This window comes from Actinosynnema sp. NPDC037264 (assembly GCF_055603705.1).
Genome location: NZ_JBVJVK010000002.1, coordinates 56,327 through 113,997, shown reverse-complemented (window position 1 = coordinate 113,997; position 57,671 = coordinate 56,327). Strand labels below are relative to the sequence as shown.

Annotated in this window: 51 protein-coding genes (1 of these 51 cut by a window edge); 30 read left to right on the top strand and 21 right to left on the bottom strand. The window is 72.8% G+C overall.

What is annotated here, in order from left to right; translation table 11 throughout:
* Positions 1–51: 51 nt before the first annotated feature.
* Positions 52–933, top strand: a complete 882-nt coding sequence (locus ACZ7GX_RS02990; protein WP_498772205.1) for a helix-turn-helix domain-containing protein — start codon at positions 52–54, stop codon at positions 931–933.
* A 24-nt stretch (positions 934–957) separates the two neighbouring features.
* Positions 958–1,170: a DUF397 domain-containing protein gene (locus ACZ7GX_RS02985; protein WP_498772203.1), complete on the top strand. Its 213-nt coding sequence runs from the start codon at positions 958–960 to the stop codon at positions 1,168–1,170.
* 50 nt (positions 1,171–1,220) lie between these two features.
* Here the strand turns inward: ACZ7GX_RS02985 and ACZ7GX_RS02980 are convergent, their stop codons facing one another.
* A complete protein-coding gene (locus tag ACZ7GX_RS02980) occupies positions 1,221–2,042 on the bottom strand; it encodes an alpha/beta fold hydrolase (RefSeq protein WP_498772201.1) in 822 nt (273 codons plus the stop codon).
* A gap of 76 nt (positions 2,043–2,118) precedes the next feature.
* Here ACZ7GX_RS02980 and ACZ7GX_RS02975 point away from each other — a divergent pair, with 76 nt between their 5' ends.
* On the top strand, positions 2,119–3,156 hold the full coding sequence (locus tag ACZ7GX_RS02975; RefSeq protein ID WP_498772199.1) for a sigma-70 family RNA polymerase sigma factor: 1,038 nt from the start codon (positions 2,119–2,121) through the stop codon (positions 3,154–3,156).
* A 2-nt stretch (positions 3,157–3,158) separates the two neighbouring features.
* On the opposite strand, the gene ACZ7GX_RS02970 is transcribed toward ACZ7GX_RS02975, so the two are convergent.
* Positions 3,159–3,683 carry a hypothetical protein gene (locus ACZ7GX_RS02970; RefSeq protein ID WP_498772197.1) on the bottom strand — a complete coding sequence of 175 codons (525 nt, stop codon included), beginning with the start codon at positions 3,681–3,683 and terminating at the stop codon, positions 3,159–3,161.
* A gap of 85 nt (positions 3,684–3,768) precedes the next feature.
* Between ACZ7GX_RS02970 and ACZ7GX_RS02965 the strand changes: the two genes are divergently transcribed.
* From ACZ7GX_RS02965 to ACZ7GX_RS02955, 3 genes are all read left to right on the top strand, one after another.
* Positions 3,769–4,212 carry a helix-turn-helix transcriptional regulator gene (locus ACZ7GX_RS02965; protein WP_498772195.1) on the top strand — a complete coding sequence of 148 codons (444 nt, stop codon included), beginning with the start codon at positions 3,769–3,771 and terminating at the stop codon, positions 4,210–4,212.
* A 10-nt stretch (positions 4,213–4,222) separates the two neighbouring features.
* Positions 4,223–4,633 (top strand): VOC family protein, encoded by a 411-nt coding sequence (locus ACZ7GX_RS02960; RefSeq protein WP_498772193.1) that lies wholly within the window; start codon positions 4,223–4,225, stop codon positions 4,631–4,633.
* 117 nt (positions 4,634–4,750) lie between these two features.
* On the top strand, positions 4,751–7,141 hold the full coding sequence (locus ACZ7GX_RS02955; RefSeq protein WP_498772191.1) for an ATP-binding cassette domain-containing protein: 2,391 nt from the start codon (positions 4,751–4,753) through the stop codon (positions 7,139–7,141).
* A 55-nt stretch (positions 7,142–7,196) separates the two neighbouring features.
* Here the strand turns inward: ACZ7GX_RS02955 and arfA are convergent, their stop codons facing one another.
* The 4 genes from arfA to ACZ7GX_RS02935 all read right to left on the bottom strand — a co-directional run bounded on the left by arfA (position 7,197) and on the right by ACZ7GX_RS02935 (position 11,889).
* Positions 7,197–8,699 carry an arabinosylfuranosidase ArfA gene (arfA, locus tag ACZ7GX_RS02950; RefSeq protein ID WP_498772189.1) on the bottom strand — a complete coding sequence of 501 codons (1,503 nt, stop codon included), beginning with the start codon at positions 8,697–8,699 and terminating at the stop codon, positions 7,197–7,199.
* A 7-nt stretch (positions 8,700–8,706) separates the two neighbouring features.
* Positions 8,707–9,546, bottom strand: coding sequence for a carbohydrate ABC transporter permease (locus ACZ7GX_RS02945; protein WP_498772187.1), 840 nt, complete (start codon positions 9,544–9,546; stop codon positions 8,707–8,709).
* Positions 9,543–10,508, bottom strand: coding sequence for a carbohydrate ABC transporter permease (locus ACZ7GX_RS02940; RefSeq protein WP_498772185.1), 966 nt, complete (start codon positions 10,506–10,508; stop codon positions 9,543–9,545). Before ACZ7GX_RS02940 ends, ACZ7GX_RS02945 begins: the two co-directional genes overlap by 4 nt.
* 67 nt (positions 10,509–10,575) lie before the next feature.
* On the bottom strand, positions 10,576–11,889 hold the full coding sequence (locus ACZ7GX_RS02935) for an ABC transporter substrate-binding protein (protein WP_498772183.1): 1,314 nt from the start codon (positions 11,887–11,889) through the stop codon (positions 10,576–10,578).
* 383 nt (positions 11,890–12,272) lie between these two features.
* Between ACZ7GX_RS02935 and ACZ7GX_RS02930 the strand changes: the two genes are divergently transcribed.
* From ACZ7GX_RS02930 to ACZ7GX_RS02920, 3 genes are all read left to right on the top strand, one after another.
* Complete coding sequence (locus tag ACZ7GX_RS02930; protein WP_498772181.1) at positions 12,273–13,301, top strand: LacI family DNA-binding transcriptional regulator; 1,029 nt, start codon at positions 12,273–12,275, stop codon at positions 13,299–13,301.
* A gap of 244 nt (positions 13,302–13,545) precedes the next feature.
* On the top strand, positions 13,546–16,620 hold the full coding sequence (locus ACZ7GX_RS02925; RefSeq protein ID WP_498772179.1) for a glycoside hydrolase family 2 TIM barrel-domain containing protein: 3,075 nt from the start codon (positions 13,546–13,548) through the stop codon (positions 16,618–16,620).
* On the top strand, positions 16,620–19,319 hold the full coding sequence (locus ACZ7GX_RS02920; RefSeq protein ID WP_498772177.1) for an exo-rhamnogalacturonan lyase family protein: 2,700 nt from the start codon (positions 16,620–16,622) through the stop codon (positions 19,317–19,319). The genes ACZ7GX_RS02925 and ACZ7GX_RS02920 overlap by 1 nt, the downstream gene beginning before the upstream one ends.
* A gap of 177 nt (positions 19,320–19,496) precedes the next feature.
* Here the strand turns inward: ACZ7GX_RS02920 and ACZ7GX_RS02915 are convergent, their stop codons facing one another.
* Positions 19,497–20,156: a response regulator gene (locus ACZ7GX_RS02915; protein ID WP_498772175.1), complete on the bottom strand. Its 660-nt coding sequence runs from the start codon at positions 20,154–20,156 to the stop codon at positions 19,497–19,499.
* Entirely contained in the window at positions 20,153–21,295 is a 1,143-nt protein-coding gene (locus tag ACZ7GX_RS02910; RefSeq protein WP_498772173.1) for a sensor histidine kinase, read from the bottom strand. Before ACZ7GX_RS02910 ends, ACZ7GX_RS02915 begins: the two co-directional genes overlap by 4 nt.
* Before the next feature lie 156 nt (positions 21,296–21,451).
* On the opposite strand from ACZ7GX_RS02910, the gene ACZ7GX_RS02905 reads away from it, so the two are divergent.
* From ACZ7GX_RS02905 to ACZ7GX_RS02895, 3 genes are read left to right on the top strand one after another with little or no spacing between them, the layout of a single operon-like run.
* Complete coding sequence (locus ACZ7GX_RS02905; RefSeq protein WP_498772168.1) at positions 21,452–22,375, top strand: ABC transporter ATP-binding protein; 924 nt, start codon at positions 21,452–21,454, stop codon at positions 22,373–22,375.
* Positions 22,372–23,898 carry an ABC transporter permease subunit gene (locus ACZ7GX_RS02900; protein WP_498772166.1) on the top strand — a complete coding sequence of 509 codons (1,527 nt, stop codon included), beginning with the start codon at positions 22,372–22,374 and terminating at the stop codon, positions 23,896–23,898. The genes ACZ7GX_RS02905 and ACZ7GX_RS02900 overlap by 4 nt, the downstream gene beginning before the upstream one ends.
* Positions 23,895–24,638 (top strand): ABC transporter permease, encoded by a 744-nt coding sequence (locus ACZ7GX_RS02895; RefSeq protein WP_498772164.1) that lies wholly within the window; start codon positions 23,895–23,897, stop codon positions 24,636–24,638. The genes ACZ7GX_RS02900 and ACZ7GX_RS02895 overlap by 4 nt, the downstream gene beginning before the upstream one ends.
* Here ACZ7GX_RS02895 and ACZ7GX_RS02890 read toward each other — a convergent pair.
* Positions 24,635–25,009 carry a hypothetical protein gene (locus ACZ7GX_RS02890; RefSeq protein WP_498772162.1) on the bottom strand — a complete coding sequence of 125 codons (375 nt, stop codon included), beginning with the start codon at positions 25,007–25,009 and terminating at the stop codon, positions 24,635–24,637. The two genes, ACZ7GX_RS02895 and ACZ7GX_RS02890, sit on opposite strands and share 4 nt — an antisense overlap.
* 186 nt (positions 25,010–25,195) lie before the next feature.
* Between ACZ7GX_RS02890 and ACZ7GX_RS02885 the strand changes: the two genes are divergently transcribed.
* The gene (locus ACZ7GX_RS02885; RefSeq protein ID WP_498772160.1) at positions 25,196–26,314 is read left to right on the top strand and encodes a glycosyltransferase; all 1,119 of its coding nucleotides are present in this window, start codon (positions 25,196–25,198) and stop codon (positions 26,312–26,314) included.
* Here the strand turns inward: ACZ7GX_RS02885 and ACZ7GX_RS02880 are convergent, their stop codons facing one another.
* A complete protein-coding gene (locus ACZ7GX_RS02880) occupies positions 26,315–27,061 on the bottom strand; it encodes a response regulator (protein ID WP_498772158.1) in 747 nt (248 codons plus the stop codon).
* Entirely contained in the window at positions 27,058–28,170 is a 1,113-nt protein-coding gene (locus ACZ7GX_RS02875) for a sensor histidine kinase (RefSeq protein ID WP_498772156.1), read from the bottom strand. Before ACZ7GX_RS02875 ends, ACZ7GX_RS02880 begins: the two co-directional genes overlap by 4 nt.
* Positions 28,171–28,305: 135 nt before the next feature.
* On the opposite strand from ACZ7GX_RS02875, the gene ACZ7GX_RS02870 reads away from it, so the two are divergent.
* Positions 28,306–29,490, top strand: coding sequence for a serine hydrolase domain-containing protein (locus ACZ7GX_RS02870; RefSeq protein ID WP_498772154.1), 1,185 nt, complete (start codon positions 28,306–28,308; stop codon positions 29,488–29,490).
* A gap of 46 nt (positions 29,491–29,536) precedes the next feature.
* Here the strand turns inward: ACZ7GX_RS02870 and ACZ7GX_RS02865 are convergent, their stop codons facing one another.
* Positions 29,537–30,166, bottom strand: a complete 630-nt coding sequence (locus ACZ7GX_RS02865) for a response regulator (RefSeq protein WP_498772152.1) — start codon at positions 30,164–30,166, stop codon at positions 29,537–29,539.
* Positions 30,163–31,203 carry a sensor histidine kinase gene (locus ACZ7GX_RS02860; RefSeq protein ID WP_498772150.1) on the bottom strand — a complete coding sequence of 347 codons (1,041 nt, stop codon included), beginning with the start codon at positions 31,201–31,203 and terminating at the stop codon, positions 30,163–30,165. Before ACZ7GX_RS02860 ends, ACZ7GX_RS02865 begins: the two co-directional genes overlap by 4 nt.
* Positions 31,204–31,307: 104 nt before the next feature.
* On the opposite strand from ACZ7GX_RS02860, the gene ACZ7GX_RS02855 reads away from it, so the two are divergent.
* From ACZ7GX_RS02855 to ACZ7GX_RS02845, 3 genes are all read left to right on the top strand, one after another.
* Positions 31,308–32,666, top strand: a complete 1,359-nt coding sequence (locus ACZ7GX_RS02855) for an alpha/beta fold hydrolase (RefSeq protein ID WP_498772148.1) — start codon at positions 31,308–31,310, stop codon at positions 32,664–32,666.
* A 43-nt stretch (positions 32,667–32,709) separates the two neighbouring features.
* On the top strand, positions 32,710–33,078 hold the full coding sequence (locus tag ACZ7GX_RS02850) for an RNA-binding S4 domain-containing protein (protein ID WP_498772146.1): 369 nt from the start codon (positions 32,710–32,712) through the stop codon (positions 33,076–33,078).
* 180 nt (positions 33,079–33,258) lie between these two features.
* Positions 33,259–34,263 (top strand): hypothetical protein, encoded by a 1,005-nt coding sequence (locus ACZ7GX_RS02845; protein ID WP_498772145.1) that lies wholly within the window; start codon positions 33,259–33,261, stop codon positions 34,261–34,263.
* On the opposite strand, the gene ACZ7GX_RS02840 is transcribed toward ACZ7GX_RS02845, so the two are convergent.
* From ACZ7GX_RS02840 to ACZ7GX_RS02815, 6 genes are all read right to left on the bottom strand, one after another.
* Positions 34,260–36,518 (bottom strand): PQQ-dependent sugar dehydrogenase, encoded by a 2,259-nt coding sequence (locus tag ACZ7GX_RS02840; protein ID WP_498772143.1) that lies wholly within the window; start codon positions 36,516–36,518, stop codon positions 34,260–34,262. The genes ACZ7GX_RS02845 and ACZ7GX_RS02840 overlap by 4 nt on opposite strands.
* Before the next feature lie 594 nt (positions 36,519–37,112).
* A complete protein-coding gene (locus ACZ7GX_RS02835) occupies positions 37,113–37,847 on the bottom strand; it encodes an ABC transporter ATP-binding protein (RefSeq protein ID WP_498772141.1) in 735 nt (244 codons plus the stop codon).
* Positions 37,837–38,568 (bottom strand): ABC transporter ATP-binding protein, encoded by a 732-nt coding sequence (locus ACZ7GX_RS02830; RefSeq protein ID WP_498772139.1) that lies wholly within the window; start codon positions 38,566–38,568, stop codon positions 37,837–37,839. The genes ACZ7GX_RS02835 and ACZ7GX_RS02830 overlap by 11 nt, the downstream gene beginning before the upstream one ends.
* On the bottom strand, positions 38,565–39,587 hold the full coding sequence (locus tag ACZ7GX_RS02825; protein WP_498772137.1) for a branched-chain amino acid ABC transporter permease: 1,023 nt from the start codon (positions 39,585–39,587) through the stop codon (positions 38,565–38,567). The genes ACZ7GX_RS02830 and ACZ7GX_RS02825 overlap by 4 nt, the downstream gene beginning before the upstream one ends.
* Positions 39,571–40,449 carry a branched-chain amino acid ABC transporter permease gene (locus ACZ7GX_RS02820; protein ID WP_498772136.1) on the bottom strand — a complete coding sequence of 293 codons (879 nt, stop codon included), beginning with the start codon at positions 40,447–40,449 and terminating at the stop codon, positions 39,571–39,573. Before ACZ7GX_RS02820 ends, ACZ7GX_RS02825 begins: the two co-directional genes overlap by 17 nt.
* Before the next feature lie 6 nt (positions 40,450–40,455).
* Positions 40,456–41,682 carry an amino acid ABC transporter substrate-binding protein gene (locus ACZ7GX_RS02815; protein WP_498772134.1) on the bottom strand — a complete coding sequence of 409 codons (1,227 nt, stop codon included), beginning with the start codon at positions 41,680–41,682 and terminating at the stop codon, positions 40,456–40,458.
* A gap of 576 nt (positions 41,683–42,258) precedes the next feature.
* On the opposite strand from ACZ7GX_RS02815, the gene ACZ7GX_RS02810 reads away from it, so the two are divergent.
* On the top strand, positions 42,259–43,548 hold the full coding sequence (locus tag ACZ7GX_RS02810; protein ID WP_498772132.1) for an acyl-CoA dehydrogenase family protein: 1,290 nt from the start codon (positions 42,259–42,261) through the stop codon (positions 43,546–43,548).
* 65 nt (positions 43,549–43,613) lie between these two features.
* On the opposite strand, the gene ACZ7GX_RS02805 is transcribed toward ACZ7GX_RS02810, so the two are convergent.
* Positions 43,614–44,543 (bottom strand): EamA family transporter, encoded by a 930-nt coding sequence (locus ACZ7GX_RS02805; protein WP_498772130.1) that lies wholly within the window; start codon positions 44,541–44,543, stop codon positions 43,614–43,616.
* 39 nt (positions 44,544–44,582) lie between these two features.
* On the opposite strand from ACZ7GX_RS02805, the gene ACZ7GX_RS02800 reads away from it, so the two are divergent.
* The 12 genes from ACZ7GX_RS02800 to ACZ7GX_RS02745 all read left to right on the top strand — a co-directional run bounded on the left by ACZ7GX_RS02800 (position 44,583) and on the right by ACZ7GX_RS02745 (position 56,823).
* Positions 44,583–45,113, top strand: a complete 531-nt coding sequence (locus tag ACZ7GX_RS02800; protein WP_498772128.1) for a CGNR zinc finger domain-containing protein — start codon at positions 44,583–44,585, stop codon at positions 45,111–45,113.
* A 142-nt stretch (positions 45,114–45,255) separates the two neighbouring features.
* Positions 45,256–46,512: an ATP-grasp domain-containing protein gene (locus ACZ7GX_RS02795; RefSeq protein ID WP_498772126.1), complete on the top strand. Its 1,257-nt coding sequence runs from the start codon at positions 45,256–45,258 to the stop codon at positions 46,510–46,512.
* A gap of 151 nt (positions 46,513–46,663) precedes the next feature.
* Positions 46,664–47,500 carry a Rossmann-like domain-containing protein gene (locus tag ACZ7GX_RS02790; protein ID WP_498772124.1) on the top strand — a complete coding sequence of 279 codons (837 nt, stop codon included), beginning with the start codon at positions 46,664–46,666 and terminating at the stop codon, positions 47,498–47,500.
* Positions 47,497–48,555 carry a PLP-dependent cysteine synthase family protein gene (locus ACZ7GX_RS02785; protein ID WP_498772122.1) on the top strand — a complete coding sequence of 353 codons (1,059 nt, stop codon included), beginning with the start codon at positions 47,497–47,499 and terminating at the stop codon, positions 48,553–48,555. Before ACZ7GX_RS02790 ends, ACZ7GX_RS02785 begins: the two co-directional genes overlap by 4 nt.
* Positions 48,552–49,583 carry a dipeptide epimerase gene (locus ACZ7GX_RS02780; protein ID WP_498772120.1) on the top strand — a complete coding sequence of 344 codons (1,032 nt, stop codon included), beginning with the start codon at positions 48,552–48,554 and terminating at the stop codon, positions 49,581–49,583. The genes ACZ7GX_RS02785 and ACZ7GX_RS02780 overlap by 4 nt, the downstream gene beginning before the upstream one ends.
* Positions 49,580–50,761 (top strand): MFS transporter, encoded by a 1,182-nt coding sequence (locus tag ACZ7GX_RS02775; RefSeq protein ID WP_498772118.1) that lies wholly within the window; start codon positions 49,580–49,582, stop codon positions 50,759–50,761. Before ACZ7GX_RS02780 ends, ACZ7GX_RS02775 begins: the two co-directional genes overlap by 4 nt.
* Positions 50,758–51,552 carry a class I SAM-dependent methyltransferase gene (locus ACZ7GX_RS02770; RefSeq protein ID WP_498772114.1) on the top strand — a complete coding sequence of 265 codons (795 nt, stop codon included), beginning with the start codon at positions 50,758–50,760 and terminating at the stop codon, positions 51,550–51,552. The genes ACZ7GX_RS02775 and ACZ7GX_RS02770 overlap by 4 nt, the downstream gene beginning before the upstream one ends.
* A gap of 10 nt (positions 51,553–51,562) precedes the next feature.
* Complete coding sequence (locus tag ACZ7GX_RS02765) at positions 51,563–53,098, top strand: ABC transporter substrate-binding protein (protein ID WP_498772112.1); 1,536 nt, start codon at positions 51,563–51,565, stop codon at positions 53,096–53,098.
* On the top strand, positions 53,095–54,039 hold the full coding sequence (locus ACZ7GX_RS02760) for an ABC transporter permease (protein WP_498772110.1): 945 nt from the start codon (positions 53,095–53,097) through the stop codon (positions 54,037–54,039). The genes ACZ7GX_RS02765 and ACZ7GX_RS02760 overlap by 4 nt, the downstream gene beginning before the upstream one ends.
* A complete protein-coding gene (locus ACZ7GX_RS02755) occupies positions 54,036–54,806 on the top strand; it encodes an ABC transporter permease (protein WP_498772108.1) in 771 nt (256 codons plus the stop codon). The genes ACZ7GX_RS02760 and ACZ7GX_RS02755 overlap by 4 nt, the downstream gene beginning before the upstream one ends.
* Positions 54,803–56,275, top strand: a complete 1,473-nt coding sequence (locus ACZ7GX_RS02750) for an ABC transporter ATP-binding protein (RefSeq protein ID WP_498772106.1) — start codon at positions 54,803–54,805, stop codon at positions 56,273–56,275. The genes ACZ7GX_RS02755 and ACZ7GX_RS02750 overlap by 4 nt, the downstream gene beginning before the upstream one ends.
* Complete coding sequence (locus ACZ7GX_RS02745; RefSeq protein ID WP_498772104.1) at positions 56,272–56,823, top strand: GNAT family N-acetyltransferase; 552 nt, start codon at positions 56,272–56,274, stop codon at positions 56,821–56,823. The genes ACZ7GX_RS02750 and ACZ7GX_RS02745 overlap by 4 nt, the downstream gene beginning before the upstream one ends.
* A 6-nt stretch (positions 56,824–56,829) precedes the next feature.
* On the opposite strand, the gene ACZ7GX_RS02740 is transcribed toward ACZ7GX_RS02745, so the two are convergent.
* Positions 56,830–57,671, bottom strand: partial view of an SDR family oxidoreductase gene (locus ACZ7GX_RS02740; RefSeq protein WP_498772102.1) — the 3' portion only. The gene runs 10 nt beyond the window's last position; only the last 842 of its 852 coding nucleotides appear in the window; its start codon lies beyond the right edge, outside the window; the stop codon is at positions 56,830–56,832.

Below are 57,671 nucleotides of genomic sequence, written 5' to 3'. Positions count from 1 at the left end.
TAAGCACGTGTGGCACGACGGCCGTGTGGTGATCACGATGGAGAGTGCGCCTTGGCGACTAAGAACGATGACAGCGCGATCAGCCAACGACGGCAGCTCGGCGCCGCGATGCGCAGCTTCCGCAAGGAAGCCGACGTCGACCGCGACCGCGCCGCCGGGTTGATCGAGGTCACCGGTCCGACGCTGACCCGCAAGGAGTCCGGCCAGTTCAAGTTCAAGCGCCAAGAGGTCGAGACCCTGGCCAAGGCGTACGGCGTGGCGGACGACGAGTTGGCCATGCTGCTCGAACTGGCCCGCGAGGCCCGTGCGAGCACCAAGCGCGGCGAGTTCCCGATGTTCGTGCCGGTGAGGGCTCGCGCGTTCCTGGAGTTGGAGCGCAACGACGCCATCGAGATCATGGCGGTCACCCTCAGCTACGTCCCGCTGTACTTCCAGACCGAGGCGTACATGCGGCAGCTGTGGCGGCGCAACGGTGAACTGCTCTCGGACGGGCGGATCGAGGAGTTGGTCAAACTGCGCAAAGCCCGCCAACAAGTCGTCACCAAGCGCGACGCCCCCATGATCCGCGCGGTCATCCACGAGTTCGCGTTGCGCCTCCCGGTCGGCGGACCGGCGATCATGCGCGAACAACTCCTGGCCCTGGCGGCTGCCTGCGAGCTGCCCAACGTCGAGATCCAGATCCAACCGATCGCTTCCGGGGCTTACCCGGGCCTGGATTCCACCTTCACGCTGCTCCGGTTCCCGGTCGGGGCGACGGGCGACGTGGTCCAGATCGACAGTCACGTGGAGGCGTTCTATCGCGACCGCCGGACTGCCACCGAGGCCTATAGGGTCGCATGGGACCGCCGCCGGGTCGCAGCGCTGGACTTGCAGGCGTCTCGTGCCCTGATACTGGACGCAGCGGCCTCCTTCGGCCCGGATCCGGCCAGGTAACCGACTACTCAGGCGAGATGAGCGATGACCGAGCACCTGACGTGGCGCAAGAGCAGCTTCAGCAACGGTGAGGGCGGCGGCAACGACTGTGTCGAGCTGGCGGCGCTGCCTGACGGCGGCGTGGCGATGCGCAACTCCACGCTCGGCGACGCCGGCCCGGTCGTGACCTACACCAAGGCCGAGCTGAAGGCCTTCCTGCTCGGGGTGAAGGCCGGGGAGTTCGACGACCTGGCCTGACCTGATCACCGGCACTCGGCTCCGGACGCCGGAACCGAGTGCCGGGACGCTCAGCCCTCCCCCAGCACCTCGCGCAGCCGGACGGCGAACCGGTCCGGGTCGTCGGCGAAGCCGATGTGACCGCCCGGGAACCTGGTCGGCTCGATGCCCAGGCCGGCGGCCAGCGCCTCCGAGGTGCGCTCGCACAGCTCGCCGCCCGAGTCCTCGCCGATGCCGACCACGATCCGGCTCGACGCCGAGCGCAGCACGTCGAAGTCGGGTTCCCACCGGACGGTCGGCCGCAGCATGTGCTCGTACTGGAACCGTTCGTCGGCGAGGTCCTGCGGGTCGCGCTCGCCGCCGAACATGTGCTCGACCACCTCGTCGGGCATCTGGATGTTCGCGATGGCCAGGAACTGCCGCCACGCCCCCAGCGCGTCGCCGGCCAGGTAGGTGGCGACCATCTCGTCGGTCCGCCGGAGCAGGTCCTCCCGGTCCGGCACGAGCTGGTCGAGCGGCGGCTCGTGGGCGATCACGGTGTGCGCCAGCCCGGGGTTCGCCTGCGCCAGCGCCAGCACGCTGACCGCGCCGCCGCTGGAACCGAGCACGGTCGCCGGGCCCGCGTCCACGTGCCGGATGAGCCTGGCCAGGTCGTCGGCGCGCAGCTCCGGCGTCGCGTCGCGGTCCGGGTCGTCCACCTTGCTGCGGTTGATGCCGCGCGGGTCGGTGGTCAGCACGGTGTGGTCGGCGGCGAGCAGGTCGGCCAGCGGCTCGAACGCCCTGGCGTCCATCGGCGCGCCGACGAGCACGACCAGCGGTCCGCGGCCACGCACCTCGTAGTGCAGCAGCGCGTCGGGCACCCGCAGGGTGTCGGTGGTGGCGGTCTTGGTCATCGCGGATCCTCCTGGAACTCCTCTGAAGTGCTCGTTCGTCGGTAGTGACCGTCCACGTGGGGCAGAATCGTCGCTCGTGAGCGAAGTTCTTGCGACGAGTTCCGCGACCGGTGTCGAGGAGCCCGACCTGGCCCGGGCCCGGGAAGGCGACGGTGAGGCGTTCACCCGCCTGGTCGAACCGCTGCGCCGGGAGCTGCACGCCCACTGCTACCGCATGCTCGGCTCCACCCACGACGCCGACGACGCCCTCCAGGACGCCCTGCTCCGGGCGTGGCGCGGGCTCGGCCGCTTCGAGGGGCGCAGCTCACTGCGCTCGTGGCTGTACACAGTGGCCACCCGCACGTGCCTGGACACCGCGGCGAGCCGTGGCCGGCGCGCGCTGCCGGTGGACCTCGGGCCGGCCAGCGAGCACGCGGTGGTCGACCAGGCGCCCGTGACCGACGTCGCCTGGCTCGGGCCGTACCCCGACGAGGGCCTGGGCGACGGCGGGCCGGCCGGGCGGTACGCGCGGCGCGAAGCCGTCGAGCTGGCCTTCGTCGCCGCCCTGCAACACCTGCCGGGCAACCAGCGGGCGGCGTTGCTGCTGTTCGAGGTGCTCGGGTTCTCCGCGGCCGAGATCGCCGCCATGATGAACACCTCGGCCACGTCGGTGAACTCCGCGCTGGCCCGAGCCCGCCGGGTGGTCGCCGAGAAGGTGCCCGAGCGCACCCAGCAGCAGAGCTTGCGGCTCATCGACGACGCGCGCCTGCGGCAGGTCGTGGCCGACTACGCCGGCGCGCTGGAACGCGGTGACGCCGACACCATGGTCGCGCTGCTGACCGAGGACGTCACCTGGTCGATGCCGCCGTTCCCGCACTGGTACCGCGGCATCGACGCGGTCCGCGACTTCGTCACGCGGGTGCCGATGGGCGACTGCCCGCCGTGGCGGCACCTGCCGACCGGCGCCAACGGCCAACCCGCCGTCGCCTGCTACCTGTGGGACGACGGCGCGGGCGCGTACGCGGCGTGGGCGATCAACGTGCTGACGCTGCGAGGCGACCTGATCCGGGAGGTCACGTCGTTCGTCGGCGCGGAGCACTTCCCGGCGTTCGGCCTGCCCGCCTCACTGCCGTGACGTCACCAGGCGGCGGCGCGCACCACCTCGTGCGCGATCTCCTCGACGGACCGGCCGTCCGTCGGGACGCGGACGGTGCCGGGCGGCGCGTCGGCGTCCAGCAGGCGTGCCATCGCCAGGCTCCGCTCGATGTGCGGCGCGAGCTGTGAGCCGATCTCACGGCGCGCGAGGCGTTCCCGGATCGTCGCCTCCGACGCGGTGAGCAGCACGAGGGTGGAGCGGACGTCTCCCTCCCCCAGGGCACGCCGGATCATCGGCTCCTCCAGCACGCTCACCGTGTTCGTGTAGACGAGCCGGTGCTGACCGAGCGCGGCGTAGTTGGCCCACACGGCGGCCAGGTTGCGCTCGGTGATCCCGGTGCGGTGCGGGTCGTCGGCGGGTGCGGGGTGGACCTGGTCGAGGAAGTCGCCCTCCACCAGGCAGTGCGCCGTCCCCCGCTGCCGGAGCACCTGGGAGACCTCCCACCCGACGCTCGACTTCCCCACACCGGCGCCGCCGCCGATCAACATCAGCTCACGCGTGGTCACGTCGGCCAGACTGCCACGATCAAGGGCCCGCGTGACACCGGGTTTCCGCCTGCTCCACGCACCGTCATGTGGCACGATCGCGCACGTGACCAGCACCTCCGCCGCGACGCAGCACCTGCGCGACCTGGCCCGGTTGCGTCGCGTCCGCGACCGGATGGACCGCGAGTTCGCGCAACCGCTGGACGTGGAGGCGCTCGCGCGCGGCGTGAACATGTCGGCCGGGCACCTCAGCCGCCAGTTCCGGCGCGCCTACGGCGAGTCACCGTACTCCTACCTGATGACGCGGCGCATCGAGCGCGCGATGGCGTTGCTGCGGCGGGGCGACCTCAGCGTCACGGAGGTCTGCTTCGCGGTCGGCTGCTCGTCGCTGGGCACGTTCAGCACGCGGTTCACCGAGCTGGTCGGCGTGCCGCCGAGCGAGTACCGGCGCGAGGCGACCGGCGAGACGGTGGGCATGCCCGCGTGCGTGGCCAAGCAGGTCACCAGACCGGTCAGGAATCGAGAAGCGTCCGCTTCGGACCCCACCTAGCGTGACCGCCATGGACATCAGCATCCACCAGACCTTCCTCCCGCAGGACGACCCGGACGCCGCGCTCGCCTTCTACCGCGACACCCTCGGCTTCGAGGTCCGCAACGACGTCGGCTACGAGGGCATGCGCTGGATCACGGTCGGTCCCGTCGGCCAACCCGACACGTCGATCGTGCTGCACCCGCCGGCCGCCGACCCCGGCGTCACCGACGAGGAGCGCCGCACCATCGTCGAGATGATGGCCAAGGGCACCTACGCCGGGATCAACCTGGCCACCAAGGACCTCGACGGCACGTTCGACAAGCTCCAGGCCGACGGCGCCGAGGTCGTCCAGGAGCCGACCGAGCACCCCTACGGCGTGCGCGACTGCGCGTTCCGCGACCCGGCGGGCAACCTGATCCGCATCCAGCAGCTGCGCTGACCCGCACGTCCCAGCGAGTGCCGCCCCCGCTCCGACGCCCGCAGGAGCGGGGCGACCGCACCCACCCGCCTACGCACCCAACCGCCTACGCGCCCGGCACCACCGGATGGAGACACGATGAGCAAGGCCACCAGGACGCAAGCGCAGTCGCCCGAGCCGTTCCTCGCCGACCGCCACGACCTGATCCGCGTGCAGGGCGCGCGCGTGAACAACCTCAAGGACATCAGCGTCGAGATCCCGAAACGCCGGCTGACGGTGTTCACCGGGGTGTCCGGCTCGGGCAAGAGCTCGCTGGTGTTCGGCACGATCGCCGCCGAGTCGCAGCGGATGATCAACGAGACCTACAGCGCGTTCGTGCAGGGCTTCATGCCCACGCTGGCACGGCCCGAGGTCGACGTGCTCGAAGGGCTGACCACGGCGATCATCGTGGACCAGGAGCGGCTCGGCGCCAACCCGCGCTCGACGGTCGGCACGGTCACCGACGCCAACGCCATGCTGCGCATCCTGTTCAGCAGGCTCGGCACGCCGCACATCGGCCCGCCCAACGCGTACGCGTTCAACGTGCCGTCGGTGAAGGCCAGCGGCGCGATCACGGTCGAGCGGGGCGGCAAGACCAAGGCCGAGAAGGCGACGTTCAACCGCCTCGGCGGCATGTGCCCGCGCTGCGAGGGCATGGGCGCGGTCAACGACTTCGACCTGACCGCGCTGTACGACGACAGCAAGTCGCTCAACGACGGCGCGCTCACCATCCCCGGCTACAGCATGGACGGCTGGTACGGCCGCATCTACCGCGGCTGCGGCTTCTTCGACCCGGACAAGCCGATCCGCAAGTACACCAAGCGGGAACTGCACGACCTGCTCTACAAGGAGCCGACCAAGATCAAGGTCGACGGGATCAACCTGACCTACTCCGGGCTGATCCCGCAGATCCAGAAGTCGTACCTGTCCAAGGACGTCGACGCGATGCAGCCGCACATCCGGGCGTTCGTGGAGCGGGCGGTGACGTTCACGACGTGCCCCGAGTGCGACGGCACGCGCCTGGCCAAGGAAGCCCTCGCGTCGAAGATCAAGGGCCGCAACATCGCCGACCTGTGCCGGATGCAGATCAGCGACCTGGCCGACTGGGTGCGCGAGCTCGACGAGCCGTCGGTGGCGCCGCTGCTGGTGAACCTGCGGCGGGCCCTGGACTCGTTCGTGGACATCGGGCTGGGCTACCTCTCGCTCGACCGGCCGTCGGGCACGCTGTCCGGCGGCGAGGCGCAGCGCACCAAGATGATCCGCCACCTCGGCTCGTCGCTCACCGACGTCACCTACGTCTTCGACGAGCCCACCATCGGCCTGCACCCCCACGACATCGAGCGGATGAACGCCCTGCTGCTCCGGCTGCGGGACAAGGGCAACACGGTGCTCGTGGTCGAGCACAAGCCCGAGGTGATCGCGATCGCCGACCACGTGGTCGACCTCGGGCCCAAGGCGGGCACGGGCGGCGGCGAGGTGGTTTTCGAGGGCACGGTCGAAGGGCTGCGCGGCTCCGACACCCTCACCGGGCGGCACCTGGACGACCGGGCGTCGTTGAAGGACTCGGTGCGGACGCCGTCGGGTGCGCTGGAGGTGCGCGGCGCCGACACCCACAACCTGCGCGACGTGGACGTGGACATCCCGCTCGGCGTGCTGTGCGTGCTCACCGGCGTCGCCGGGTCGGGCAAGAGCTCCCTGGTGCACGGCTCCGTGGCCGGCCGCGAGGGCGTGGTGGTGATCGACCAGGGCGCGATCCGCGGCTCGCGGCGCAGCAACCCGGCGACGTACACCGGCCTGCTCGAACCGATCCGCAAGGCGTTCGCCAAGGCCAACGGCGTGAAGCCCGCGTTGTTCAGCTCGAACTCCGAGGGCGCCTGCCCCACGTGCAACGGGGCCGGCGTCATCTACACCGAGCTGGGCGTGATGGCGACCGTCGAGTCCACCTGCGAGGACTGCGAGGGCAAGCGGTTCCAGGCGTCGGTGCTGGAGTACACGTTGGGCGGCAAGAACATCGCCGAGGTGCTCGCGATGTCCGCGATCGAGGCGGAGTCGTTCTTCGAGACGGGCGACGGGCGGGTGCCGGCCGCGCACAAGATCCTCGACCGGCTCGTGGACGTCGGCCTCGGCTACCTGTCGCTGGGCCAGCCGCTGACCACGCTGTCCGGCGGTGAGCGGCAGCGGCTGAAGCTGGCCACCCAGATGGCCGAGAAGGGCGAGGTCTACATCCTCGACGAGCCGACCACGGGCCTGCACCTGGCCGACGTCGAGCAGCTGCTCGGCCTGCTCGACCGGCTGGTCGACTCGGGCAGGTCGGTCATCGTCATCGAGCACCACCAGGCGGTCATGGCGCACGCGGACTGGATCATCGACCTCGGTCCCGGCGCGGGCCACGACGGCGGCCGGATCGTCTTCGAGGGCACGCCCGCCGACCTCGTGGCCAAGCGCGCCACGCTGACCGGCGAGCACCTCGCGGACTACATCGGCGCCTGAGGCGCCGCACCGGTCAGGCCCCCGTTCCCGGTGGGCCTGACCGGTGTCGCCCGTGCTACGCCTTCGCCAGCCGCACCGCGGTCCACGAGACGGGCGGCAGGACGACCCGCAGCTCGCCGTCGGCGATGTCGGCGGTCTGCGGCTTCGGCACCACGCGGTCCGGGTCGGTCTCGGTGTTGGTGGCCGAGCCGTCCGGGTCGTGCACGGTCCACGCCTCGGCCACCTCGACGTCGCCGAACGCGGCCAGCGCGACCTTCAGCTCGACCGGCTCCGTCCGGTGCCGGTTGACCACGAACACCACCGTGTCGCCGGTCTCCTCGTCGTGCGTGGCGACCGAGTCGACCACCGGGACGTCGCCGAAGCGCTTGGTCTGGTACGTCGGCGAGGACGTCTCCACCCGCAGCACCTGACCCCGCGCCAACCGCGAGGTCAGCGCGAACGGGTGGAAGGTCGTCTGCCGCCACGCCGGGCCGCCCGGCTCGCTGCGGATCGGCGCGATCACGTTCACCAGCTGCGCCTGGCACGCCACGGCCACCCGGTCGCTGTGCCGCAGCAGCGAGATCAGCAGGTTGCCGACGACCACGGCGTCGGTGACGTCGTACTGGTCCTCGATGACCCGCGGCGCGACCTCCCACTCCGTGCGCGGCTCGGCCTGGAACCGCTTCATGTACCAGACGTTCCACTCGTCGAACGAGAGCGTGATCTTCTTCTTGCTCTTGAGCCGGGCGCCGACCGCGTCCGCGGTGGCCACCACGCTGTCGATGAAGTGGTCCATGTCCGCGGCGGAGGCGAGGAAGCTGTCCACGTCTCCGTCGATGACCTCGTAGTAGGCGTGCAGCGAGATGTGGTCCACCTCGTCGTACGCCAGCTCCAGCACGGTGGACTCCCACTCGCCGAACGTCGGCATGGACGAGCTGGAGCTGCCGCACGCCACCAGCTCCAGGTCCGGCTCGGCCTGCCGCAGCGCGCGGGCCGTCTCGGCGGCCAGCCTGCCGTACTCGTGCGCGGTCTTGTGGCCGAGCTGCCACGGGCCGTCGAGCTCGTTGCCGAGGCACCACAGCTTCACGCCGTGGGGCTTCTCGGAGCCGTTCTGGCGGCGCAGGTCGGAGAGGTGCGTTCCGCCGTCGTGGTTCATGTACTCGTGCACGTCGAGCGCCTCGGCGACACCGCGCGTGCCGAGGTTCACCGCGTACATGACCTCGACGTCGGCCTTGCGCGCCCAGCGGACGAACTCGTCGACGCCGACCTCGTTGGTCTCGAGGCTGTGCCAGGCCAGCTCACGGCGCACGGGTCGCTGCGAGGCGGGGCCGACGCCGTCCTCCCAGCGGTAGCCGGAGACGAAGTTGCCGCCGGGGTAGCGGACCAGCTCCACCCCCATCTCACGGGTCAGCTCCAGCACGTCGCCCCGGAAACCGTCCTCGTCGGCGGTCGGGTGGCCGGGTTCGTAGATGCCGGTGTAGACGCAGCGGCCCATGTGCTCGACGAACGACCCGAAGAGCCGGCGTCGCACGGGCGCGATGACGTAGTCGGGGTTGAGGGAAAGGGAGGCGTTGAGCACGATGCTCCTACTTCAGGGCGCCTGCCGTCGCACCGCTGCGCCAGAAGCGCTGCAGCAGGACGAAGGCGACGATGAGCGGGACGATGGCCAGCAGTGAGCCGGTCACCACGAGGTTGAACAGCATGCGGGTGCCTGCCTCCTGCTGCGCGGTGTTGAACCAGGTGGTCAGGCCGACGGTCAGCGGGTAGAGGTCGGCGTCGCTGAGCATCACCAGCGGCAGGAAGTAGTTGTTCCAGGTGGCGACCAGGGTGAACAGGAAGACGGTGACGATGGCCGGCCGCATCATCGGCACCGCGATCTGCCAGAAGATGCGCAGCTCGCCCGCCCGGTCGATGCGGGCGGAGTCGATCAGCTCGACCGGCACGCTCTCGTCCACGTAGACGCGGATCAGGTACGCGCCGAACGGGCTGAGCAGCGACGGCAGGATGACCGCCCACATCGTGTCGACGAGTTCCACTTCGGACAGGATAAGGTAGGTCGGCAGCACCAGCGCGGTGGCGGGCACCATGATCATGCCCAGCAGCGCCGTCTCGAACAGCCGCTTGCCCGGGAACCGGAACCGCGCCAGGCCGTAGCCCGCGGCCGCCGCCAGGGCCGTCGCGCCCAGCGCGCTCAGGCCCGAGTACAGCGCCGTGTTGACCAGCCACTTGCCGTACGCGCCGTCGTCCTCGCGGAACAGCAGCCCGATGTTCTCGAACAGGTTGAACTCGGCGAACCACAGCGCGGGGCTGTCGAGCAGGTCCGGCTGGCTCTTGGTGGCCGCGACGAGCACCCATAGCAGCGGGACGAGGAAGTACAGGATGCCCACGCCCATCAGCAGGTGCGGGAGCCGGGTCTTCACCTTCATGCGCGCTTCCCCCGCCGGCGGTTGTTGACGAACACGAACGCGTAGGCCACCACGAACACCAGGAAGCCGAGCGCGAAGGACAGCGCGGCGGAGTAGTGGAAGTCCGAGTAGGCGAACGCCTGGTTGTAGGCGTAGAGGTTCGGCGTGTACCCGGCCGAGATCTGCGGCGCGAACCGGGCCATGATCTGCGGTTCGGTGAAGAACTGCATGGTGCCGATGACGGTGAAGATCGCGGCCAGCGAGATGGCCTGCTTGATCGCGGGGACCTTGACCCGCAACGCGATCTGCACCGGCGTGGCGCCGTCGATCACCGCGGCCTCGTACATCTCGCGCGGCACGCCCTGCAGCGCCGAGTACAAGATGATCATGTTGTAGCCGGTCCACGCCCAGGTCACGATGTTGCCCAGCGACACCAGCAGCAACGAGACGCTGAAGAAGTCGATCGGGTCGCCGCCCACCAGCGTCGGCAGGTCGGCGAACGGGCCGAACGTGCGGCTGTAGAGGAAACCCCACATGAGCGCGCCGACGACGGCGGGCACCGCGTAGGGCATGAACGCGATGAGCCGGAACGCCACGGCGAACTTCGTGGTCACGGCGTCCAGCACGAGCGCGCCCGCCAGCGCGATGCCGAGCATGATCGGGATCTGCACGAGTCCGAACAGGACGACCCGCAGCAGGCCGTCGAGCAGCAACGGGTCGGTGAACGCGCGCACGTAGTTGTCGAGGCCGCTGAACCGGGTGCCGAGGGCGAGGCTCTTGCTGGACAGGCTGAGCCAGAACGCGTAGCCCAGCGGCACGACGAGGAACGCGACGACGACGAGGAAGAACGGCAGCACGAACAGCGCCCCGGCCACCGGGTGCGCGGTGACCCGGCGTGACCGCTGACGCGCCCGGGATTCGACCGGTGCGGCGGCCGGCGGGTGGTCGGCCTCGGGCGCCGCGATCGGCGTGGACCGCGTCACGGTGAACCTCCTGACTTGGCCTGGGCCCGCCGCGGCGTCGAGCTCGCCGCGACGGGCCGCCGGAGCGTTACTTGCTGACCTTGAAGCCCTGCTTCTCGGCGTACGCGACGACGTTCTTCTGCGTCTCCTCCAACACCGTGCCCCACGGCCTGCTGCCCGACATGGCCTCGGCGCTGCGGTCGTTCAGCTCGCCGTACACGAAGTCCTGGAACGGCGTGAACTGGAAGTCGCCCAGCTTCTCCGACACCGGCACGAAGATCTCGTTCACCTTCTGGCCGTTGAAGAAGTCGTAGGCCTTGCCGGTGAACGCCGGGTCCGCCGCGACGTCCTTGACGAGCGGGTAGAGGAACGCCTTGTCCAGGCCGATCTGCCAGGCCGCGTCGGACTTGCCGAACAGCTCGCGCGCCACGGTGGTGGCGGCCTTCGGGTTCTTGGCCTGCTTGGTCACGGTGAACGTGGAGCCGCCCCAGTCGCCCTGCTCGTCGGCGCCCGCGGTCCACTGCGGCATCGGCGCGACCGCCCACTTGCCCGCGGTGTTCTTCAACGAGCCCGCCAGGTAGCCGGGCGTCCAGCCGGCCGCGGCCCACGTCCAGTACTTGCCGGAGTCCAGCGCGGCGGTGGCGTCGGCGGTGAAGAACGGGTCCTTGGCCATGAGGCCCTTGTCGACCAGGTCGCCGACCAGGTCGACCACCCGCTCGCACTCCGGCGCGGTCAGGTTGATCTTCACCTGGTCCTTGGCGGTGGTGTGCGAGTAGCCGTACGGGCGGCAGCCGGACTGCCACATCAGGCCGTTGAGCCAGCCGCCGTCGCTGCCGAAGCTCGCGATGTGCGCGTTCGGGTCGACCGCCTTGATCTTCACGGCCGCCTCGGCGTACTCGGCCCACGTGGTCGGCACACCGATGCCGTGCTGGTCGAACAGGTCCTTGCGGTACATCAACGCCATCGGGCCGCCGTCGACCGGGATCGCGTAGACCTTCTCGCCGTCGGTGGCCTGCTCCCACGCCCAGTCGGCGTAGAGGCCCTTGTCCTCGTTGGCGCCGTGCTCACCCATGTCCGCCAGGGCGTCGAGGATGATGAACGTGGGGATCTGCTGGAACTCCACCATCGCCACGTCCGGCGCGCCCTTGCCCGCGGTGATCGCGGTCTTCAGCTTGGCGTAGTGGTCCGCCCCGGTGCCGGCGTTGGTCCACTCGACCTTGATGTCGGGGTGGCTGGCGTTGAACGCCTCGACCACCCCCTTGAACTCCGGGTACCAGGCCCAGACGGACACCGTCACGGGTCCGCCGTCGTCGCCGCCGGCCCCGCCGCACGCGGCCACGGCGAGCAGGCCGCAGGCGGCGAGCCCTCCTCGGAGTTTCGCCAACCAGGTGGTGCCGAGCATGAGTGCGCCTTTCCGTCGCGGCATGCGCCAGTGCATGCGCGACCGCGATCACGGTGCGTGAGCGAGACGTACAAGGTGTGCGTCGACCCCGCGAGGTGCGATCCGACGCCCTCGGGGTCGTGGTCCGGGTGTCGCGCCACGGCCGGCGGGTTCGGGGGAACCGACCGTCGTTGCCACCGTGGCACCGGTATTGCTGCGCTGCAAAGCACTATGGACGGCGTTTTGCCGCGCTGCAAGACCTCACGGGAACTTAATCCAAACGAGATTTGAGACGGTTGTGGATCATCGGGCGGTCGGGGCTTGTCGCGGCGTTGGTCGGCGTGCACACTCCTTTGCAGCGCTGTAGCGGTGGGGCCGCCGCGCCGGTCCGACGGAGGAGAACGATGCGCGATGCCACGCTGCGTGACGTAGCAGAGCTCGCGGGCGTGTCCGCGCGGACGGTCTCGAACGTGGTCAACGGCTACGCCAGGGTCACCGAGCGGACCCGCGAGAAGGTGGAGCGGGCGATCGCGGAGCTGGGCTACCGGCCCAACGTGCTGGCCCGCAACCTGGCCAACGGCCGGTCCGGGCAGATCGCCGTGGTCGTGCCCTACCTGGACACGCCGTACTTCGCGGAGCTGTTGCAGGCCATCATCCCCAGGGCGCGCGAGCGCGGCTACAACGTGCTGATCGACCAGACCGACGGCGACCCGGCGCACGAGCGCGAGCTGATCCGGCGCGGCGCGCGGGCGCTGCTGTTCGACGGCATGATCTTCAGCCCGCTCGGGCTGGCCCAGGAGGACCTCGACGAGGGCGACCCGACGTTGCCGCTGGTCGTCCTGGGTGAGCGGTCGTCCAACGGCACGTTCGACCACGTGGGGATCGACGACGTGGCGGCGTCCCGCGAGGCCACCGCGCACCTGATCGGCCTGGGCAGGCGTCGGATCGCGGCCATCGGCGACCAGCCGTACCCGACCGGCGAGGCGGCGCAGCTGCGCACGCTCGGCTACCGGCAGGCGCACGCCGAGGCCGGGTTGCCGGTGGACGAGTCGTTGATAATCCACACCCCGAGGTTCAACCGGGCCGACGGTTCCGGCGCGATGCGCGTGCTGCTCGACCGGGACGACCCGCCGGACGCCGTGTTCTGCTACAGCGACCTGGTCGCGCTCGGCGCGCTGCACGAGGTGCTGGAACGCGGGCTGCGCGTGCCCGAGGACATCTCCCTCATCGGGTACGACGACATCGAGGAAGGCCGCTACTCCAACCCGACGATCAGCACCATCTCGCCGGACAAGGTGACCATAGCGACCACGGCGGTGGAACGGCTGCTCGCGCGCATCGACAGCACCGGGCCGTTGCCGGGCATCGAGGTGCGCGCCGCGCACAAGCTGATCGCCCGGCAGAGCACCCTGGGCCGCACTCCCCACCCCTGACCCGAACGGCGGACCCGGGGGGACCTGAGCGTTCGACACGCGGTCCCCGAGTCCAGGTCGCGCGGGTCCTGCGTTCGGCTGCCCCGAGTTCAACGCCCGGGTTGATGGGCGCGGCGGAAGAAAGCGCTTTCCCGAAGGGTTGACACCCGCCGTCACGGGGCGGCAGCATCCTGTGTCGTTCTGTTGCTCTGCGCACTTCTCTGATCGGTGTTGTCGATTCACGACGCGTGGAACCGGGGTCCAGGTGGACAGACACAGGCGTGTGCTCGCGGCGGCGGTCGTCGCGCTCCTGCTCGGGTCGGGCCTGGCGCCGGGCCCGGCGGCGGCGGGTGAGCCGGCCGCCCACCCGACGCGCGGCGAGAGCTTCGACGGGTCGTGGAAGTTCGCCCTGGCCAACACCAGCGGTGACGACGAACCGGCGTACGCCGACGCGGACGAGCCCGGCTTCGACGACTCGGCGTGGCGGGTGCTGAACCTGCCGCACGACTGGTCGATCGAGCAGCCGATGACGCCCGGGGCCGGCAGCGGCACGGGCTACTTCCCCGGCGGCCTCGGCTGGTACCGCAAGACGTTCACGCTGCCGCGCTCGACCGCCGACAAGCAGGTCTCGCTGGAGTTCGGCGGCGTCTACATGGACTCCGAGGTCTACCTCAACGGCGCGCTGGTCACCGCGCACCCGTACGGCTACACGGGTTTCGCGGTCGACCTGGCCGCGGCGCACAAGGACGGCCGGACCCCGAACGTCGTCGCGGTGAAGGTGCGCAACAAGCTGCCGAGCAGCCGCTGGTACTCCGGCAGCGGCATCTACCGGCACGTCGACCTCGTCGTCACCGACCGGGCGCACGTCGCCCGGCACGGCACGTTCGTGACCACCCCGGACGTCGAGCGCGAAGTGGCCTCGGGCCACGCCACCGCGCACGTCCGCACCGACGTGGTCAACGGCCGCGCCGCCGAGGACGTCGCCGTGCGGTACCGCGTCAAGGACTCCGACGGACGCGTCGTGGCACGTCACCACACGGCGGTCACCGGCACGACCGTCGAGTCCGACATCCGCGTGCCGGAGCCGACCCTGTGGTCCATGGCGGACCCGCACCTCTACACGCTGGAGACCGAGGTGACGGTGGCCGGCCGGCGCGTGGACGCCACCAGCACCCGGTTCGGCTTCCGCTGGGTCCGGTTCGACGCGGACGAGGGCTTCTTCGTCAACGGCGAGTACCACAAGATCCAGGGCGTCGACCTGCACCACGACCAGGGCGCGCTCGGGTCCGCGGTGAACCGCGACGCGCTGGAGCGGCAGCTGCGGCTGATGAAGGGCATGGGCGTCAACGCCTTCCGCACCTCGCACAACCCGCCGTCGCGCGAACAGGTCGAGCTGTGCGAGGAGCTGGGCATCGTGATGATGGTGGAGGCGTTCGACACCTGGCGGCGGCCCAAGATCGCCTACGACTACGGCCGGTTCTTCGACGCCAACAGCTCCGCCGACATCAAGGAGATGGTGCACGCGGCGAAGAACTCCCCCGCCGTGGTGCTGTGGTCGGTGGGCAACGAGATCCCGGACTTCTGGAACGTCCCGTTCGGCCCGGACACCGCCCAGCGCCTGGCCGCCGACATCCGCTCGATCGACACCAGCCGCCCGGTGGTGTTCGGCTCGGACGCCTACCGCCGCGTGCCGGCCACGGGCTCCGGTCCGGACCGGATCCTCGGCGCGCTCGACGGCCTGGGCCTGAACTACAACACGGCGGGCGCGGTGGACGCGTTGCACGCCAAGTACCCGGACAAGTTCATCTTCGAGTCCGAGTCGTCGTCCTCGACCTCCACGCGTGGCTCGTACCAGGACCCGTTGCTGGTCAACACCGGCGAGAACCACACGCCCGGCAAGCGCGAGGTCTCGTCGTACGACAACAACATGGCGTCCTGGACGTTGAGCGGCGAGTACGGGTTGAAGAAGGACCGGGACCGCAAGTTCTTCCTCGGCCAGTTCCTGTGGGCGGGCATGGACTACATCGGCGAGCCCACGCCGTTCGACGGGGTGTTCCCGGTGCGCACCTCGCACTTCGGCGCGATGGACACGGCCGGGTTCCCCAAGGACCTGTACCACCTGTTCAAGAGCCAGTGGACGACCGACCCGATGGTGCACGTCGCGCCGATGGACTGGACCGGCCACGAGGTGGGCGAGCCGGTGCAGGTCTGGGCCTACGCGAACGTGGACACCGTCGAGCTGTTCCTGAACGGCACGTCGCTCGGCGTGCGGAAGTTCGACCGCAAGAAGACCACGTACGGCAAGGAGTACCTGGAGACGACCGAGCCGTCCAACGACGACAAGAACGTCACCACCGGGCCGTTCCCGGGCAGCTACACCAGCCCGAACGGCAGCGCGGGCAAGCTGCACCTCACGTGGACCGTGCCGTTCCAGCCGGGTGAGCTGGTCGCGGTGGCGCGCGAGGACGGCAAGGAGGTCGCACGGGACGTGGTCCGCACGGCCGGTGCGGCGGCTGCGGTGAGGCTGACGCCCGACCGCGAGGTCGTGACGGCGGACGGCCGGTCGCTGACCTACGTCACCGCCGACGTGGTCGACCGCGACGGCGTGGTCGTGCCGAGCGCGGCGGACAGGGTCACGTTCTCCGTCACCGGCGGCCGGCTCGTCGGCGTGGACAACGGGCGGCCGGAGAGCGTGGAGCCGTACAAGGCGGACGGCATGACCGCGTTCCACGGCAAGGTGTTGGCGATCGTGCAGTCGGACGCGCGCGGCGGCCCCATCACGATCCGGGCGACGGCGCCGGGCCTGCGGTCCGGCCGCACGTCCGTGCTCGCCATCCCTCGCGGTCCCAAGGGACCCGGCGGGTTGACGGCGGTCGGGGCGGCCCCGCCGATCGCCGACGGCCCGGTGGTCGACGCGAGCTACAGCGGCCGGGCGACCACGCTGCCGGCGGCGATGGTGGACGGCGACCTGACCACGCGGTGGTCGAACTCCTACGCCAAGCAGGCGACCCAGGTGCTGCCCGCGGTGTCGTCGGCGCACGCGAGCGACTGGGTTTCGGTGGCGTGGCCGCAACAACGGCAGGTCGGCGGGCTGGCGTCGCACTTCGCCGTGGACGCCGCTCACCAGCTGCCCGCCTCGGTCCGGGTGGCGCACTGGGACGGCCGCGCGTGGGCGCCCGCGTCGAACGTCCGCGTCGACTGGGGCGCCGGCGGGCCGAGCCGCATCACGTTCGATCCGGTGACCACGACGCGGGTCCGGATCACCATGACCAGCCGTGCGCCGGGCACGTCGACCGGCTTCCTCGGCATCGACGAGCTCCAGGTGATCGGAGGCCCGTGATGGCACAGGTGAACCGTCGGACCTTCCTGGGCGGGGTGGCCGCGGCCTACGCGCTCCCGTTCGGCGCGGGCCAGGCGCAGGCGGCGCCGGAGCCACCGCGCCAGGCCGCGCTGACGTGGCTGGAAGGCGGTGCGCCCGCCACCCACGCGGGCACCACCTGGGGTGTGCCGTGGCCACGCGGCGCGTTCGCCAAAGACCAGGCGTTCTCGCTGGTCACGGCCACGGGCGAGCAGGTGCCGGTGCAGTCCTGGGCGACCGGCGTGTGGCCGGACGGCTCGCTGAAGTGGAGCGCGCACGCGATCAGCGGACCCACCGCCGCCGACGGGTACCGGCTGGAACCGGGTCCGGCCCGGGCGCCGGCGCAGGCCGTCACGGTGGAGGACAGGGCGGAGCACGTCATCGTCCGCACCGGCGTGATCGAGGTGACCGTGCGCAAGAGCGGCGCGGACCTGATCGAGCGGATCACGCGCGGCGGTGAGCCGGTCGTGCGGCGCGGGCACCTGGTGTGCCTGCGCCAGGACCACGACGAGGACGAGGACACCGGCGGCGCGAAGCGGGAGAAGTTCGTCAGCGCCGTCAAGAACGTCATCGTGGAGCAGAGCGGTCCGGTGCGGGCCGTGCTGCGGGTCGACGGCGTGCACCGGGCGAAGCGGCGCGAGTGGCTGCCGTTCACCGTGCGGTTCTACTTCTTCGCGGGCACGGACAGCATCAAGATGACGCACACGTTCGTGTGGGACGGCACGGAGGACGACTACCTGCGCGGCCTGGGCATCCGGTTCGCGGTGCCGATGCGGGACGAGCCGCACGACCGGCACGTCCGGTTCGGCGGCGAGGAGGGCGGGTTGCTGCGCGAGGCCGTGCGCGGCATCACCGGCCTGCGACGCGATCCGGGCGCGGCGGTGCGCAGCGCCCAGGTGGCGGGGCGGAAGCTGCCGCCGGTGTCCACTTGGGACACCCGCGTCAGCGGCAGGCTGAACCTGATCCCGACGTGGGGCGACTACAGCCTCAGCCAGCTCACCGCGGACGGTTACGCGATCCGCAAGCGCACCAAGCCCGGCCACACGTGGGTGGACGTGGACGCGGGACGGCGGTCGCCCGGTTTCGGCTACGTCGGCGGCGCGAGCGGCGGCCTGGCGTTCGGGCTGCGCAACTTCTGGCAGCTGCACCCGACGCAGCTCGACGTGCGCGGCGCGGCGGGTGAGGAGGCCGAGGTGACGGTGTGGCTGTGGTCGCCGGACGCGCGGCCGATGGACCTGCGGTTCTACCACGACGGCCTGGGCATGGACACGTTCCCGGAGCAGTTGGAGGGCCTCCAGATCACCTACGAGGACTACGAACCGGGATTCGGCACCGCGTACGGCGTGGCGCGCACCAGCGAGCTGACGTTGTGGGCGGTCGGCTCGACGCCGGACGACGCGAGCCTGGTCGCCATGGCGCAGGCCGTGCAGACGCCGCCGTTGCTGGTCGCGCCGCCGCAGCACCTGCTGGCGGCGGGCGTGTTCGGCGACTGGTCGTTGGTCGACCGCTCGACGCCGGCGCGCGCGGCGATCGAGGACCGGCTGGACTTCCTCTTCGACTACCACCGCGACCAGGTCGAGCAGCGCCGCTGGTACGGGTTCTGGAACTACGGCGACGTGATGCACACCTACGACTCCGACCGGCACCAGTGGCGCTACGACGTCGGCGGGTACGCGTGGGACAACTCGGAGCTGTCCACGGACCTGTGGCTCTGGTACGCCTACCTGCGCAGCGGGCGGGCGGACGTGTTCCGGATGGCCGAGGCGATGACCCGGCACACCGGCGAGGTCGACGTCTACCACCTTGGCCAGTGGAAGGACCTCGGCACCAGGCACAACGTGCTGCACTGGGGGTGCAGCGCCAAGCAGCTGCGCATCAGCACGGCCGCGAACCGGAGGTTCTACTACTTCCTGACCGCCGATGAGCGGGTCGGCGACCTGCTGCGCGAGCTGGTGGACGCGGACCGCACGTTCGTCGCGCTCGACCCGTTGCGCAAGATCCGCACCGAGCCGTACACGCCCGATCCGAAGGCGCTCGCGGTCGGACTCGGCACGGACTGGGGCGCCTTGGCGGCGGCGTGGCTGACGGAGTGGGAACGCGGCGGCGACCCGGTCGCGCGGCAGAAGCTGCTGGGCACGGTCGAGGACATCGGGGCGCTGAAGAACGGCTTCGTCACCGGTGAGGCGCTCTACAACCTGGAGACGGGCCGGTTCGCCACCGATCGGGTGCAGGTGAGCGTGTCGCACCTGTCGGCGGTGTTCGGGTTGGCGGAGATCTGCGGCGAGCTGATCGACCTCCTGGACCGGCCGGCGTTCGAGAAGGCGTGGGTGCAGTACTGCCGGTTGTACGGCGCGACCAGGGAGGAGCAGCAGGCCGAGGTCGGCGGCTCGTGGAACGTCGGCTTCCGCCAGATGCACTCCCGCCTCACCGCGTACGCGGCGGCGCGGACCGGCGACGAGGCGTTGGCGCGGCGGGCGTGGGACGAGTTCTTCGCCGGCCAGGACGGGTACGGCCCGGGGCTGCCGTGGCGGTCGACCAGGGTCGAGGGCCCGAACGCGCTGCGCCCGGTCGACGAGGCGGTGTTCGTGTCGACCAACGCCTCCGCCCAGTACGGACTGGCCGCGATCCAGAACCTCGCCCTGGTGGGCGACGCGCTGCCACCTCAACGGGTGGACCGCTGACCGCTCGGCCACCGTGCCCCGGGGTGCGCTGGGAACACACCCGGAGCACGGCCGGCCGCGGCACCCGCCTGACCGCCGCGTCGCTCGTGCTGCCCGCCGCCGACGCCTGACGGCGGGCGCCCGACGACGCTGACCTCGGGTGCCCGACGACACCGGACCGCGGGCGTCCGGCGACACCTAGCCCCGGGCGCGCGGCACGACCAGGCCCGATTCGTAGGCCGCGACCACCGCCTGGGTGCGGTCGCGCAGGCCGAGCTTGTTCAGCACCCGGCTCACGTGCGTCTTCACCGTCTCCTCCGTGACCACCAGCCGGGCCGCGACCTCGGTGTTCGACAGGCCCTCCGCGATCAGCCGCAGCACCTGCGTCTCCCGCGGCGTGAGGGTGGACAGGGCGGTCCCGGACGTGGCCGGCTCGGGGCGCAGCCGGGCGAACTCGCTGATCAGGCGGCGGGTCACGGTCGGCGCCAGCAACGCCTCGCCGGCCGCGACCACCCGCACCGCGTCGAACAGCTGCTCCGCCGTCACGTCCTTGAGCAGGAAGCCGCTGGCGCCCGCGCGCAACGCGTCGTAGACGTACTCGTCCAGGTCGAACGTGGTCAGGATCAGCACCCGCGGCCCGTCGGCGAGCCGGCGCGTGGCCTCGATGCCGTCCACGCCCGGCATCCGCACGTCCATCAGCACCACGTCGGGTGACAGCTCGCGGCAGACGCGCACCGCCTCCCCGCCGTCGGACGCCGTGCCGACGACGGTGAAGTCGGGTTGCGTGTCGAGCAGCGCGGCGTACCCGGTGCGGATCACCTGGTGGTCGTCGGCGACCACGATCCGGACGGCGCTCACCCGGCCGCCCCCGTCGGCAGGCTCGCCTCGACCAGGAATCCGCCCACGGCCGTCGTGCCCGTGTGCAACCGGCCGCCGACGGCCACCGCCCGTTCGCGCATGCCGGTCAGCCCGTGCCCACCGGACGGCGCCGCGCCGCGTGGGCCGGGCCCGTTGTCCCTGATGCGCAACCGCAACGCCTCCTCGGTGTAGTGCAGCTCCACGTCGACCGCCGCGCCGGGCGCGTGCCGCCGCGCGTTGGTGAGGGCTTCCTGGACGATCCGGTACGCGGCCAGCTCCACACCGGGGTCCAGCGGGCCGGGCGTGCCGGAGACGATGAGCCGCGCGCCCGCGCCGGACGTGTCGCGCACGTCGTCGAGCAGTTCGTTGAGCTGCGGCAACCCCGGCTGCGGGCGGCGGTCCGCGACCTCCTCCGGCGCGTCGGACCGCAGCACGCCCAGCAACCGCCGCATCTCGGTCAGCCCGGCCCGCGCGGTGTCGCCGATCTCCGCCAGCCGCTGCGCGCCGGCGGCGGGCATGCCGGGCGTGGTCAGCCGGGCCGTCTCCGCCTGCACCGCGATCATCGAGATGTGGTGCGCCACGACGTCGTGCAGCTCGCGCGCGATCCGGGCCCGCTCGCCGCGCGCGGTGTGCTCCAGCAGGCTCCCGGCCACGGCCTGCCGGGCGGCCCGGTGCACCAGCGCCTCGCCGCGCGCCCACCGGGCGACCCCGACCCACCCCGCCGCCAACGCCGACGACGCCGCCAGCACGGTCATCGCGTCCGCGTCGCGCACCAGGGCCAGCACCGGGTACGGCACGGCCAGGCAGGTCGCCAGGACCTGGCCACCGACCCGTCCCAGCCGGTACAGCACGATCAGCTGCGCGCCGAGGCCCGCCGCCGTGAGGCCGTGGAACAACCCGAGCGACAGCACGGCCGCCGCCGTCACCGCGACCGCGGCGGGCGCCGGGCGCAGGAACGCCGCCGGCGCGGTGGTCGCCAGGGCCAGCACCCCGAGCACCAGGACGAGCTGCGGGTCGGCGCCGCCGGTCACCGCCCGCGCCACCGCCTCGCCCACCGCGCCCGCGCCCAGCAGCGCCACGACGCCCCCCGGCACGCGCGGGCCGTCGGCCAACCGCCGGGCCCACCCCTCATCGCTCACCGGGTCATTGTCGTCGCCGACCCGCGCCGACGCGTCACCGCAGGTGGTGACACCGGCATCCCTCTCAGGAGGGATGCGCCTCCCCCGCGCCGGCGAGGCGGAGACGGCTCTCCCGCGTGACGACCCGACCCGGGCCGCGCTCCTAGCCTTCCCGGCATGGAAGCAACCATCGAAGTCTCCGGGCTGCGCAAGCGGTACGGGCCGACCGTGGCGCTGGACGGGATGACGTTCACCGTCGCACCGGGCAAGGTCACCGGCTTCGTCGGGCCCAACGGCGCGGGCAAGTCCACCACGATGCGGGTGATCCTCGGCCTCGACTCGGTCGACGAGGGCCGTGCGCTGGTCGGCGGCCGGCCGTACCGGACCCTGCGGCACCCGTTGCGACAGGTCGGGTCCCTGTTGGACGCGTCGGCGCTGCAGCCCGGTCGCACCGGCCGCAACCACCTGCTGTGGCTGGCCCACTCGCAGGGCCTCGGCGCGCGGCGGGTGGACGAGGTCGCCGAACGGGTCGGCCTGACCTCGGCGATCCGGCGCAAGGCCGGCGGCTACTCGTTGGGCATGCGGCAGCGGCTCGGCATCGCGGCGGCGCTGCTCGGCGACCCGCCGGTGCTCGTGCTGGACGAGCCGGTGAACGGCATGGACCCCGAGGGCATCCGGTGGGTGCGCGGTTTCCTGCGGTCGCTGGCGGCCGAGGGCCGGGCGGTGCTGGTGTCCAGCCACCTGATGAGCGAGTTGCAGGACACCGCCGACCACGTGGTGATCGTCGGCCGGGGCAAGGTCATCGCCGACGTCGGCGTGGCGGAGCTGATCGAGGCCGCATCCGGCGAACGGGTCACGTTGCGCACCAGCGCCCGCACGCCGGCGACGACGGTGCTGGCACGGGCGGGCGCGACGGTCGCCGTGACCGGCGCCGACACGCTCACCGTCACCGGGCTGTCCGGTGAACGGGTGGTGGCGCTGCTGGGCGAGCACGCGGTGCCGTTCTCCGAGGTGTCGGCGCACCGCGCGTCCCTCGAAGAGGCCTACATGGAGCTGACCAGGGACGCGGTCGAGTTCCACGCGGCCGAGGGCGCGCGATGAGCGGGCCGGACGGGTTCGGGCACGTGCTGCGCGCCGAGTGGACGAAGCTGCGCACCGTGCGCGGCTGGGTGTTCGGTCTGGTCGCGGCGGCGCTGGTGATCCTGCTGATGGGGCTGTTCGCCGCGGCGGCGAGCAACTTCTCGTGCAGCGGCCCGAACGGCGCGCCGTGCGCGGGCAGCACGCCGCCGACGGGTCCGGGCGGCGAGCCGGTCGTCGACAACTTCTCGTTCGCGCACCAGGCGTTCACCGGCGACGGCAGCATCACCGCCCGCGTGACGTCGCTGACCGCGGTGTCCTCTTCGGACGGTCAGGCGCCGGTCGAGGACACGCAGCCGTGGACCAAGGGCGGGATCATCGTCAAGGCGAGCACCACGCCGGGATCGCCGTACGCCGCGTTGATGCTGACGGGCGGCCACGGCGTGCGGTTGCAGCACGACTTCACCGGCGACGTCGCGGGCACGCTGCACGCGACGCCGAGCTGGCTGCGCCTGACCCGGTCGGGCGACACGATCACCGGCCACGAGTCGCCCGACGGCGCGACCTGGCACCTCGTCGGCTCGGTCACCCTCCCCGGGCTGCCGTCGACCGTGCGGGCCGGGCTGTTCGCGGCCTCGCCGCACCACGAGGTGATCACCGAGTCGTTCGCCGGCGCCAGCGGCGAGAGCTACCCGACGCGGGCGACCGCCGAGTTCGACCGGATCGGGCTGGAGGGCTCGTGGCCGGACCGGAAGTGGGTCGGTGAGGACGTCGGCGACCTGGGCGGGCCGCGCGCGGGCGCCGGGGCGGGCACCGGGTTCGAGGAGACCGCCGACGGGGTCGCGGTGAGCGGGTCGGGCAACATCGCGCCGGTCGTGGCCGGGCGCGGTGGGCTCGGCAAGACGGTCGAGGGTCGGCTGGTCGGCGCGTTCGCCGGGCTGATCGCGGTCATCGTGGTCGCGGCGACGTTCATGACCTCGGAGTACCGGCGCGGCCTGATCCGCACGAGCCTCAGCGCCAGCCCGCGGCGCGGTCGGGTGCTGGCGGCGAAGGCCGCGGTGATCGCGGCGGTCACGTTCGTCACCGCGCTGGCCGCGGCCCTGATCACGGTGCCGTTGGTCCGGGCGGTGGAGGTGGACAAGGGTTTCTTCCTGTTCACCGTGCCGACCGCGACCGAGGTGCGGGTGATCGTCGGCACGGCGGCGTTGCTCGCGGTGGCGGCGGTGCTCAGCCTGGCCGTCGGCACGGTGCTGCGGCGCAGCGCGGGCGCGGTGGCGGTGGTGATCGTGGCGATCGTGCTGCCGTACGTGCTGGCGATCGCGTCCGTGCTGCCGACCGGGCCGTCGGACTGGCTGCTGCGGGTCACGCCGGCCGCCGCGTTCGCCGTCCAGCAGAGCTTGCCGGAGTACCAGCAGGTCACGGCGAACTACGCCCCCGCCGACGGCTACTTCCCGTTGAGCCCGCTGGGTGGGTTCGCGGTGCTGTGCGGCTACACGGCGGTCGCGCTCGGTGTGGCGTTCTCCGTGCTGCGGAGGAGGGACGCGTGAGGGAAGCGCTGCACGTGGAGTGGACGAAGCTGCGCACGGTGGCGGGCACGGCGTGGCTGCTGGCCGGGGTGGTGCTGCTGACCGTGGCGCTGGGGGTGGCGGCGTCGGTCGCCTGCGCCGACACGGGGTGCGGGGACCCGGCGAAGACCAGCCTGACCGGGATCGCGTTCGGCCAGGCCGTGGTCGCCGTGCTGGCCGTGCTCGCGGTGGGCGGCGAGTACGGCACGGGGATGATCCGGGTGACGTTCGCCGCGCTGCCGCGCCGGTCGACCGTGCTGGCGGCGAAGGCGGCCGTGGTCGGCGCGCTGGTGCTGGTGGCGGGCGGGGCGGCGGTGCTCGTGTCGGTGCTGGCGGGGCGGGGCGTCCTGTCGGGGGTCGCGGTGCTGTCGCTGGGCGACGGGCCGGTGCTGCGCGCGGCCGTCGGCTCCGTGCTCTACCTGGTGCTGGTCGGGCTGCTGAGCCTGGGCGTGGCCGTCCTGGTGCGTGACGCGGCGGCGGCCATCGGGGTGGTGCTCGGGCTGCTGTACCTGTTCCCGGTCGTGGCCGCGGTGGTGTCCGACCCGGACTGGTTCAAGCGCTTGCAGCGGATCAGCCCGATGACGGCGGGGCTGGCGGTGCAGGCCACCACGAACGTCGAGGGCCTGCCGATCAGCCCGTGGGCGGGTCTGGGCGTGCTCGGGCTGTGGGCGGCCGGCGCGCTCCTGGTCGGCGGTCTGGCACTCCGGCTGCGTGACGCCTAGGGCTTCGTCGGCCGGGGCAGCAGCAGGTGCACGGCGAAGCCCGCCAGCGTCGTCAGGACCACCTGGTAGAGGATCGAGAGCCGCGGGTCGCTGCCGACGGTGAACACCGCGTCCAGCCCGGTGGTCGCCACGCCGGCGAGGGTGAGCAGGCCGGTCACGTGCCAGCCGAAGAAGCCCGCCGCCCAGGCGACCAGCGGCCAGCGGTTGCGGTCGGGGCGGCGCAGGACCAGGTAGGTGGAGAGCGCGGCGCCGGCGTTGAAGAGCACGCCGACGACCGTGAGCTCGGCCAGGTCGCCGGACAGCAGCGTCGACAGCGTCTGAGCGACGACGAGCGCGATCATCGACCAGCATCCGACCCGGGTCTTGTCCACGGCGCGGATGCTAGGGCACCGGCCCGGACCCGGACGAGGTGACGTGGTCCCGATCAGCTCGGCCCCCTGACGCGGGTGGGGCCGGTTGCCCGGGCTTTGCTCGCCGTCGTCCGGGCCGGCGCCCGGGTCGCAGTCGCCTGAGCCGCCGTGTCCGGGCCGTCGTCGGGTGATCGATAGGCTGGTCGGATGCGCGTGTTGTTCACCTTCATCGGCGGGTTGGGCCACTTCCAGCCGTTGGTGCCGTTCGCCTCGGCCGTGGTCGCGGCCGGGCACACCGTCGCGGTCGCGGCCGGGCCGAACCGGTGCGAGGCGGTCGAGGCCGCCGGGTTCACCGCGCTCCCGGTGGGTGAGGGAGGACGGCCCGAGCCCTCGGAGGTCGGGCCGCTGCTCGCGCCCGACCGGGAGCGGGACGACCAGGAGCTGCGGGACGGGTTCGTGCGGCGGGGTGCGGCCGAGCGGGTGCCGTTGTACCTGGAGCTGTTCGAGCGGTGGCGGCCGGACGTGGTGGTGTGCGAGGAAGTGGACTTCGGCAGCGTGCTCGCGGCCGAGAAGCTCGGCCTGCCCTACGCGAACGTGCAGGTCATCGCGTCGGGCGCGTTCGTGCGGCCGGCGGTGGTCGGCGAGCCGATCGGCGAGCTGCGCGCCGGCCTCGGCCTGCCGCCCGACCCGGACCTGGAGATGCTGCACCGGCGGCTGCTGCTGTCGCCGTTCCCGCCGAGCTTCCGCGATCCGGCGTTCCCCTTGCCGGGCACGGCTTTCCCGATCCGCCCGCCGGTCGGTCCGATCGGCCGGTCCGACCCGCCGACCGCGTACTTCACCCTCGGCACGGCGTTCAACGCCGAGTCCGGCGACCTCTTCTCGCGGGTGCTGGCCGGGCTGCGCGACCTGCCGGTGAACGTGATCGCCACGGTGGGCAGGCACCTCGACCCGGCCGCGTTCGGCCCGCAACGGCCCGGCGTGCGCATCGAGCGCTACGTGCCGCAGGAGACGGTGCTGCCGCACTGCGACCTGGTGATCTCGCACGGCGGTTCGGGCAGCGTGATCGGCGCGTTGGCGCACGGCTTGCCGACCGTGCTGCTGCCGTTGGGCGCCGACCAGCCGCAGAACGCCGACCAGTGCGCGCGGCTGGGCGTGGGCCGGGTGCTGGACCCCGTCGCCGCCACGCCGCAGGACGTGCGGGCCGCGGTCGCGGAGGTGTTGGCCGATCCGGGTTACCGGCAGGCAGCGGAGCGCGTGCGGGCGGAGATGCTCGACCTGCCCGAGCCCGCGCGGGCGGTGCCGTTGCTGGAGCGGCTGGCCGGCTGACTACCCGATCCGGTCGCGGTTGCCGGTCGGCACGATGAGACCGCTCTCGTAGGCGACCACGACGGCCTGCGCGCGGCTGGCCAGGGCCAGCTTGCCCATCATCCGCTTGACGTGCGTCTTCACCGTCGCTTCGCTGAGCACGAGGCGTTGGGCGATCTGGGCGTTGGTCAGGCCGTTGCCGACCAGGCGGAGCACCTCGGTCTCCCGCGCGGTCAGGGCGGCCAGCTGCGGCGCGCCGACGGCGGTGGCGCGGTGGTGCTGGGCGTAGGTCTCGATCAGCCGGTGGGTGATGTGCGGCGCGATGAGGATGTCGCCGGCGGCGATGGTGCGGACGGCGGAGATGATCCGCTCCGGCGGGGTGTCCTTGACCAGGAACCCGGACGCGCCCTCGCCCAACGCGGTGTAGACGTACTCGGGCAGGTCGAACGTGGTCAGCACGACGATCCGGGGCGGGTCCTCGCGATCGCGGTCCGGCTGCCGGCTGTCGGGCTCCCGGTCGCGGTCGTGGTCGCGGTCGCGGTCGTGGTGGGCGGCCAGGATCTGGCGCGTGGCGGCGATGCCGTCCAGGACGGGCATCCGGATGTCCATCAGGATCACGTCGGGCGAGGTTTGGGCGGCCATCGCCACCGCCTGACCGCCGTCGGCGGCCTCGCCCACGACCTCGAAGCCCGGCGCGGCGGTGAACAGGGCGACCAGGCCGGCCCGGATGAGCGCCTGGTCGTCGGCGATGAGCACGCGGATCGTCACCGGGCCGCCACCTCGCCCACCGGCAGCCGCAGGACCACGCCGAACCCGCCCTCGGCGATCGGGCCGGCGGTGAGCACGCCCCCGTACAGCTCGGCGCGTTCCCGCATCCCGCGGATGCCGTGCGGCTCGTGGTCCGGGCCCGACGCGCCCGGCGCCGCCCGGCCGTCGTCGGTCACCTTCAGCACCAGCGTCTGCTCGCCGTACTCGACCTCGATCCGCGCCCGCGCCCGCCCCGCGTGCTTGAGCACGTTGGTCAGCGACTCCTGCACCACCCGGTAAGCGCACAGGTCCGGGCCCGGCCGCAGCTCGCGCACCTCGCCGCTGATCACCACGTCGACCGGCAACCCCGCGCCCCGGGCCCGGTCCACCAGCTCCTCGAGAGCCGCCAACCCGGGCTGCGGCCGGTAGTCGTCGTCGTGGTCCACGCGCAGCACGTCGAGCAGGCGGCGCATCTCGGTCAACGCCTCACGGCTCGTGTCGCCGACCGTCGTGATCGCCTTGCGCGCGGTCGCCAGGTCGGTGTCCAGCACGTACCCCGCGACACCGGCCTGCAAGGAGATCACCGACATGTGGTGCGCGACGATGTCGTGCAGCTCGCGCGCGATGCGCACCCGCTCGTCGGCCACCGCCCGCGCCGCCTCCTCCGCCAGCCGCTCGGCCCGCTGCGCCCAGCGCTTCGTGCCCTCGCCGAGCATCCACGCGCCCGCCACGACCAGCACCGACTGCGCCACCTCGGACCACGAGCCCGCGGCGACGCCCAGGAACGCCAGCACCACGACCGCCGCCGTCGCCGCGAACGTCACCGCGGCCGCGAGCCGGGACCGCAACGTCGCCACGGTGAACATGCCGACCAGCGCGCCGACGCCGCCACTGGGCAGGCCGCCGAACCCGACCAGGCCGTAGCAGGCCAGCGCGCCCAGCATCACCACCATCGTGGCCACCGGCGCGAGCTGGCGCAGCGCGATCGGCGCGACGGTCAGCGCGGCCACCGGGTACGCCGGCCAGTCGGACCCGCCGCCGGTCTGGCTCACGGCGGTCGCCACGGTCAACGTCGTCAGCACCACCGCGAGCAGCAGGTCGAGCCGGATCGGCTTGATCGTGGCCAGCACCAGCCCAAAGTAGTCGCGCGCCGGGGCGCCCGTCGCCACCCCGTGGGCGGATTCCCCACTACCCCCACGGGGGTAGGTCGAGATGCCGTCGTGGGGCGACGACGCCGACCGCCGCGAGCCCTAACGTTCGGTGACATGAAACGACTCTGCGCGACAGCGGTGGTCGGGGCGCTGGTCCTCGCCACCGCGGGCACGGCCCACGCCCGCACCGACAGCACCACCCTCCAGCGGCACGCCGACGCGTTGCTGGCGCAGGGCGCGCCCGGGGTGCTGGTCGAAGTGGACACTCCGCGCGGTGACGTGCGGGTGCGCAGCGGCCACGGCGACGTCGACCGGCGCACGCCCGTGCCGTGGCGGGCGAAGTTCCGCATCGGCAGCTACACCAAGCCGTTCGTGGCCGCGACCGTGCTGCAACTGGTCGGCGAGGGCCGGGTGTCCCTGGACGACACCGTCGAGCGGTGGCTGCCCGGTGTCGTCGCCGGCCACGGCAACGACGGCGCGAAGATCACCGTGCGGCACCTGTTGCAGCACACCAGCGGCCTGGCCGACTACGTCGGCCAACTGCCGGAGCTGTTCCTGGAGGACGAGTTCGAGGACGTCCGGTTCCGGACCTACCGGCCGGAGCAGCTCGTCGCGCTCGCCGTGCGGCAGCGGCCGGACTTCCAGCCCGGCGAGCGGTGGAAGTACTCCAACACCGGTTACGTCCTGGCCGGGATGATCATCGAGCGGGTCACCGGCAACACCTGGCAGCACGAGGTGCGCACCCGCCTCGTCGAGCCGCTCGGCCTGCGCGACACCCACCTGCCGGGCACGTCGCCGTTCCTGCCCCGGCCGCACGCCACGGCGTACGAGCGGTTCCCGGAGAAGGGCCTGGAAGCCGACCCTGAGGACCCGCGGTACGGCCGCGCCCTCGACGTGACCCACTACAACCCGTCCTGGGGCGGGGCGGCCGGCGACATGATCAGCACCACCGAGGACGGCAACGAGTTCCTCAAGGCGCTGGTCGGCGGCAAGGTGCTGCGGCCCGCGCAGCTCGCCGAGATGACGAGGACCGTGCGCGCGCCGGACCTGGACGAGGGGTGGGCGGGCGCCGCGTACGGGCTCGGTCTCATGTGGATCCCGAACGCGTGCGGCGGCTACTGGTCGCACGGCGGCGACATCCCCGGCTTCAAGACCCGCAACGGCGTGACGGCCGACGGCAGGCGCAGCGTGATGGTGTCGATCAACACCGACTCGATGGTGGCCGAGCCCGGCGCGCCCGAGCTGGACCAGGACGTCACCAAGGACCTCGTCGACCACGCGCTCTGCGGTCTCAAGTAGACCCGGGGCGGCGGTGGGGCGCCCGCGTGGTTGCCCCGCCGCTGCCTCACGTCCGCGAGGCGTCCCGGACCAGCAGGGCCGCCTGCACCCGGTTCTGACAGCCCAGCTTGGCCAGGATGCGGCTCACGTACGTCTTGATCGTGGCCTCGCTCATGTGCACGCGGCGGCCCACCTCGGCGTTCGACAGGCCCTCCGCCACCAGCGCGACGACGTCCGACTCGCGCGGCGTGAGCGCGGCGAGCCGGCGTGCGGCGTCCTCGTCGCGCCCGTCCACCGCGACCATCCCGAGCACGTGCCGCGTCACGGCGGGCGACAGGTAGGCCTCACCGGCGTGCACGGCCCGCACGGCGCGGATCAGCTCGTCCGGCGCGCAGTTCTTCAGCACGAACCCGTCGACCCCCTGCCGCAGCGCCAGCCGGACGTTGGCCTCGTCGCCGAACGCGGTCAGCACCACCACCCGCGGTCCGCGCAACGCGGCGGCCGCGGCCAGGCCGCCCATCACCGGCATGGCGAGGTCGAGGAGCGCCACGTCCACGCGGTGCCGGCGGGCGGCGTCCACGGCTTCGCGGCCGTCGGCTGCCACCGCGACCACGTCGAGGTCTCCCGCCGACTCCAGCACCGCCCGGATGCCCGCGGTGATCAGCGGTTCGTCGTCGGCGATCAGCACCTTGATCACGACACCGCCTCCACGCGGTCCGGCACGACGGGCAGCATCGCGGTCACCCGGAACCCGCCCGGCTCCTCGTGCACGCGCAGCAGGCCGCCGGCGGCCCGGACGCGGTCGGCCAGGGTCGCCAACCCCGTGCCCCGCGCGTCCCGGACGTGGCCGCGCGTCGGGTTGGCCACGGCGAGCAGCAGCGCGTCGGGCTGCCAGTCCAACGACACGACCACCGGCTCACCGGGCGCGTGCCGGGCGGCGTTGGTCAGCCCTTCCTGCACGACCCGGTAGGCGGCGTGGCCCGCGTCGCCGGTCGCGAGCGGTCGGGCGGCGCCCGAGCGCTCGACGGTCACCGCGACGCCCGCGCGGCGGAACTCCGCCACCACCTCGTCGACGCCCGCCAGCCCCGGCGAGTCGCGCAGGGTGGCCACGACGGCGTGCAGCTCGTCCACGGCGGTGCGGGCGGCGTGCGCGAGGTTGCGCGCCACCGGGCGCTGCTCGGCCGGGAGCGGGGCCACCTCCAGCGCCGCCGCCTGCACCGAGACCAGGCTGAGCCACCGGCCGAGCGAGTCGTGCATGTCCACCGCGATGCGCAGCCGTTCCCGCAACCGCTCCCGCTCGGCGTGCAGCCGCCGTTCCCGGCGCAGCCGCTCGGCCTGCCTGGTCAGGTGCACGCCGGCGACCAGCGGCAACGCCACCAGCAGCACGACGCGGGCCAGCGCGGGCCACGGCTCGGGCTCCAGCCGCTGCGTCGGCACCAGCAGCACGGCGGGGTAGGCGAACGCGGCGACGACGGTCAGGGTCAGGTCCCGGCGCGAGGCGACGTGCCGTCCGGCCTCGTGGCTCGTGCACGCCAGCAGGGCCAACCCACCGCCCGTGACCAGCGCCGACGTCACCGCGATCGGGAACGCCACCAGCGGTCGCCGGGCGGCGAGGAGCATCACCAGCGCGGTCAGCGCGGCGTGGGCGGCCAGGCCACCGGCCGACATCCCCTCCAGCCACCCCAACGCGGTGTCGGCCACCACCACTGCGAGCAGCAGCGCAGTCCTCGCCATGGCCGCCACCCTAGCCGGCCGCGACCCCCCGTCCACTTTCGTGGACACCGCCGACGACGATCGCGAACAGCGGCCGGCGGCCCGGTCTCCCTAGCGTCGGCGGCGTGATCAAACTCCTGCTACCGCTGCTGCTCCTCGTGCCGCCGCACGCCGACCGGCCGCCGGAGAACCTCGACTGGCAACCCTGTCCCGGCGACAGCGCGGTCGCCGCCGAGTGCGCCGACCTGCCCGTGCCCGTGACCTCGACCCGGACCGTCACGTTGAAGCTCGCCCGCCTGCCCGCCACCGGGGTCCGCAAGGGCACGGTCATGGTCAACTTCGGCGGGCCGCAGGGCGACCAGATCGCCATCATGCGGTCCAGGCCGGGGATCTTCGACCGGATCCGCGAGTCGATGGACGTGGTGACCTGGGACCCGCGCGGCTACCCCGGCCTGAGCGGTCCGGTCCTGAACTGCGACTGGCGACTGCTGCGCACGCCGCGCTTCCCCACCGACCCGGCCGCGTTCGACCGGCTCGTCGCCGACAACCGCGCGCGGGGCGACCGGTGCCGCGACACCGACCCCGACCTGTTCGACCACATGGACTCGGGCAGCGACGCCCGTGACGTGGAGGCCATCCGGGTCGCGCTCGGCGAGCGGCGGGTGAACTTCATCGGCACCTCGTACGGCGGCGTGATCGCGCAGGCCTACGCCCGGCGGTACCCGCACCGCGTGCGCACCGTGTACGTCGACGGCACCGGCAACCACAGCGCGCGTGACTGGGACCGCGAGCTCGACGCCATCGCCCGGGACAACGAGGCGTTCGCGAGGCGGTTCCTGGACTGGGCCGGGCCGGGGGTCGAGCAGCGGTGGCAGGCGCTGGTCGCCAAGGCCGACGCCGAGCCGGTCCCCGCCCTCACGGTCGGCGTCGCCTACGACGGCACGCAGTTGCAGGCGCTCGCGTTCGGCAAGCTGCGGGGCGGTCCCGACCGGTGGGCCGAGGTGTCCCGGGCCATCGCGGCGGCCGAGGCCGGTGACGCGTCCGGTTTCGCCCCGCCGCCGGGCCGTGACCCGTACCCCGGGCTGCCCGGCGGCGGGGTGAAGGAGTGCCTGGACTTCCCGCACTCCGACTTCCGGCAGGTCACGCGGACCGTCGAGCGGCTGCGGCGGATCGCGCCGAACACCGGCGCGTCGTTCCCCCTGGCCTGGCACCTGCCGCTGACGTGCACGGGCTGGCCGACGCCGACGGCCAACCCGCCCGCGCCGCTGCCGGCGGGGCTGCCGCCGTTCCTCGGCGCGGGCACCTGGATGGACCACGCGCCGACGAAGCGGGTCACGGACCAGGTCGCGGGCAGCCGCACGATCTTCCACGACGGGCCGGGTCACAACCTGTTCGCGGCGATGATGAACCCGTGCGTCGTCGAGCACGTGAGCGCCTACGTCACCGACCGCCGCCTGCCGCCCGCGAACGCGACCTGTCCCTGACCGCGCCCACCGACCGGGCCGCGGACAGGCCATGATGTACGGCGTGGAGTCCACCCGTGTGGACCGCTGGCTGTGGGCGGTCCGGCTGACCAAGACCCGATCCGACGCCGCGGCGGCGTGCAAGGGCGGGCACGTGCGCGTGAACGACCGGCCGGCCAAGCCCGCCACGGCGGTGTCACCCGGTGACGAGGTGCGTGCACGAGTGGGTGACACGACCCGGATCGTGGAGGTCGTCCGGGTGATCCAGAAACGCGTCGGCGCGGCCGACGCGGTCGGCTGCTTCATCGACCGGACCCCGCCGCCACCGCCGCCGACGGAAGCGCCCGCGCAGGTCGCCCGTCGTGACCGCGGCGCGGGCCGGCCGACCAAGCGCGAACGCCGGATCCTGGACAAGTTCCGCACCGGCCAGTGATGAGGCCACGGGTCCGCCACCGGGTGGCGGACCCGTGCGTCGGCCGGATGGCGTTCAGCGGGCCTGGACTGTTCGGGTGAATCAGGCGACATCCGTCTAACGGGCTACCCAGTCGAAGCGATCAAGGAAAGGACGGCGTGCTCGCGTGGGGCGGCCCGCACCGCCGCGGTGGGAGGTGCGGTGGACCGGAAGCGGCGGGACGAGCGGAACGCACGGGTGGGGCTGGCGCGGTGGCGGCTGCGGGAGGGCGACTCGGCGGTGATCGCGGGCCGGTTCCCGGAGGCCGCCGACCTGTACGCCGTCGCGGGCTACGAGCTGGCTGGCCTCGACCGCCGCGACCGCGAGGTCGCCGTGCTGCTGGCCCAGGCGCTGGCCGGGCACGGGCGGATGGACGTGGAGCTCGGCAACCCGCGGCGCGCGCTGGAGACGTTGGCCAACGCCCTCGACCTGGTCGAGCAGGCCGAGCCGAACGGCGTGCTGCACGCGAAGGTGCTCGCCTGCCGCGGGTGCGCCCTGCGTGACACGGGAGCGCTGGACGAGGCGGTCACGGCGTTCGCCGGGGCGTTGGCGATCCAGCGGAACGTGGACCGGACCGGCGAGACGGTGGTGTGCACGCTCGCCGAGCTGTCCCACGCGTTCCGGCTCCAGGGCAAGGGGCGTGCCGCCGAGCAGGCCGCCCGGGAAGCCGTCGCGCTGGCCGAGCGGATCGAGCCCGGCGGCCTCGCGGCGGCGGTCGCCCACCACACCCTGCGGCAGGCGTTGGACGACCTCGGGCGGGTGGACGAGGCCGAGGCGCACCTCACCCGCAGCATCGACCTCCTGCTGCGGCACGCGCCCGACGCGTCCGTGACCGCCGACGCCGTCGACCGGTGGTGCGAGGTCGTGCTGGCGCGGGAGGGCCCGCACGACGCGCTGCCCGGCATCGACCGGCACCTCGCCGTGATCGAGCCGCGGGCGACCGGCGCGCCCGTGGTCGGCGTGCTGCGGCTGTGGCGCGGCATCGGCCTGGCCTCGCTCGGTTCCGACGAGGCCGACACCGAGGCGTTGCGCGAGTTCGAGACCGCCGAGCGCGTCCTGTCCGGCCGGCCGGACCAGGCCGAGCGGGCCGCCCGCGCCGAGGCCAAGCGGACGGCCCTGCTGTCGTGGCACCAGCGCCCGGAGTCCGTCGAACGCCCGACGTTCTAGCGCCGCGTGAACCGGCGGTGCTGCGCGGCCACCACCTCCGCCGACGCGGCGACGTCCAGGAACATCAGCGAGTCCACCCGGCAGGTGCACGGGTTCCGCTCGGCGGTGTCCTGCGGGAAGCTGCCGCCCACCTTGATGCCCCTCGGGTCGGTGGCCGACGTGCCGGTGCCGTCGACCTGCCAGGGGTCGCCGGGCACGGTGTAGGAGCCGGGCAACGGGCGTCCGTCGCGGTAGAGCGCCATCCGGCCCGTGGTGAAGTCGAACGTGGCCGCCAGGTGCACCCAGCGGTTCGGCGGCAGCACCTGCTGCCAGTCCGCGTCGGCGGCGTAGGTCTGGGACGCGCCGCCGTCGGTCCGGCGGCCGAGGGCGACCAGCCGGAGCCTGCCGTCGACCTCGAACGCCTCGATCAGCGCGCGGACGGCGTGCCCTTCGGAGTCACCGCTGAGCAGGCCCGCGAGCCCGACCGCGCCGTGACCCGGGCTGGGGTTGGCGCCCGTCTGCTTGAACCAGCCCATGATGGTGATCCCCTCGACGCCGTTGAACGCCCGCAGCGACTCGGCGCCGTCCTCGTCCCACACGCCCGCTTTCCAGTCGTCGTTCGCGCCGGGTTGCGGTCGCAGCTCCAGGGCGTGGCCACCGCCGGGGAACGCGGCGTCGCGGGTGCGCATCCGATCGCCGCCGTTGACGAGCCGGAACAGGGTCCGCGACCGGCCGAGGTCGATCTCGCGGGCGTCGTCGACGGGGAACGGGTGCTCGAAGTCGTAGTGCGCCACCAGGTTGCGCGCCACGTCGGGCGTGACCTCGGACCTCGGGCCCTCGCGCGTGCCGACGACCCGCCAGATCCGGCCGTCCGCCTTGGCCAGCAGGTACAGCTCGCCGGCGGCGTCCGTGCCGAAGCGCAGGTCGACGCGTCCGTCGCCGACGAGGTCGGCCATCCGCCGCTCGGTGCCGTCGGTGTCGAACACCTTGAGCTCGTGCAGCGGCGCCGGTGGCTCGCCGCGCCTCATCCGCGCCACGTCGGTGGCGAAGACGCGGCCGTCGACCAGGTCGCCGAAGACGTACTTGCCCCGCAGGCCCGGCACGGCGCTGCCCCGGTAGACCTGGCCGCCGGAGATGGCGTGGCCGCTGTCGGTGGTGCACGGCCAGCCGGCGGGTCGGTCGTGGTCGTAGGCGGCCACCGGGTAGGCGTAGCCGTGGCCGGGGTCGTCGGCCGGGAGCGGGTAGACGTGGCACTGGTCCTCGTGGCGGTAGGCGAACGCGCCCTCCCGCCTGCTCCAGCCCAGGTTGTCGCCCGCGCGGACCTCGTACACGGCCTCGATCGAGTGCTGGCCGATGTGCCCGACGTACAGCGCGTGGTCGCCGCCGCGGTCCCACGTGAACCGGTGCGGGTCGCGCATGCCGTAGGCGAAGATCTCGCCGAGCGCGCCGGGGCGGCCGACGAACGGGTTGGCGGCCGGGATGCCGTACCGCCCGCCGGGGCCGTTCGTGCCGGCCGGGTCGATGCGCAGGATCTTGCCCGCCGGGTTGCCGAGGTCCTGGGGCACGTCGGAGGTCACGCCGATGCCGCCGTCGCCGACGGCCAGGTACAGCAGGCCGTGGTCGGGGTCGCCGGGGCGGGCGGTGGGGTTGAAGTCGATCTGCTGCACGGCGTGGACGTAGGTGGCGAAGCCGTAGCGGAAGAGCTCGCGGCGCGTGCCGGTGAAGACGTCGGCGGAGGGGTCGGTGGCCGTCCACTCCGACACCACGCTCTGGACGACCGCGTTGGGCTGGTTGGGATAGGTCGGCGTCTCGGTGTCGATCGCGCCCTCGCCCTCGGTGTGGACGGTGTAGAGCTTGCCGTTGCGGGCGAAGTCGGGGTGGAAGGCGACGAACCCGAACCCGCTGCCCATGCCGCGGCCGGAGAAGAAGTTCGGGAAGCGCGCGGCGAAGTCGAGGTAGACGTGCCGGGTGTCGCCGTCGAGCAGGTGCAGCGGCCCGTTGAGGTCGGGCACGTACCGCCGCCCCGACCCGTCCGGCACCTCACCGACGAAGTTGATCCGGTTGTGCCGGTTGAGGCGGGTGTCGGTGGTGGGCGGGGTCGGTGTCGAGGCGGGCAGCCGCGCCACCTCGTCGAGCACGAGCCCGAGCCGCGACCGGATGGGGTCCTGCGGGATCGGGTCGGCTATCGGGTCGTCCGGCGAGCCTCCCGCCGGCACCGCAACGGAGACCACCACGGCCACCGCGAGCACCACTGCCCACCACCTGCTCTTGCCCATCGCTGACCTCCCGACAGGGCCCGGAACTGTCGGACCCCTTGGATAGAATCGAATCCAGGGTTCCCCTGGGCGGCGACCCCTGCGAAGCACTGCGGTTGCCGGGTCAAGGGCGCGACCGTGGCGAAGCGCCGCGGTCGCCCGGCGGAGCCGATCCCGCCGACGGTGACGTGCGACGCGTCGAGCGGCACGAGGGTCGAAGGCGGAGGACGCGAGCCGGTCCTGACAGCAGTCATCGAGCTCGGCCGGCGGCTGCGGAGGAAAGGCTGTCACGTCGGCATTCCTTGGCCTCCTCGCGCCACTCGTGCGGCGCGGCGCCGAACTCCTCGCCCGGACCGCCGAGGCGGAGCTTCGCCTCCGGTTCGCGCGCACGGCGGCTGAACCGACGCGATCGGGTTGGCAGCGGAGGTCGCCGGCGCGCCCACTTCCGCCGCTCGCGCCACGTCCGCCTGCCCGCCGAGGGTGGAAGCGGCGGCCTCGTCCAAGCTGACGAGCGACTTGCTCCGGTCCGGGTCGGAAGCGGACCGGGTCGGCTCGCGGTCGGCGGGAGTGCGGCGGGTGCTCGTGGGGTGGTCGGGGCGGAGCGGGAGGGGGCGTTCACGGCTCGGTCCTCGCGCGGCCGAGGTAGAGGTCGCCCAGGCGGTGGTCGGCCAGCAGGGTGGGGGCGGGGCCCGCGAGGTGGACGCGGCCCAGGTCCAGGACGCAGCCCAGGTCGGCGATCTCCAGCGCACGCCTGGCGTTCTGCTCGACCAGCAGCACGGCCGTGCCCGCGTCACGCATCCGCACGATCTGCTCGAACACGGTCGCGGTGGACTTCGGGTCCAGGCCCATCGACGGCTCGTCCAGCAGCACGACCCGCGGCCGGACCATGAGCGAGCGGGCGAATTCCACCTGCTTCTGCTGACCACCCGACAACGCGCCCGCCAACGCGTCCCACCGCTCGCCGACCACCGGGAACAGCGACCGCACGAAGTCGACCCGCTCGGCCACCACCGCCTTGTCCCGCACGGTGTACGCGCCGAGCACGACGTTCTCCCCCACGGTCATCTCGCGGAACACGCTGTGCCCCTGCACGACGTGCGACAGGCCGTCCGCCAGCAACGACCGCGGCCCGCGCCCGGTGACGTCGCGACCGTCCAGCACGACCCGGCCGGCACGCGGCGCGAGCAGCCCGCTGGCCACCTTCAGCACGGTGGACTTGCCGGCGCCGTTCGGACCGACCAGGCACACCACGGACGCCGGCGGCACGCGCACCGTCAGCCCGCGCAGCACCAGCGCCGCCCGGCCGTAACCGGCCTCGACGTCCACGAGCTCGAGCAGGTCAGCCGCCAAGGTAGGCCGCCAGCACGAGAGGGTCGGCACGCACCACGTCCGGCGGCCCCGAGGCGATCGGCCTGCCCCGGTCGAACACGACCACGTGATCGGACAAGCTCATCACCACGTCCATGTTGTGCTCCACGATCAGGAACGTCCGGCCTTCGGCGTTGAGCGAGCGCACCAGCTCGCCGATCCGCTCGATCAACGCCGGGTTCACGCCGCCGGCGGGCTCGTCCAGCAGGATCGTCTCCGGCTCCGCCATCAGCACCCCCGCCAGCTCCAGCAGCTTCTGCTGCCCGTAGGACAGGTCACGCGCCTCGACGTCGGCCAGGTGCTCGATGCCGACCCGGGTCAACCACCCCATCGCGCGGTCCACATCGGACTTGCGGCGGGCCGGCGCCAGCGCGCGCAGCACGGAGCCGGGCCGCACCGCCGCCAGCAGGTTCTCCACGGCGGTCAGGCGCGGGAAGACCCGGCACAGCTGGAAGCTGCGGCCGATGCCCGCGTGCGCGATCTTGTGCGCGGGCCGTCCGGTGAGGTCGCGGCCGTGGTAGGTCACCGTGCCCGCGTCCGGCCTGACCATCCCGGTGACGCAGTTGAAGAACGTCGTCTTGCCCGAGCCGTTCGGCCCGATCAACGCGTTGACCCGGCCGTGCCGGAACCGCACCGAAGCACCGTCCACCGCCCGCACCCCGCCGTAGGACTTGGTCAGCCCCTCGACGCGCAGCCCCTTCACCGGCGCACCTCCTCGGCCAGCTCCTCCTGCGTGACCTCGCGGATCGACGCCTGCCCCGGCCGCAGCCGCGCCACCAGCCCGCGCAACGCCGGGATGATCCCGTCCGGCAGGAACAGCACCACCACCGCCAGCAGCACGCCCATCGCGACCAGGTGCAGCTGCGTGTCGCCGTACTGCGCCTTGAAGAACTCCGTCGCATAGCCGACGACGACCGCGCCGACCAACGGCCCGAACAGGCTCCGCACGCCGCCGAGCAGGCTCATCAGCACCATGTTCGAGCCGACCAGGATGGAGAACTGGAAGATCGGGTCGAGGAAGCCGAACCACAGCGCGTACAGGCCGCCGCCCAGCGCGGTGAAGAACGCCGACACCACGAACGCCGCCAGCTTGTACCGCACCGTCGGCACGCCGAGCGACCGCGCCTTGTCCTCGTCCTCGCGGATCGCCTTGAGCCCCATGCCGAAGCGCGACCGGTCGACCAGCCACCAGCACAGCAGCATCACCGCGAGCAGCACGGCGTGCAGGTGGAAGAACCGCTGGTGCTGCTCGGGCCGGAGCACCTCCGCGCCGAACGGCCGCGGCACGCGCAGCCCGTCCGAGCCGCCCGTCACCGACTCCCAGCTCTGGAACACCAGCAGCAGGACCAGCACCACCGCGATCGACACGATGACGAACGACGCGCCGCGCACCCTCAGCGCGGCGATGCCGATCGGCACCGCGAGCGCCGCCACGACCACCCCGCCGAGCAGGAAGGCGAGCCACGGGTCCACGTCCGCGCGCAGGACCAGCAGACCGGTGGCGTAACCGCCGAGGCCGGAGTACGCGGCGTGGCCCAGCGAGATGTAGCCGGTGAACCCGCCGACGAAGTTCCACGCCGTGGCGAGCACCGCGTAGCTGATGATCACCACGCCGACCGAGAGCACGAACGGGTCCGACGCCAGGCTCGGGAACGCCACCAGGAACGCCGCGAGCACCACCAGCCCGACGGCCTTCAGCACCACCTCAGAACCGCTGCGCAAGGCGGCCTCCAAAGAACCCCTGAGGGCGCAGGATCAGCGTCACGAACAGGGCGGCGTAGAAGAACGTCTGCGCCCACGTCGTGCCCAGCGGCAGTTGCAGCAGGTTCTGCCCGACGCCCAGCAGCAGCGCCGCGACGGCCGCCCCGCCGACGCTGCCGAGCCCGCCGACCACGATGATCGCCATCAGCGGCCCGATCCAGTGCCAGTGCAGCGACGGGTAGATCGTGGCGTCCAGCGCCAGCGCGGTCCCGCCGACGGCGGCCGTGGCCAGGCCCAGCCCGAAGCCGTACCCGGCCACCCGGTCGGTGTCCACGCCGAGCAGGCGCGCCGCCTCGCGGTGCTGCATCGTGGCCCGCAACGCCTGGCCGAACCGGGTGACCTTGAGCAGCACGTGCAGGCCGGCCAACGTCACCACCGCCAGCCCGAACGCGATCAGCTTCACCACCGCCACGCTCGCGCCGAACAGCTCCAGCCGGGCGCCCGAGTAGGACAGCGGCACCCGCCGGTGCGTGCCGCTGAACACCAGCCCCAGCGCGCCCTCCACCACCAACGCCACCGCGAACGTGAGCAGCACCGACATCATCGTCAGCGTGGCCGGCCGCAGCCGGGCCACCAGCAGCCGCTGCACCGCCACGCCGACCACGAAGAACAACGGCACCGTGGCCACCAGCGACAGCATCGGGTCGAGCCCCGTGCCCACGGTGAACGCCCACGCCAGGTACGCCGCCAGCACCAGGAACGCGGAGTGCGCGATCATCACCACGCGCATCACGCCGAAGTAGAGCGTCAGGCCGGCGGCCAGCAGGGCGTAGAGCCCGCCCATCAGCACGCCGAGCACGAGGCTCTGGAAGACGAGGGACACCCGGCCTCACCACGCGGGCTTCGGGTAGACCAGCTCGGCTTCCCGGGCCTCGGCGGGCAGCACGATGCGGATCTCGCCGCCCACGTACTGCTGGATCAGGTGTGCGCCTTGGGGCCGACCGGCCGAGTCCCACCGCAGCGGACCGACGACGGTGCGCACCTCGTTGCCGTGCAGCCAGTCGATCATCTTGCGCTGGCACGACTCGGACGGGTCGGCGCAGCCGGCGGCCGTGACGGCGGCGGCGACGACCTGGCCCGTGGTCCAGGCGTTGGCCTCGTCCTCGGTGGGCGCGGCGCCGTGCTCGCGGGTGTAGAAGTCCACGAACTCCTTGTTGGACGGGTAGTCCGCCTCGGGCGTGTAGCCGGTCGGCGAGAGGATGCCCTCGGTCTGCGCGCCGATCGCTCTCGGGAACTCGGGGTTGGTGGGCGCGGTGGAGAACGCGGCCAGCTTCGGCTGGTAGTCCAGCTGCCGCAGGGCGACGATCAGGTTCACCGCGTCCTGGTACTGCGTGCCGCCGACCACGACGTCCGCGCGCGAGTCGGCGATCTTGGCCGCGATCGAGCCGAAGTCGGTGGTGTTGGGCGGGTACACCTCGTCCACCACGGTCCGGATGCCCGCCGCGGCGAGCTTCTCCTTCAGCCCGTTGGCCGTGCCCTGGGCGAACGGGTCGTCCATCGCCGCGTACGCCGCCGTCCTCGGCCGGGTGGCCTCGGGCATCGCGATGATCGCCTCGGCCAGGTGGTCGTAGTGGTCCTGCGCGACGGCGGGCGCGGCGTAGAACAGGTTGTCGAAGCCCTGCTCGAAGACCTCGCGCGCGGCGCCGGCCGGTTCGACGAACAGGAAGCCGTAGTCGCGGGCCACCTGCGCGGCCGGGATGACCAGGCGGGTGGAGAACGGGCCGAAGACGAGGTCGACGCCGTCGGAGTTGATCAGCTTCTCGTAGTCGGCGGCCACGCGGTCGGCGTTGGACTGGTCGTCCAGGACGATCAGCTCGACCTGGCGGCCGAGGAGCCCGCCGTTGGCGTTGACGTGCTCGGCCCACGCCTCGTAGCCGCGCTGCACGCCCTTGCCCGGCTCGGAGAAGTCGCCGGTGAGCGGCAAGGAGACGCCGACGCGGATCGGCCCCTGGGCGCCCGCTCCGCCGTCGGCCGGTCGGCCGCCGAAGCACCCGGAGACCAGCAGCGCCACGGCCGCGCCGAGGGCGGCGATCCGGAGCCCGTGAGCGATGTCCATCGTCCACCCGTCGTCGAGGGATGAGGTAAGCGCTTTCCGAGCATAGGAAGGCCGCAGTGATGTGACAAGGACCCGAAATAATTCCACGCGACCCATAATCGTTCCGCATTGTCGAACCGCACTTCCCCCAGGTCCACGTGAGTGACCCTCATGATGTGTCCGAATGTCGTAATACTTCCGGACCACCAATCGAAACGTGCCCACAAAGGCAGCGGGGACATACGCCGTTACCCACCGTCACCGCTTTTGCCCATCGCGCACCGCGATCCGCGCCTGGCCCGGATCCGCGATTTCCGCAGCCTCGGGGCCGTTCATGGTCAAGGTTGTGACCAGGAGTGATGCAAAGGTAACACTGTCTCGATCACCGGCCGTGGCGATCGGGACCCATGCCTCACACGCGCATTTCACACGACCGCCGACACGCAGCGGCGGAAGCCCGAAGCGACCTGGTACAACGGTATTGCCGACCCACTCCACCGAGTGTGTGATGGGCGCGAAATCGTGGCAGGCCGCACAACGCACCGGGAATCCGTGCTGCCGGAAAAACCGGCGAAATACAAACATGGGGGAACACCAGTGAGCTTCGCCGCCCGGACGACCAGCTACTTCACCACCCCGCAGCACGAGCGGCTGCGCGCCGAGGTGCGCGCGTTCGCCGAGGCGGAGGTCGCGCCGGCGGTGGCCGGCATGGAGGAGTCCAGAGCCGTCCACGTCGAGTTGTCCCGGCTGATCGCGCGGCAGGGCTGGCTCGGCGTCACCGTCGAACCGAGGTACGGCGGCATGGGTCTGGGTCACCTGGCCAAGACCATCATCATCGAGGAGCTCTCCCGCGTCAGCGGCGCGATGGGCGCCATGGTGCAGGCGTCGCAGCTGGGTGTCGCGAAGATCGTGCACTTCGGCGACGAGGAGCAGAAGCGGCACTGGCTGCCGCGGGTGAGCGACGGCCGGTGCCTGCCGACCATCGCGGTGACCGAGCCGGAGGCGGGCGGGCACGTGCTCGGCATGGCCGCCACCGCCGAGCGCGTGGGCGACGAGTACGTCCTCAACGGGCGCAAGGTGTTCGTCGGCAACAGCCACGTCGGCGACCTGCACGGCGTGGTGGTCCGCACCGGGCCCGGCTCGCGCGGCCTGTCCGCGTTCCTGGTGGAGGCGACCGCGCCGGGCTTCTCGCTGGCGCCGCACCAGCCCGCCCTCGGCCTGCACGGCTTCAGCTTCGGCGAGCTGGTCTTCGACGACTGCCGCGTGCCGGCGGGGAACCTGCTGGGCGCCGAGGGTGACGGCCTCGCCGTGGCCTACTCCTCCAGCGTCCTGTACGGGCGGCCCAACCTGACCGCCGTGTCGCTCGGCATCCACCGCGCGATCGTGGAGCAGACGGTCGAGTTCGCGAGCAGCCACCGGCGCTACGGCGAGGCGCTGTCCGAGCTGCCCACCGTGAAGCAGAAGCTGGGCCAGATGCAGTCCCAGCTGATGACCGCGCGGCTGGCCGCGTACTACGCCGCGCACCTGCTCGACCAGGGCGCCCCGTGCGACGCGGACCTGATCAGCGCCAAGCTGCTCAACGTCGAGTCCTCTTTGGACTCCGCGCGCACGGCGATGGAGGTGCACGCGGCGTACGGGCTCGACCCCGGCCGCACCGTCGAACGCCTGCTGCGCGACGCCAACCACATCTACTCCCCCGCCGGCACGTCGGACATCCAGCGGCTGCGGCTGGCCGAGGTGGCCCTGGGCACCTACCGGGACCAGTGGTCCGCCCGGCTGTCCGACAAGCTGCGCGCGAGCAGCGCGGGGCTGGAGCGGATGACGCTCGTGGCGGGCGAGCCGGTGAACCTCCCGATCGGTCAACCCGCGGTCGCGACGTCGCACTAGCGCCGGGGTCGCACTGGCGCCGGGGGGCCTCCGGGACGTTCCGCCCGTCCCGGAGGAGCCCGGCACTAGCGCGGCTCGCCCAGCTTGACGGCCACCACGCCGCCGAGGATCAGCGCGCCGCCGGCCAGCTGGACCGGGCCCGGCGCCTCGCCGAGCAGCAGCCACGCGAAGAGCAACGCCATCACGACCTCGGTCAACGCCACGAACGACGCCAGCCGCGAGCCGAGCCGCCTGGTCGCGGCGATGCCGGCGACGTACGCGAGGGCCGCCGTCACCACGCCGAGCGCGAGCACCGGCAGCCACCACGCCACGGTGAACCCGTCGAACGCGACCGGCGCGGCCGACACCGCGAACGGCACGACCCCGACCGCGCCCGCCAGCAGCAGCACCACACCGCCCAGCAGCAACCCGCCCGCGGCCAGCACGGTCCCAGGCAGCCCTTCCGCGTCACGCGCGTTGAGCACGAAGTACACCGCCGCGCCCACCATCGCGGCCAACGCCCACAGCACGCCGACGACGCTGACGTGCGCGCCGGACACGACGTCGAGCACCAGCAACAGCCCGAGCAGGCCAAGCACGCCGCCGAGCACCGTCAGCCGGGTCGGCCGCTGACCGTGCCGCAGCCACAACCAGCCGACCACGGCCACCGGCGCGGTGTACTCGACCAGCAGTGCGACACCGACCTCCATGTGCGCGACGGCGTTGAAGAACGCCAGTTGGCAGCCCGCCACCGCGACCAGCCCGTACGCCGTGATCAACGGGGCGATGCGCCGCAGCAGGCGCCACCGGCCGCGCAGCTGCACGACCGCGATCGGCGCGAGCACCGCCGCGGCCAGCAGGACGCGCACCGCGACGGCGGCGGCGGAGGACCAGCCCGCGTCCATCAACCCGCGCGCCAGCGGCCCGGACAACCCGAAGGACGACGCGGACAGCAGCGCGAACCCCAACCCGGCCCGCAGGCCGCCCACCTGCACGTCATGTGTCATCGTCGCCATGACCCATGACGCTATGGACCTCGGGAGTAATCTGTCAACATGCTTTTCACCCATGACACGACCGCGTCGCTCGTCGCCGCGGTCGCCTTGGTGAACTCGGCCGAGGAGCCGGACACGATGACCGACCAGGCGCAGCTGGACGCGTTCTTCGCCGAGCACGGCTACACCGGCTCGCGCGCGCACGACGCGGCGGAACTGGAGGCGGTGCGAGCGCTGCGCGGCTCGTTGCGGCGACTCCTGACCAGCGACCGCGACACCGCCGCCGGGATCGTGAACGACATCCTGGCCACGCACCGGGCCGTGCCGCGGCTCGTGCGGCACGACGGTTTCGACTACCATCTGCACGCCACCGACCCCGCGACGCCGCTGGCCGACCGGATCGCCGTCGAGACGGCCATGGCGATGGTCGACGTGATCCGCGCCGACGAGCTGAGCCGCCTCTCCGTCTGCGCGGACGAGACGTGCGGCGGGCTCGTGCTCGACCTGTCGCGCAACCGCTCGCGCCGCTATTGCAGCACGACGTGCGGGAACCGGATCGCCGTCGCGGCTTATCGCGCCCGCCGGAACTGAGACCTTTTCGCACTTCGACCTAGAAGGAGAGCACTAGGCGAATCCAGTGAGCCACATCACTCGATTGGCGGCCTCGCCACCGGACTGATAATGATTACCATTCCCTCAGTCCCGGTCCGACGCCCCCTTCGGAGGAGCACGCGTGGCGCACTTGTTGATGATCGAGAGCTGGGTCGGCGCGATGAGTTCGTTGCTGCCACGGGCGATCCACGAGTCCGGCCACCGGTTCACCTTCCTCACCCGCGACCTCCAGCACTACCTGCGCGCCGCGCCCGCACACCCGCACCCGTTGCTGGCGGCGGACAACGTGCTCACCGCCGAGACCAACGACGTGCCGTCACTGCTGTCCTATGTGGAGCGGCTGCACGGGGTGCTGGCGTTCGACGGCGTGATCTCCTCCTGCGACTACTACCTCTCCACCGTCGCCACCGTGGCCGCGCACCTCGGCCTGCCCGGCGCGGACCCGAAGGCCGTGGAACGCGCCTACCGCAAGGACCTCACCCGGGCGACCACCTCCGCGGCGGGCGTGCCCGGTCCCCGGTTCGCGCTGACGCGGGACTGGCCCGCGACCGCGAAGGCCGCCGCCGAGCTGGGCTACCCGCTGGTGGTCAAGCCGGTCGACCTGTGCGCGGGGATGCACGTGCGCGAGGTGGGCGACGAGACCGCGCTCCGCGAGGCGTACCTGGCGCTGGAAGCGTTCCCGGTCAACGCGCGGGGTCAGGAGCGGGTGCCGACCGTGCTGCTGGAGGAGTTGCTGGTCGGCCCCGAGGTGAGCGTGGAGACGGTGACCGCGGCCGGCACGACCTACGTGATCGGGGTGACCGACAAGAGCCTGGCCGGGCGGCCGTGGTTCGTGGAGAGCGGCCACATGTTCCCGGCCGCGCTGAGCGAGGTCGACCGGGACGCCGCCGTGGACACCGCCGTGAGCGCGATCGACGCGCTGGGCCTGGACCACGCGGTCGCGCACACCGAGGTCAAGCTGACCGCCGACGGCCCCCGGCTGATCGAGGTCAACCCGCGCCCGGCCGGCAACCGGATCACGGAGCTGGTGCGCCGCGTGACCGGGGTCGACCTGCCGTCGGTGTTCGCCGAACTCGCCGTCGGCCGCCAGCCCGACCTGCGGGCCCGGGAGACCGGCGTGCGCAGCGCGGCCGTCTCGTTCCTGCTGCCGCCGCGGGCGGGCGTGGTGGCGGGGATCGACGGTGCGGAGGCCCTGGCCGCGAACCCGGAGGTGGTCGACTGGGCCGCGAAGCCCGCCGGCCACCGCGCCGGCGAGCCGACCAGCAACAACAGCTACCTGGGGCACGTCATGGTCACCTCCCCCGACACCGACGCCCGGGCTCGCGCCGAACGCGTCGTCGGCACGCTGGACGTCCGCTACGCGGAGGACATCGCGTGACCGGGCAGGCAGACCGAGTCCCCGGCCGCCGCCACACGACCGGACACCGGGCAGCCGCGCGAGCAGGCCGGGTCACCAGCAGTCCCGACCTCCGACACCCCGCCGGACACCGCGCAACCGCCCGACCCGACCGGACGCCGGGAGGAGTGGCGTGACGGCGCAGGCAGACCGGCGTCCCCTGTCAGGCGTCACCGAACTGGTCGCGCTGGCGCGAGCGGGCGCGGTGGGGCCCGACCCGGCCGACTGCCGGGTCAGCGTCGCGTTCACCACGAGGCAGGGCGCGCGGCACGTGTCGCGTGGCCAGGTGTACCGCAACACCGTGGTCAGCGTCCGGGTCGGTGACGCGGTCGGCTCGTGCGCGGTCGAGCCCGAGGGCGCGGACGACGCCGCGGTGACGGACTGCGTCGGCGAGACCGTCGCCGACCTGCTCGCCCACCCCGACACCGCGATCCGCACGGCGGTGCTGGACGCGTACCTCATGCACGCGCACCCGCACCACCTCTCCGCCGCGCGGCACGTCGTGATCGGCGCCGGCGACTCGCTCACCAAGTCCATGGCCCGCGCCTCGGCGGTGGTCGACCTGCTGGACGCCGCGCCGGGACAACGCGTGCTGGTCGTCGGCGTGGTGAACTCGCTGCTGCACCACCTGCGCGCCCGCGGCGTCGAGTACGTGCCGTGCGACCTCAAAGGCGGTCGCACCGAGTGGGACGAGCCGATCGTGACCGACGCGCTCGCCGCCGTCGCCGACTGCGACCTGGTGCTGGCCTCCGGCATGACGGTCGGCAACGGCAGCTTCGAACCGCTGCTGCGCGCGACCGCCGCCACCGACCGGCCGCTGGTGGTGTTCGCCCAGACGGCGAGCGCGATCGTGCCGTGGTTCCTCGGCTCGGGCGTCACGGCGGTGTCGGCGGAGCCGTTCCCGTTCTTCTGGCTGCACGGCGGCCCGACCACGGTGCACCACTACACCGCCCCGGGACGGGCCCGGTGACCGTGCGACGCAACCCCCACCTGTTCGACCTGCTCGGCAACACCCCGGTCGCCCGCATCGACACGCCGCTGCCCCACCGGCACGGCGGGTTCTGGGCGAAGCTGGAGTGCCTGAGCGCGGGCGGGATGAAGGCCCGGTCGGCGGTCGCGATGCTGTTAGCCGCACGGGAGCGCGGCGAGCTGCGCCCCGGCGCGGTGGTCGTGGAGTCGACCAGCGGCACGCTCGGCCTCGGGTTGGCGTTCGCCGGCCAGGCGCTGGGCCACCCGGTCGTGCTGGTGGTCGACCACGAGCTGGAGCCGTCGATGCGCGCCCTGCTGCGCGCGCACGGCGCGCGGCTGGAGGTCGTGGACCGGCCGCACCCCACCGGCGGCTGGCAGCAGGCCAGGCTGGACCGGCTGCACGCCGTGCTGCGCGGGCTGCCCGGCGCGTACTGGCCCGACCAGTACAACAACCCCGACAACCCCGCCGGGTACGCGGGCCTGGCGCGGGAGCTCGCGGCCCAGCTCGACCACGCGGACGTGCTGGTGTGCAGCGTCGGCACGGGCGGGCACAGCGCCGGCGTCGTCACGGCCCTGCGCCGGCACTGGCCGGACGTGCGGCTGATCGGCGTGGACACGGTCGGCTCGACCATCTTCGGCCAACCCGCCCGGCAACGGGTCATGCGCGGGCTCGGCAGCAGCATCCACCCCCGCAACGTCGCCTACGAGGAGTTCGACGAGGTGCACTGGCTCGGTCCGGTCGAGGTGGTCGACGCGTGCCGCCGACTGGCGCGGGACTGCTTCGTCACCGGCGGCTGGAGCACGGGCGCGGTCGCCCTGGTGTCGGCGTGGGTGGCGCGCGTCGAGCCGGGCGCGACCGTGGCGACGATCTTCCCGGACGGCCCGCACCGCTACCTCGGCACCATCTTCGACGACGACTTCTGCCGGTCACGGGGCCTGCTGGGCACGCCGGAGGACCGGCCGGTCGAGATCGCGGACACCGGCGAGGTCGAGGTCACGAGCTGGGCCCGGTGCCGGTCGGTCTACGCGCCCAAGGCCGTCGGGGTGCCGGCGTGAAGCTCGACTGGACGGTCTACGGGCTGGAGCTGCGGTCGCCGTTGCGCATCTCGCGGTCGGTGATGGCGCGTCGTGACGCCGTGCGCGTGGTCGTCGAGTGGGACGGGGTCCGCGGCCACGGAGAGGTCGTCACCAGCCAGTACTACGGGCTGGACGTGGAGCGGATCACCGGTCTGCTGCACGCCTTGGCGCCGGTGGTCGACTCGTGCGCCGACCCCGACGAGCTGCGTGGGCGCTTGCCCGAGCTGCCGCCGGGCGTGCTCGCCGCCGTGGACGCCGCGCTGTGGGACCTGACGGCGTTGCGCGCCGGGGTGCCGGTGCACGCCTCGGTCGGCGTTCCACAGTGGACGGACGTGCCGACGGCCCGCACGATCGGCATCGTCGCGCCGGACGACGCCGCCGCCGAAGCCGCCGCGCTGGCCGCGCGGGGGTTCACCGTGCTGAAGGTCAAGGTCGGCTCGGCGGACGACGTCGCCAGGGTCTCGGCCGTCCGGTCCGCCGCGCCCGAGGTCCGCCTCATCCTCGACCCGAACGGCGGCTGGACGGCCGAGGAGACCGTGCGGGTGGTCGACCAGCTCACCGGTGTCGACGCGGTGGAGCAGCCGCTCGCGCCCGGCCGGTGGGACGAGCTGGCGTGGCTGCGCGAGCGGTGCGCGGTGCCGTTGATCGCGGACGAGGACGCCGCCACCGTCGCCGACGTGCGGGCGCTGACGGGTCTGGTCGACGGGGTGAACGTCAAGCTGGCCAAGTGCGGCGGGATCACCGCGGCCCGGGAGGTCGTCGACGTCGCGCGTGGCTGCGGCCTGGACGTGATGCTCGGCTGCCTGGTCGCCAGCTCGCTGGGCATCGCGCCCGCCGTGCACCTGACCGGCTACGCGCGGTGGGTCGACCTGGACGGCCACCTGCTGCTGGCCGACGACCCGTGGACCGGCATCGGCGGCGAGGACGGCACCCTGCGCCTGGCGGGCGTGCCCGGTCTCGGCGTGGCGCCCGCCACCACCGCATCGGGCGGGGTCGTGCGCCGATGAGGCGGTTCCCGCTGTCCGTGCGCCTGCTGCTGGTCAACCAGTTCGGCGTGAACACCGGCTTCTACCTGCTGATCCCCTACCTCGCCACGCACCTCGGCGACCTCGGCCTGTCGGTCGCGGCCATCGGCGCCGTGCTCGGCGTGCGGACGTTGAGCCAGCAGGGGCTGTTCCTGTTCGGCGGCTCGGCGGCCGACCGGCTCGGGCCCCGCCGGGTCATCATCGCGGGCTGCGCGGTCCGGGCCGTGGGGTTCGGGCTGTTCGCGGCGGGCGAGTCGGTGGCGGTGCTGCTGGCCGCCTCGGTCCTCAGCGGACTGGCCGGCGCGTTGTTCAACCCGGCCGTGCGCGCGTACATCGCCGACGAGTCGTCCGACCGGGCGGGCGCGTTCGCCCTGTTCAACGTCTACGGGCAGGCGGGCGCGCTGACCGGGCCGCTGCTGGGCGGCCTGCTGATGCTGTGGGACTTCCGCGTCGCGGCACTGGTGGCGGCCGGGATCTTCGCCGCGCTGACGGTCGCGCAGGCCGTCGTGCTGCCCGACCGGCAGGCGGCGCCGCACCGGGGCACGGTGCTCGACGACTGGCGCGAGTGCCTGTCGGACCGGCGGTTCCTGGCGTTCACCGGCGCGCTCACCGGCATGTTCGTGCTGCAGAACCAGCTGTACCTGGTGCTGCCGCTGGAGGCGCGGCGGCTGTCCGGCTCGTCGTTCGCCGTCGCGGCGCTGTTCCTGGTGTCCACCCTGGCCACGCTGCTGTTCCAGGTGCGCATCACGCGTGCGCTGGACCGGCTCGCGCGCGGTCGGGCCATCGCGCTCGGGCTCGCCGTGATGGGGCTGGGTTTCGTCGCCACGGCGGTGAGCCACGTCGGCCCGCTCGGCGGCATCACGCCCGTGCTGGTCGCCGCGCTGCTGCTGTCGGTGGGCGTGATGATCGCGCACCCGTTCGTCTACGAGCTGATCCCCGCGTTCGGCCGCACCGGTCTGGCCGGCACGTACTTCGGCGTGTTCTACCTGGTCTCCGGCCTGGCCGCGGCCCTGGGCAACGCGGCGATCGGCTGGGTGTTCGGCCGGTCGGCCCCGGTGGCGTCGCTGCTCTGCGTCGGCGTCGGGCTCGGGTGCGCGGCGGCCGTGGCCTGGCTGCACCGCCGTGGCGCGCTCACCGTGAAACGAGAGGTGGCCCGATGAGCGAGAACCTGCTGACCGACAACCCCGGTCTCTACGAACGGCAGTTCCCCGATCCGGACCACGTCGCCGCCCGCTTCGCGCACGACGTGGTGACCAGGTTCGGCGGGGGGCGCACCCTGCTGGACGTCGGCTGCGGCACCGGCCGCGACGCGGGCCACCTGGCCGGGCTCGGCTACGAGGTGGTCGGGCTGGACAGCTCCGAGCGCATGGTCCAGCACGCCCGCGCGCACCACCCGGCGGTCGGGTTCGTGCTCGGCGACATGCGGTCGTTCGCGCTCGGCCGGCGCTTCGACGTGATCACGTGCCTGGACAGCGCGCTGCTGTACTGCCACACGAACGCCGACCTGGACGAGTTCCTGCGCCGCTGCCGCGACCACCTCGAACCGGGCGGCCTGCTGGTGGCGGAGATGCGCAACGGCGCGTTCTTCCTGGGCAACACCGAACTGCTCGACGGCGTCCGCACCCGCACGGTCGTCTGGGAAGGCGTCTCCTACACCTCCCACACGAGGCTCTGGATCGACCACGCCGCCCAGCTGCTGCGCCGCCGCCGCGAGTGGTGGTGGCCCGGCGCGCAGCCGCTCGTGCAGCGCTCGGCGTGGCGGCTGCTGTTCCCGCAGGAGCTGCGGCACTTCCTCGACCACGCCGGTTTCGACGTGCTCGCCCTGTTCGACGCGCCGGGGCCGCGCACCGAGCCACCGTGGGCGCCCGACGAACCGGGGACGGCCGACGTCGAGTTGAGCGAAGCCCTGTCCGGAGACCGCCTGCACCTCGTCGCGCGCCTGCGCCACTGAAAGGAACGACATGCACCCCCTCAACCGCCGCGGTTTCCTCGGCCTCACCGCCGGCCTCTCGGTCGCCGCCCTCACCGGGTGCGGCGCCGCCGAACCGACCTCCTCCGCGTCCACCCCGCGCGACGGCGGTCGGCTGCGCGCAGCGTTCGCGGGCGCCGGCGCCAAGGAGGTGCTGGACCCGCACCTGGCGAACCTGTTCGTGGAGGCCGCCCGGTCCAAGGCGCTGTACGACAAGCTCGCCGACCTCGGCCCGGACGTCTCCGCGCAGCCCAGACTCGCCGAGAAGTGGGAGCCGGACGCCGGCCTGACCCGCTGGCGGATCACGTTGCGGCAGGCCGCCTTCCACAACGGGCAGCCGGTGCGCGCGGAGGACGTGCTGGCCAGCTACGCCCGCATCCTCGACCCCGCCCGCGCGTTCCGGGCCAAGTCCAGCCTCGCGTTGATCGACCTGCCCAACAGCCGCGCGGTGGACGAGCGGACGGTGGAGTTCGCGCTGAAGCGGCCGTTCGTGGAGTTCCCGAACGTGCTGGCGGCGTTCGGCGCGTACATCGTGCCCGCCGGCACGGAGGACTTCACCACGCCCGTCGGCTCGGGGCCGTTCCGCTTCGTGTCGTTCGAGCCGGGCAAGTCGGTGCTGCTCAAGCGGCACGCCGAGTACTGGGAGGGCGCGCCCCACCTGGACGAGCTGGAGTTCGTGATCGCCAACGAGGAGTCCGCGCGGACGAACGCGCTGCTCGGCGGCCAGGTCGAGTACGCGCACGACCTCACCCCGACCACCGCGCGCAGCCACGCGGCCGGGGACCGGATGGCGATCCACCGCGCGCCCAACAGCGCCGTGCAGGCCTTCGCGATGAAGCTGGACCGGCCGCCGTTCGACAACCGGGACCTGCGCGAGGCGATGTTCCTGCTGGCCGACCGGGCGCAGCTGGTCGAGTCGGTGCTCGCGGGCTCCGGGCAGGTGGGCAACGACCTGTTCGGCAAGGGCTACCAGCACTACGCCGACGACATCCCGCAGCGCACGCGCGACCTGGACAAGGCGAAGTTCCTGATCCGCCGCGCGGGCGCCGAGGGCCTCACGGTCAAGCTGGACACGTCCACCGCCGCGGCCGGGATGGTCGAGGCCGCCACGGTGTTCGCCGACCAGGTCAAGGGTTCGGGGCTGACCATCGAGGTGGTCACCGGCAACAAGGACAGCTACTGGTCCGACACGCTCAAGAACGGCTCGCTGTCGAGCTTCCGCTCCGGCGCGATGCCGATCGAGACCCACGTCGCGCAACGCCTGCTGAGCGGTTCGGGCACGAACGTGACCAAGTGGGCCCGGCCCGAGTTCGACGCGCTGTACGACCAGGCTGTGTCCACTGTGGACGCCGGGCGGCGCGGCGAGGTGTACCGGGAGATGCAGCGCTCCCTGCACGCCGAGGGCGGCTACCTGATGTGGGGCTTCGCGGACTGGATCGTCGGCGCCGCGCCGAAGGTGGGCGGCATCTCCACCGCGCCCGCGAACACGCTCGACTGGGCGCGGTTCGACAAGGTGTGGCTGGGATGAGCCTGCGCCGGTACGCGGCCCGGCGGCTGGCCATCGGCCTGGTCCAGGTGCTCGCCGTCGTCACCGCGGTGTTCCTGCTGGTGCAGGCGTTGCCGGGGGACGCGGCGGTGGCGTTGGCGGGCGACAACCCGGATCCCCAGCGGATCGCGCAGATCCGCGCCGCGATGGGGTTGGACCGGCCGCCGCTTCCGCGGTTCGGCGACTGGCTCCGGGGGTTGGCGCGGGGCGACTTCGGCGTGTCGCTGATCTCCGGTCGGCCGGTGGCGGAGTTCCTGCACGACGGGCTGGGTCCGACGCTCGTGCTGGCCGTGCTCGCCCTGGTGCTGCTGGTCCCGCTGGCCGTGCTGCTGGGCGTGCTGGCGGCGTTGCGCGAGGGCGGGCCGGTGGACCGGGTGGTCACGACGGTGACCGTGGGCCTGCACTCGATCCCGGAGTTCGCGCTGGCCGTCGTGCTGATCGCGTTGTTCGGGGTGCAGTTGCGGTGGCTGCCGCCCACGGCGGTGGGCGCGGACCTGCTCGGGCAGCCCGCCGTGCTGGTGCTGCCGCTGGTGGTGCTCGTCGCGCGGCCGTTGTGCTCGATCAGCCGGCTCGTGCGCGCCGGCATGATCGACGCGCTGGCGTCCGACTACGTCCGGCACGCGCGGCGGCTGGGCATCGGGGTGACGCGGGTCCGGTTCGCGCACGCGCTGCCGACCGCGCTGGCGCCCGCCGTGCAGCAGGTGGCGCGGACCACCGACTGGCTGCTCGGCGGCGTGATCGTGGTCGAGGCGGTGTTCGTCGTCCCCGGTCTCGGCACGATCCTGGTGGACGCGGTCGCGGGCCGCGACCTGCCGGTGGTGCAAGGGCTGGCGGTGGTGTTCGCGGTGACCACGGTGGTGGTGAACCTGGTCGCGGACCTGCTCGTGTTCCGGCTCGCGCCGCGATCGGTGGCGATCGCGTGAGGGGCGTCGGCTGGTTGCTCGTGCTGGTGCCGCTGGCACTGGCGCTGGTGGGCCCGTTGTTCGTGCCGGCCGAGCTGACGCGGGGCGCGCCGTTCGCGGAGAACTCGTCGCTGGGCACCGACTTCGTCGGCCGGGACGTGTGGCACCAGGTGCTCGCGGGCGGGCAGACGGTGGTGCTGGTGGCGTTGCTGGCGACGGTGTTCTCGTACGTGCTCGGCGTGCCGTGGGGCGTCCTCGCCGCGATGACCCGCCTGCGGATCGTGGACGAGGTGCTGATGCGGCCCTTGGACCTGCTGCTCGCGGTGCCGTCGTTGCTGGTGCTGATCCTGGTGGCGGCGATCGCCGGGCCGGGGCTGGTGGTGCTCGTCGGCGTGGTGGCGCTGGTCAACTTCCCGGACGTGGCGCGGATCTCGCGGGCCGCTGCGCTGGAGATCGCCGGCCGGCCCGCGCTGGAGGCGATGCGGTTGCAGGGCGAGGCGTGGTGGCGGACGTCCATCGTCTACACGGGACGATCGATGCTGCGGACCCTGGCCGCCGACCTGGGCGTGCGGCTGACCGGCGCGCTGTACCTGGTCGCGTCGGCCAGCTTCCTGGGCGTCGGCGTCGCGCCGGACGCCGCCGACTGGGCCGTCATGGTCGACCGCAACCGGGTGGGGCTGTTCCTGCAGCCGTGGGCGGTGGTCGTGCCCGCGTTGCTGATCGTGGCGTTGTCGGTGGGGTTGAACCTGGTGTTCGACCGGGCGTTGCGGGCGGAGGCGCGGACGTGACGGCGGTGGTGCACGTGGAGGGCCTGCGCGCGGTGGCCGGGTCGCGCGCGTTGGTCGACGGTGTCAGTTTCGCGCTGTCGGCGGGGCAGGTGGTGGCGCTGGTCGGCGCGTCCGGCAGCGGCAAGACCACCACGGGGTTGGCGCTGCTCGGCGAGCACGCGCCGGGGGTGTCGGTGAGCGGGCGGATCACGGTGACCGGGCGGATCGGGTTCGTGCCGCAGCAGCCGTCCGCGGCGCTGAACCCGGTGCGGCGGCTCGGTGGCGTGTTCCGGGAGATCGCCGCCCTGCACCCCGGTGATCGCGACACGTTGATCGCCGACGCGCTGCGCCGCGCCCGCGTGCCGGTGGAGCTGCTGCGCCGGTACCCGCACGAGCTGTCGGGCGGCCAGCAGCAACGGGTGGTGCTGGCGCAGGCGCTGGTCGGCGACCCGGCGGTGCTGGTCGCGGACGAGCCGACCACCGGGCAGGACCCGATCACCCGGGCCGAGGTGGTCGACGAGCTGTCGTCGGTCGTGGCGCAGGGCGTGGCGCTGGTGCTGCTCACGCACGACCTGGACGTGGTGCGGGCGTTGGCGGACGAGGTCGTGGTGCTGCGGGCGGGCCAGGTCGTGGAGGCGGGGCCGGTGGCCGACGTGCTCGACCGGCCGCGGACGGCCTACACCGCCGAGCTGGTCGCGGCGCAGCCCCGGGTCACCGTGCCCGCCGAACGGCCGGTCGAGCCGGTTCGGCTGGAGGCGCGGGCGCTGACGGCGCGGCACCGTGCCACGACCGTGCTGCACGACGTGGACGTGCGGGTGGGCGCGGGCGAGTGCCTCGCCGTCGTGGGGCGCTCCGGGAGCGGCAAGACCACGCTGGCCCGGTGCGTCGCCGGGCTGCACGCCGGGTTCACCGGTGACGTGCTGCTGGACGGGCGTCCGCTGCCCCGGTCGTTGCGCCGCCGGTCACGGGCGCAGTTGGCCGCGGTGCAGTACGTGTTCCAGGACGCCCGTGCGTCGTTCGACGCCTACCGGACCGTGCTGGACCAGGTCAGCCGGACCGCGGTGCGGCTCGGTGGCGTCGCCGACCCGCGTGCGGCGGCGTTGGCGGAACTGGCGGCCGTGGGGCTGGACGAGGCGACCGTGACCCGCCGGCCGTCCGGGCTGTCCGGCGGCGAGCTGCAACGCGCGGCGCTGGTGCGGGCGCTGCTGGCCCGGCCTGACGTGCTGGTGTGCGACGAGATCACCTCCGGCCTCGACACCCTGACCCAGGCGAGCCTGCTCGACCAGCTCGCCGCGCTGACCTGCACCGTCGTGCTGATCAGCCACGACCTGGCCGTCGTCGCGCGGCTGGCCGACCGCGTCGCCGTGCTGCACCGCGGGCACGTCGTCGAGCACGGGCCGGCGGGCGACGTCCTGGGCTCCCCCACCCACCCGGTGACCATCGGCCTGCTGGGCCGCTCGATGGAAGGAACAGAGGAGAGGAAGACATGACCTTGTACCACCGCGAAGTAGGGCCTTACGAGGTCCGCCTGGCTTCGCCGACCGACGTGGACGGCGCGCGCAGCGTCATGCTGGACACGTTCTACCAGGAGTTCGGCTACGGCTACCGGCCCGAGTGGCACGGTGACGTGGTCGACCTCGACGGCGCGTACCTGCGGCCCGACCGGCACGCGTTGTTCGTCGCGGTCAAGGGCGACGAGGTGGTGGGTACGACCGGCGTGCGCGCCACGGCGCCGGCCAGCCCGCCGCACCCCGCCTGGCTGGCCGCCCGCTACCCGGACGGCAGCACGGCGCAGTTGTTCCGCGTGTACGTGCGGCCGGAGCACCGCCGGTGCGGGCTGGCGCGCGCGTTGGTCGACATGGCCACCGCGTTCGTCGCGGGGACGCCGGGCTACGAGCGGCTGTACCTGCACACCGACACCCGGATCGCGGGTGCCGAGCCGTTCTGGCGCTCGGTGGCCGAGGAGGTGCACGACGCGCGTGACGGCGACCCGATTAGCTTCCAGACCGTCCACTTCGAGATCCCGCTGGCCCGCTGAGCCCGCTCACCCGTCACGTCGTCGGTGGAGCAGGTCCGCCAACGACGTGGCGGGGTGGCCGGTGAGGGTGGGCACGGCGTCGCCGACCTCGGACAGCTCGCCGCTGGCGACGGCGGTGTAGGTGGAGACCCAGGCGTCGAGCTGCCAGTCGGGCGCTCCGTACCCGGCACGCGAGCGATAGGCCTCGTCGACCGTCTCCGGGTGGTAGGTGATCGTCCGGCCGGTGGCTGCCGACAGCACGTCGGCGATCTCGTGGAAGGTGAGCGCCGCCGGACCCGTGAGGTCGTAAGTGCGGCCCGCGTGGGCGTCGGGGTCGGTGAGCACGGCGGTCGCGGCGTCGGCGACGTCGTCCCGCGCGACGGCGGCCAGGCGACCGTTCCCGGCGGGACCGCGCAGCACGTCGTCGTCCCCGACCATGGCGGGCAGGTAGTCGGCGTAGAGGTTGTCCCGCAGGAACGTGAAGTCCAGCCCACTGGCTTCGACGTGCCGTTCGGTGGCCCAGTGGTCGCGGGCGAGGGTGAAGGTGGCGTTCGGCGCGGCGCCCACGAACGAGAGGTAGACGAGGTGGGCGACCCCGGCCGCCGCCGCGGCGTCGACGAAGGCGCGGTGCTGGTCCACCCGGTCGGGTGATTCCGAAGCCGAGACCATGAGGACGGTCGGGATGCCGTCGAGGGCCCGGCGAACGGCGTCGTGGTCGGCGAACCCGGCTTTCGCCACGGTCGCCGCGGGCACCTTGGGCGCGCGGGCGGGGTCGCGGACGAGCAGCAGCTGGGCGTGCCCTGCTTCCGCGAGGCGGCGGGCGACGCGGCCACCGACGTGCCCGGTGGCGCCCGTGACGGCGATCGGGG

Bases quoted from the DNA above. Each gene is read 5' to 3' on its own strand.
- ACZ7GX_RS02985 (WP_498772203.1), top strand. From the start codon at position 958: ATGACCGAGCACCTGACGTGGCGCAAGAGCAGCTTCAGCAACGGTGAG.
- ACZ7GX_RS02980 (WP_498772201.1), bottom strand. From the start codon at position 2,042: ATGACCAAGACCGCCACCACCGACACCCTGCGGGTGCCCGACGCGCTG.
- ACZ7GX_RS02960 (WP_498772193.1), top strand. From the start codon at position 4,223: ATGGACATCAGCATCCACCAGACCTTCCTCCCGCAGGACGACCCGGAC.
- ACZ7GX_RS02955 (WP_498772191.1), top strand. From the start codon at position 4,751: ATGAGCAAGGCCACCAGGACGCAAGCGCAGTCGCCCGAGCCGTTCCTC.
- ACZ7GX_RS02945 (WP_498772187.1), bottom strand. From the start codon at position 9,546: ATGAAGGTGAAGACCCGGCTCCCGCACCTGCTGATGGGCGTGGGCATC.
- ACZ7GX_RS02935 (WP_498772183.1), bottom strand. From the start codon at position 11,889: ATGCTCGGCACCACCTGGTTGGCGAAACTCCGAGGAGGGCTCGCCGCC.
- ACZ7GX_RS02930 (WP_498772181.1), top strand. From the start codon at position 12,273: ATGCGCGATGCCACGCTGCGTGACGTAGCAGAGCTCGCGGGCGTGTCC.
- ACZ7GX_RS02920 (WP_498772177.1), top strand. From the start codon at position 16,620: ATGGCACAGGTGAACCGTCGGACCTTCCTGGGCGGGGTGGCCGCGGCC.
- ACZ7GX_RS02905 (WP_498772168.1), top strand. From the start codon at position 21,452: ATGGAAGCAACCATCGAAGTCTCCGGGCTGCGCAAGCGGTACGGGCCG.
- ACZ7GX_RS02900 (WP_498772166.1), top strand. From the start codon at position 22,372: ATGAGCGGGCCGGACGGGTTCGGGCACGTGCTGCGCGCCGAGTGGACG.
- ACZ7GX_RS02885 (WP_498772160.1), top strand. From the start codon at position 25,196: ATGCGCGTGTTGTTCACCTTCATCGGCGGGTTGGGCCACTTCCAGCCG.
- ACZ7GX_RS02870 (WP_498772154.1), top strand. From the start codon at position 28,306: ATGAAACGACTCTGCGCGACAGCGGTGGTCGGGGCGCTGGTCCTCGCC.
- ACZ7GX_RS02860 (WP_498772150.1), bottom strand. From the start codon at position 31,203: ATGGCGAGGACTGCGCTGCTGCTCGCAGTGGTGGTGGCCGACACCGCG.
- ACZ7GX_RS02840 (WP_498772143.1), bottom strand. From the start codon at position 36,518: ATGGGCAAGAGCAGGTGGTGGGCAGTGGTGCTCGCGGTGGCCGTGGTG.
- ACZ7GX_RS02815 (WP_498772134.1), bottom strand. From the start codon at position 41,682: ATGGACATCGCTCACGGGCTCCGGATCGCCGCCCTCGGCGCGGCCGTG.
- ACZ7GX_RS02805 (WP_498772130.1), bottom strand. From the start codon at position 44,543: ATGGCGACGATGACACATGACGTGCAGGTGGGCGGCCTGCGGGCCGGG.
- ACZ7GX_RS02800 (WP_498772128.1), top strand. From the start codon at position 44,583: ATGCTTTTCACCCATGACACGACCGCGTCGCTCGTCGCCGCGGTCGCC.
- ACZ7GX_RS02775 (WP_498772118.1), top strand. From the start codon at position 49,580: ATGAGGCGGTTCCCGCTGTCCGTGCGCCTGCTGCTGGTCAACCAGTTC.
- ACZ7GX_RS02770 (WP_498772114.1), top strand. From the start codon at position 50,758: ATGAGCGAGAACCTGCTGACCGACAACCCCGGTCTCTACGAACGGCAG.
- ACZ7GX_RS02765 (WP_498772112.1), top strand. From the start codon at position 51,563: ATGCACCCCCTCAACCGCCGCGGTTTCCTCGGCCTCACCGCCGGCCTC.
- ACZ7GX_RS02760 (WP_498772110.1), top strand. From the start codon at position 53,095: ATGAGCCTGCGCCGGTACGCGGCCCGGCGGCTGGCCATCGGCCTGGTC.
- ACZ7GX_RS02745 (WP_498772104.1), top strand. From the start codon at position 56,272: ATGACCTTGTACCACCGCGAAGTAGGGCCTTACGAGGTCCGCCTGGCT.